The 57,671-nt window shown below is 49.6% G+C and carries 43 protein-coding genes, 2 tRNA genes and 3 rRNA genes (1 of these 48 running past the window's edge); 25 read left to right on the forward strand and 23 right to left on the reverse strand.

Features of this window, described 5'->3' with window-relative positions:
* Nucleotides 1-473: 473 nt before the first annotated feature.
* From B5X72_RS16275 to rrf, 5 genes are all read left to right on the forward strand, one after another.
* Nucleotides 474-1,995 (forward strand): 16S ribosomal RNA (locus B5X72_RS16275).
* Between the two features lie 124 nt (nucleotides 1,996-2,119).
* A tRNA-Ile gene (locus tag B5X72_RS16280) sits at nucleotides 2,120-2,193 on the forward strand.
* Between the two features lie 7 nt (nucleotides 2,194-2,200).
* Nucleotides 2,201-2,274 (forward strand) — tRNA-Ala (locus B5X72_RS16285).
* Nucleotides 2,275-2,472: 198 nt separating this feature from the next.
* Nucleotides 2,473-5,344 (forward strand): 23S ribosomal RNA (locus B5X72_RS16295).
* 68 nt (nucleotides 5,345-5,412) lie between these two features.
* Nucleotides 5,413-5,524 (forward strand): 5S ribosomal RNA (gene rrf / locus B5X72_RS16300).
* The 16S, 23S and 5S rRNA genes sit together here with 2 tRNA genes alongside, the layout of an rRNA operon.
* 172 nt (nucleotides 5,525-5,696) lie before the next feature.
* Here the strand turns inward: rrf and B5X72_RS16305 are convergent.
* From B5X72_RS16305 to B5X72_RS16320, 4 genes are read right to left on the reverse strand one after another with little or no spacing between them, the layout of a single operon-like run.
* On the reverse strand, nucleotides 5,697-6,386 hold the full coding sequence (locus tag B5X72_RS16305; RefSeq protein ID WP_079717991.1) for a hypothetical protein: 690 nt from the start codon (nucleotides 6,384-6,386) through the stop codon (nucleotides 5,697-5,699).
* Nucleotides 6,386-7,111, reverse strand: coding sequence for a YebC/PmpR family DNA-binding transcriptional regulator (locus B5X72_RS16310; RefSeq protein WP_079717992.1), 726 nt, complete (start codon nucleotides 7,109-7,111; stop codon nucleotides 6,386-6,388). Before B5X72_RS16310 ends, B5X72_RS16305 begins: the two co-directional genes overlap by 1 nt.
* Entirely contained in the window at nucleotides 7,095-8,066 is a 972-nt protein-coding gene (locus B5X72_RS16315; RefSeq protein WP_176146249.1) for an NAD-dependent epimerase/dehydratase family protein, read from the reverse strand. Before B5X72_RS16315 ends, B5X72_RS16310 begins: the two co-directional genes overlap by 17 nt.
* 32 nt (nucleotides 8,067-8,098) lie before the next feature.
* Nucleotides 8,099-9,706, reverse strand: a complete 1,608-nt coding sequence (locus B5X72_RS16320) for a lamin tail domain-containing protein (protein ID WP_079717994.1) — start codon at nucleotides 9,704-9,706, stop codon at nucleotides 8,099-8,101.
* Nucleotides 9,707-9,927: 221 nt separating this feature from the next.
* Between B5X72_RS16320 and B5X72_RS16325 the strand changes: the two genes are divergently transcribed.
* From B5X72_RS16325 to B5X72_RS16350, 6 genes are all read left to right on the forward strand, one after another.
* Entirely contained in the window at nucleotides 9,928-10,917 is a 990-nt protein-coding gene (locus tag B5X72_RS16325; protein ID WP_079718131.1) for an aspartate-semialdehyde dehydrogenase, read from the forward strand.
* A 122-nt stretch (nucleotides 10,918-11,039) separates the two neighbouring features.
* Nucleotides 11,040-12,047, forward strand: coding sequence for a hypothetical protein (locus B5X72_RS16330; protein ID WP_079717995.1), 1,008 nt, complete (start codon nucleotides 11,040-11,042; stop codon nucleotides 12,045-12,047).
* Between the two features lie 58 nt (nucleotides 12,048-12,105).
* Nucleotides 12,106-12,849 carry a 3-keto-disaccharide hydrolase gene (locus tag B5X72_RS16335; RefSeq protein WP_079717996.1) on the forward strand — a complete coding sequence of 248 codons (744 nt, stop codon included), beginning with the start codon at nucleotides 12,106-12,108 and terminating at the stop codon, nucleotides 12,847-12,849.
* Between the two features lie 11 nt (nucleotides 12,850-12,860).
* Complete coding sequence (pncA, locus tag B5X72_RS16340; protein ID WP_079717997.1) at nucleotides 12,861-13,463, forward strand: bifunctional nicotinamidase/pyrazinamidase; 603 nt, start codon at nucleotides 12,861-12,863, stop codon at nucleotides 13,461-13,463.
* 190 nt (nucleotides 13,464-13,653) lie between these two features.
* Complete coding sequence (locus tag B5X72_RS16345) at nucleotides 13,654-14,196, forward strand: TetR/AcrR family transcriptional regulator (RefSeq protein ID WP_079718132.1); 543 nt, start codon at nucleotides 13,654-13,656, stop codon at nucleotides 14,194-14,196.
* 75 nt (nucleotides 14,197-14,271) lie between these two features.
* Nucleotides 14,272-15,987: a glycoside hydrolase family 3 protein gene (locus B5X72_RS16350; protein WP_079717998.1), complete on the forward strand. Its 1,716-nt coding sequence runs from the start codon at nucleotides 14,272-14,274 to the stop codon at nucleotides 15,985-15,987.
* A 24-nt stretch (nucleotides 15,988-16,011) separates the two neighbouring features.
* Here B5X72_RS16350 and B5X72_RS16355 read toward each other — a convergent pair whose 3' ends face one another.
* On the reverse strand, nucleotides 16,012-17,571 hold the full coding sequence (locus B5X72_RS16355) for a glycoside hydrolase family 10-like protein (RefSeq protein ID WP_079717999.1): 1,560 nt from the start codon (nucleotides 17,569-17,571) through the stop codon (nucleotides 16,012-16,014).
* 194 nt (nucleotides 17,572-17,765) lie between these two features.
* Between B5X72_RS16355 and B5X72_RS16360 the strand changes: the two genes are divergently transcribed.
* Genes B5X72_RS16360 through B5X72_RS16370 form a run of 3 tightly spaced genes read left to right on the forward strand, consistent with a single transcriptional unit; the run spans nucleotide 17,766 to nucleotide 21,605 of the window.
* Nucleotides 17,766-19,190 carry an L-serine ammonia-lyase gene (locus B5X72_RS16360; RefSeq protein ID WP_079718000.1) on the forward strand — a complete coding sequence of 475 codons (1,425 nt, stop codon included), beginning with the start codon at nucleotides 17,766-17,768 and terminating at the stop codon, nucleotides 19,188-19,190.
* A gap of 58 nt (nucleotides 19,191-19,248) precedes the next feature.
* Entirely contained in the window at nucleotides 19,249-20,091 is an 843-nt protein-coding gene (locus tag B5X72_RS16365; RefSeq protein WP_079718001.1) for an MBL fold metallo-hydrolase, read from the forward strand.
* Nucleotides 20,092-20,150: 59 nt separating this feature from the next.
* Complete coding sequence (locus B5X72_RS16370) at nucleotides 20,151-21,605, forward strand: S41 family peptidase (RefSeq protein WP_079718002.1); 1,455 nt, start codon at nucleotides 20,151-20,153, stop codon at nucleotides 21,603-21,605.
* Nucleotides 21,606-21,611: 6 nt separating this feature from the next.
* Here B5X72_RS16370 and lipB read toward each other — a convergent pair whose 3' ends face one another.
* The 8 genes from lipB to B5X72_RS16415 form a co-directional block, all read right to left on the reverse strand.
* Complete coding sequence (lipB, locus tag B5X72_RS16375; RefSeq protein ID WP_079718003.1) at nucleotides 21,612-22,307, reverse strand: lipoyl(octanoyl) transferase LipB; 696 nt, start codon at nucleotides 22,305-22,307, stop codon at nucleotides 21,612-21,614.
* Nucleotides 22,308-22,312: 5 nt separating this feature from the next.
* Nucleotides 22,313-23,512 (reverse strand): GTPase HflX, encoded by a 1,200-nt coding sequence (gene hflX / locus B5X72_RS16380; protein ID WP_079718004.1) that lies wholly within the window; start codon nucleotides 23,510-23,512, stop codon nucleotides 22,313-22,315.
* Nucleotides 23,513-23,714: 202 nt separating this feature from the next.
* Nucleotides 23,715-25,082 carry a sensor histidine kinase gene (locus tag B5X72_RS16390; RefSeq protein ID WP_079718006.1) on the reverse strand — a complete coding sequence of 456 codons (1,368 nt, stop codon included), beginning with the start codon at nucleotides 25,080-25,082 and terminating at the stop codon, nucleotides 23,715-23,717.
* A gap of 83 nt (nucleotides 25,083-25,165) precedes the next feature.
* Nucleotides 25,166-25,699 carry a cyclic nucleotide-binding domain-containing protein gene (locus tag B5X72_RS16395; RefSeq protein ID WP_139378743.1) on the reverse strand — a complete coding sequence of 178 codons (534 nt, stop codon included), beginning with the start codon at nucleotides 25,697-25,699 and terminating at the stop codon, nucleotides 25,166-25,168.
* Between the two features lie 21 nt (nucleotides 25,700-25,720).
* A complete protein-coding gene (locus B5X72_RS16400; protein WP_079718008.1) occupies nucleotides 25,721-26,350 on the reverse strand; it encodes a response regulator transcription factor in 630 nt (209 codons plus the stop codon).
* Between the two features lie 10 nt (nucleotides 26,351-26,360).
* The gene (locus B5X72_RS16405) at nucleotides 26,361-27,167 is read right to left on the reverse strand and encodes a sensor histidine kinase (protein WP_079718009.1); all 807 of its coding nucleotides are present in this window, start codon (nucleotides 27,165-27,167) and stop codon (nucleotides 26,361-26,363) included.
* Nucleotides 27,098-27,721, reverse strand: coding sequence for a hypothetical protein (locus B5X72_RS20835; protein WP_176146250.1), 624 nt, complete (start codon nucleotides 27,719-27,721; stop codon nucleotides 27,098-27,100). Before B5X72_RS20835 ends, B5X72_RS16405 begins: the two co-directional genes overlap by 70 nt.
* Nucleotides 27,722-27,768: 47 nt before the next feature.
* Entirely contained in the window at nucleotides 27,769-28,329 is a 561-nt protein-coding gene (locus B5X72_RS16415) for a hypothetical protein (protein ID WP_139378744.1), read from the reverse strand.
* Nucleotides 28,330-28,843: 514 nt separating this feature from the next.
* Here B5X72_RS16415 and B5X72_RS16420 point away from each other — a divergent pair.
* Complete coding sequence (locus B5X72_RS16420) at nucleotides 28,844-29,995, forward strand: aldose epimerase family protein (RefSeq protein ID WP_079718133.1); 1,152 nt, start codon at nucleotides 28,844-28,846, stop codon at nucleotides 29,993-29,995.
* Nucleotides 29,996-30,102: 107 nt separating this feature from the next.
* Here the strand turns inward: B5X72_RS16420 and B5X72_RS16425 are convergent, their stop codons facing one another.
* From B5X72_RS16425 to B5X72_RS16450, 6 genes are all read right to left on the reverse strand, one after another.
* Complete coding sequence (locus B5X72_RS16425) at nucleotides 30,103-31,083, reverse strand: sugar phosphate isomerase/epimerase family protein (protein WP_079718012.1); 981 nt, start codon at nucleotides 31,081-31,083, stop codon at nucleotides 30,103-30,105.
* Between the two features lie 106 nt (nucleotides 31,084-31,189).
* Nucleotides 31,190-32,944, reverse strand: a complete 1,755-nt coding sequence (locus tag B5X72_RS16430; RefSeq protein ID WP_079718013.1) for a sodium:solute symporter — start codon at nucleotides 32,942-32,944, stop codon at nucleotides 31,190-31,192.
* 23 nt (nucleotides 32,945-32,967) lie between these two features.
* The gene (gene araA / locus B5X72_RS16435) at nucleotides 32,968-34,464 is read right to left on the reverse strand and encodes an L-arabinose isomerase (RefSeq protein WP_079718014.1); all 1,497 of its coding nucleotides are present in this window, start codon (nucleotides 34,462-34,464) and stop codon (nucleotides 32,968-32,970) included.
* A gap of 49 nt (nucleotides 34,465-34,513) precedes the next feature.
* The gene (gene araD, locus B5X72_RS16440) at nucleotides 34,514-35,221 is read right to left on the reverse strand and encodes an L-ribulose-5-phosphate 4-epimerase AraD (protein WP_317043120.1); all 708 of its coding nucleotides are present in this window, start codon (nucleotides 35,219-35,221) and stop codon (nucleotides 34,514-34,516) included.
* Nucleotides 35,222-36,886: a ribulokinase gene (locus B5X72_RS16445; protein WP_079718015.1), complete on the reverse strand. Its 1,665-nt coding sequence runs from the start codon at nucleotides 36,884-36,886 to the stop codon at nucleotides 35,222-35,224.
* Nucleotides 36,887-36,982: 96 nt separating this feature from the next.
* Complete coding sequence (locus B5X72_RS16450; RefSeq protein ID WP_079718016.1) at nucleotides 36,983-37,681, reverse strand: NUDIX hydrolase; 699 nt, start codon at nucleotides 37,679-37,681, stop codon at nucleotides 36,983-36,985.
* Between the two features lie 340 nt (nucleotides 37,682-38,021).
* Here B5X72_RS16450 and B5X72_RS20840 point away from each other — a divergent pair, with 340 nt between their 5' ends.
* From B5X72_RS20840 to B5X72_RS16495, 10 genes are all read left to right on the forward strand, one after another.
* Nucleotides 38,022-38,174: a hypothetical protein gene (locus B5X72_RS20840; RefSeq protein WP_176146251.1), complete on the forward strand. Its 153-nt coding sequence runs from the start codon at nucleotides 38,022-38,024 to the stop codon at nucleotides 38,172-38,174.
* A 9-nt stretch (nucleotides 38,175-38,183) separates the two neighbouring features.
* The gene (locus B5X72_RS16455; protein WP_079718017.1) at nucleotides 38,184-39,752 is read left to right on the forward strand and encodes an alpha-N-arabinofuranosidase; all 1,569 of its coding nucleotides are present in this window, start codon (nucleotides 38,184-38,186) and stop codon (nucleotides 39,750-39,752) included.
* A gap of 520 nt (nucleotides 39,753-40,272) precedes the next feature.
* On the forward strand, nucleotides 40,273-43,551 hold the full coding sequence (locus B5X72_RS16460; protein ID WP_233632689.1) for a SusC/RagA family TonB-linked outer membrane protein: 3,279 nt from the start codon (nucleotides 40,273-40,275) through the stop codon (nucleotides 43,549-43,551).
* 13 nt (nucleotides 43,552-43,564) lie between these two features.
* Nucleotides 43,565-45,463, forward strand: coding sequence for a RagB/SusD family nutrient uptake outer membrane protein (locus B5X72_RS16465; RefSeq protein ID WP_079718018.1), 1,899 nt, complete (start codon nucleotides 43,565-43,567; stop codon nucleotides 45,461-45,463).
* Between the two features lie 356 nt (nucleotides 45,464-45,819).
* Nucleotides 45,820-46,710: a glycoside hydrolase family 16 protein gene (locus B5X72_RS16470; protein ID WP_245826962.1), complete on the forward strand. Its 891-nt coding sequence runs from the start codon at nucleotides 45,820-45,822 to the stop codon at nucleotides 46,708-46,710.
* Between the two features lie 73 nt (nucleotides 46,711-46,783).
* On the forward strand, nucleotides 46,784-47,836 hold the full coding sequence (locus tag B5X72_RS16475) for a glycoside hydrolase family 43 protein (protein WP_217698156.1): 1,053 nt from the start codon (nucleotides 46,784-46,786) through the stop codon (nucleotides 47,834-47,836).
* A 162-nt stretch (nucleotides 47,837-47,998) separates the two neighbouring features.
* Entirely contained in the window at nucleotides 47,999-49,927 is a 1,929-nt protein-coding gene (locus tag B5X72_RS16480) for a glycoside hydrolase family 97 protein (protein ID WP_079718020.1), read from the forward strand.
* 247 nt (nucleotides 49,928-50,174) lie between these two features.
* Nucleotides 50,175-51,443: a Gfo/Idh/MocA family protein gene (locus B5X72_RS16485; protein ID WP_233632686.1), complete on the forward strand. Its 1,269-nt coding sequence runs from the start codon at nucleotides 50,175-50,177 to the stop codon at nucleotides 51,441-51,443.
* A 111-nt stretch (nucleotides 51,444-51,554) separates the two neighbouring features.
* Nucleotides 51,555-52,769 (forward strand): DUF2264 domain-containing protein, encoded by a 1,215-nt coding sequence (locus B5X72_RS16490; protein WP_079718137.1) that lies wholly within the window; start codon nucleotides 51,555-51,557, stop codon nucleotides 52,767-52,769.
* A gap of 1 nt (nucleotide 52,770) precedes the next feature.
* Complete coding sequence (locus B5X72_RS16495; protein WP_079718022.1) at nucleotides 52,771-54,777, forward strand: glycoside hydrolase family 88 protein; 2,007 nt, start codon at nucleotides 52,771-52,773, stop codon at nucleotides 54,775-54,777.
* A gap of 134 nt (nucleotides 54,778-54,911) precedes the next feature.
* Here B5X72_RS16495 and purE read toward each other — a convergent pair whose 3' ends face one another.
* The 4 genes in view from purE to B5X72_RS16515 are tightly spaced (at most 32 nt apart) and all read right to left on the reverse strand, a layout consistent with a single transcriptional unit that may run on beyond the window.
* The gene (gene purE / locus B5X72_RS16500) at nucleotides 54,912-55,430 is read right to left on the reverse strand and encodes a 5-(carboxyamino)imidazole ribonucleotide mutase (protein WP_079718023.1); all 519 of its coding nucleotides are present in this window, start codon (nucleotides 55,428-55,430) and stop codon (nucleotides 54,912-54,914) included.
* A 32-nt stretch (nucleotides 55,431-55,462) separates the two neighbouring features.
* Nucleotides 55,463-56,605 (reverse strand): 5-(carboxyamino)imidazole ribonucleotide synthase, encoded by a 1,143-nt coding sequence (locus tag B5X72_RS16505; protein ID WP_079718024.1) that lies wholly within the window; start codon nucleotides 56,603-56,605, stop codon nucleotides 55,463-55,465.
* A 30-nt stretch (nucleotides 56,606-56,635) separates the two neighbouring features.
* Nucleotides 56,636-57,139 carry an NADH-quinone oxidoreductase subunit B gene (locus B5X72_RS16510; protein WP_079718025.1) on the reverse strand — a complete coding sequence of 168 codons (504 nt, stop codon included), beginning with the start codon at nucleotides 57,137-57,139 and terminating at the stop codon, nucleotides 56,636-56,638.
* On the reverse strand, nucleotides 57,136-57,671 hold the 3' portion of the coding sequence (locus B5X72_RS16515) for an NADH-quinone oxidoreductase subunit A (protein WP_079718026.1). Its footprint extends 67 nt past the window's final position; only the last 536 of its 603 coding nucleotides appear in the window; its start codon lies off the right edge, out of view — the gene reads right to left on this strand; it ends in the stop codon at nucleotides 57,136-57,138. The genes B5X72_RS16510 and B5X72_RS16515 overlap by 4 nt, the downstream gene beginning before the upstream one ends.

Below are 57,671 nucleotides of genomic sequence, written 5' to 3' on the forward strand. Positions count from 1 at the left end.
TTCTACTTTTGCAGCCCGCAAACGGGGAAACGGTAAGAAGTTTTGAGTTTGCGGTTGTTTTTTGAACGGTTTGGGTAAGGTTTTGCGGTTGTTTGGGGGCGTTTGGTTTCCGGGCGTTTCGGGGGGTAAAAAAAAAAGTAAAATTTTTTTTGGTGGAATAAAAAAAGCTCCTTACCTTTGCAGTCCCAAACGGAACGGGGGGTTGAAAGACGGTAGGTTCCGGAGCCGGCGCGCGATGTGCCGGCGGCAGAAAAAGAAGCAAAGACGGATGCGGCCTTTCGGGGCTGCGGAAGATAAAAAAGCCGAAGCGTGAGCGGAGGCGCGAGAGTTCTTGAAAGATATTGATATTCATGTAGCGTAACGAGTAGTCTGTCATGGGCGAAAGTTAACAAGACAGACCTAAGTCAATCCAGGTTAATAGACATAATTAAAGATTGATTCCGAGCAATCGGGTCAGATCGGACATCATTTTTACAATGGAGAGTTTGATCCTGGCTCAGGATGAACGCTAGCGGCAGGCCTAATACATGCAAGTCGAACGGGATTCACTCCTTCGGGGGTGATGAGAGTGGCGCACGGGTGCGTAACGCGTGAGCAACCTGCCCGTCCCAGGGGGATAGCCCCTCGAAAGAGGGATTAACACCGCATGACGTTGTTCCATGGCATCGTGGGACAACCAAATATTCATAGGGGACGGATGGGCTCGCGTGGCATTAGCTAGTTGGTAGGGTAACGGCTTACCAAGGCGACGATGCCTAGGGGCTCTGAGAGGAGAATCCCCCACACTGGTACTGAGACACGGACCAGACTCCTACGGGAGGCAGCAGTAAGGAATATTGGTCAATGGAGGCAACTCTGAACCAGCCATGCCGCGTGCAGGAGGACGGCCCTATGGGTTGTAAACTGCTTTTGCACGGGAACAAACCCCGGTACGTGTACCGGGTTGAGTGTACCGTGAGAATAAGGATCGGCTAACTCCGTGCCAGCAGCCGCGGTAATACGGAGGATCCGAGCGTTATCCGGATTTATTGGGTTTAAAGGGTGCGTAGGCGGCGCGCTAAGTCAGTGGTGAAAGACGGTGGCTCAACCATCGCAGTGCCGTTGATACTGGCGCGCTTGAATGCGGATGAGGTAGGCGGAATGTGGCAAGTAGCGGTGAAATGCATAGATATGCCACAGAACACCGATTGCGAAGGCAGCTTACCAAGGCGTAATTGACGCTGATGCACGAAAGCGTGGGGATCGAACAGGATTAGATACCCTGGTAGTCCACGCCCTAAACGATGATGACTCGATGTTAGCGATATACGGTTAGCGTCCAAGCGAAAGCGTTAAGTCATCCACCTGGGGAGTACGCCCGCAAGGGTGAAACTCAAAGGAATTGACGGGGGCCCGCACAAGCGGAGGAGCATGTGGTTTAATTCGATGATACGCGAGGAACCTTACCCGGGCTTGAAAGTTAGTGAAGCACCCAGAGATGGGTGCGTCCTTCGGGACACGAAACTAGGTGCTGCATGGCTGTCGTCAGCTCGTGCCGTGAGGTGTTGGGTTAAGTCCCGCAACGAGCGCAACCCCTATGGATAGTTGCCAGCATTTAAAGGTGGGGACTCTATCCAGACTGCCTGCGCAAGCAGTGAGGAAGGCGGGGACGACGTCAAGTCATCATGGCCCTTACGTCCGGGGCTACACACGTGCTACAATGGTCGGTACAGCGGGCAGCCACCTGGCAACAGGGCGCCAATCCCGCAAAGCCGGTCACAGTTCGGATCGGGGCCTGCAACTCGGCCCCGTGAAGTTGGATTCGCTAGTAATCGCGTATCAGCAATGACGCGGTGAATACGTTCCCGGGCCTTGTACACACCGCCCGTCAAGCCATGAAAGCCGGGGGTGCCTGAAGCATGTGACCGCAAGGAGCGTGTCAGGGCAAAACTGGTAATTGGGGCTAAGTCGTAACAAGGTAGCCGTACCGGAAGGTGCGGCTGGAATACCTCCTTTCTAGGGTACCGGATTGGTACTCGTTGCGCCATGGATTATCAATTGAAAAGAGAGAAGAAGATATCAGGAAAATAGAGGACACCGTTCCCTTACACGGTGTGTCCTGAGAGGCGAGAATAAAGCTAGTCCCGTAGCTCAGTTGGTTAGAGCACTACACTGATAATGTAGGGGTCAGCAGTTCAAGTCTGCTCGGGACTACGGGTACGGGGAATTAGCTCAGCTGGCTAGAGCACCTGCCTTGCACGCAGGGGGTCAACGGTTCGAATCCGTTATTCTCCACGCGTTTAGGATGAGGGGTTTCAGGAAGGGGAAAAAGGACGTTGTCCTTGCGCCTTATTCCGGGGTCCCTGCTCCCGAACAGAAGTTCTTTGACATATTGGAAGAAAACAAGAAGAGAAGAGAGAAGGCAACAGTAGGGCCGGCATGGCGACATGCGGTCCGAAGCAGGCCCGCGGTTGGCAAAAGGGCCGCGGGTTGAAGAAAGTAAAGAAGGGCACACGGGGGATGCCTAGGCTCCCAGAGGCGAAGAAGGACGCGACAAGCTGCGATAAGCGCCGGGGATCGGCAAATGCGAATTGATCCGGCGGTTTCCGAATGGGGTAACCTGATGTACTGAAGGTACATCGTATAATACGCGAACGCGCTGAACTGAAACATCTAAGTAGGCGTAGGAGGAGAAAACAACAGTGATTCCGCAAGTAGTGGCGAGCGAACGCGGATTAGCCCAAACCGGATATGTTACGGCATATGCGGGGTTGTAGGACCACGAAGTGGCATGCATGCGTGAAGTGGAAACCGGAAGGGAAGCCGGTACCGGAGAGGGTGACAGTCCCGTACACGTAAGCAAGTGCAGCCTAGTGGTATCCTGAGTACCGCGGGGTCGGAGACGCCCTGTGGGAATCCGGCGGCACCATCCGCCAAGGCTAAATACTCCTGGGAGACCGATAGTGGACCAGTACCGTGAGGGAAAGGTGAAAAGAACCCCGAACAGGGGAGTGAAAAAGAACCTGAAACCGTGTGCCTACAAGCGGTCGGAGCCTTTAGGGGTGACGGCGTGCCTTTTGCATAATGAGCCTACGAGTTACACTTCACCGGCAAGGTTAACCCATTCAGTGGGGCAGCCGAAGCGAAAGCGAGTCTGAACAGGGCGTGCAGTCGGTGGAGGTAGACGCGAAACCTTGTGATCTACCCTTGGTCAGGCTGAAGGTGCCGTAACAGGTACTGGAGGGCCGAACCGATAAGCGTTGAAAAGCTTCCGGATGAACTGAGGGTAGGGGTGAAAGGCCAATCAAACTGGGAAATAGCTCGTACTCCCCGAAATGTTTTTAGGAACAGCGTTGCGGAGAGTCCTGCGGAGGTAGAGCTACCGATTGGGTGCGGGGGAGTCACATCCTACCAAATCCAGACGAACTCCGAATGCCGCAGGATATACGCAGCAGTGAGGCTTTGGGTGCTAAGGTCCAAGGCCGAGAGGGAAAGAACCCAGACCATCAGCTAAGGTCCCCAAATACACGCTAAGTTGGACTAACGAGGTCCGGCTGCTTAGACAGCTAGGATGTTGGCTTGGAAGCAGCCATTCATTTAAAGAGTGCGTAACAGCTCACTAGTCGAGCGGCCGGGCGTGGATAATGAACGGGCATCAAGTGTGTTACCGAAGCTATGGGATATTTAATATCGGTAGGGGAGCATTCCGGCGGGGGCGAATCCGGTCCGTAAGGGCCGGTGGACTTTCCGGAAAAGCAAATGTAGGCATAAGTAACGATAAGGCGGGTGAGAAACCCGCCCACCGAAAGACCAAGGTTTCCTGATCAACGCTAATCGGATCAGGGTCAGTCGGGGCCTAAGGATAAGCCGAATGGCGAATCCGATGGACAACGGGTTAATATTCCCGTACTTTTGGATGCTGCGATGCGGGGACGGAGAAGTGACACCACCGCGCACTGACGGAATAGTGCGTTGAAGGGCGTAGGTATATCCGGGACAGGGAAGTCCGTTCCGGATGCTGAAACCCGATAGTACGGCAAACCTTCGGGGGCGCCGATAGCGTGGGTAATCAAGCTTCCGAGAAAAACCGCTAAGCTTCAGGCATTCAAAACCCGTACCGTAAACCGACACAGGTGGTTGGGGTGAGAATCCTAAGGTGCTCGAGTGAATCATGGCTAAGGAACTCGGCAAAATGGCCCTGTAACTTCGGGAGAAGGGGCGCTGGCGTAAGTCAGCCGCAGTGAAAAGGCCCAGGCGACTGTTTAACAAAAACACATGGCTTTGCGAAATCGAAAGATGAAGTATAAGGCCTGACACCTGCCCGGTGCTGGAAGGTTAAGGGGGGATGTTAGTCAGCAATGGCGAAGCATTGAACCGAAGCCCCAGTAAACGGCGGCCGTAACTATAACGGTCCTAAGGTAGCGAAATTCCTTGTCGGGTAAGTTCCGACCTGCACGAATGGTGTAACGATCTGGGCGCTGTCTCAGCCATGAGCTCGGTGAAATTGTGGTATCGGTGAAGACGCCGGTTACCCGCAACGGGACGGAAAGACCCCATGAACCTTCACTACAGCTTAACATTGGGACTGGGTGCGTGATGTGTAGGATAGGCGGGAGGCTATGAATCGGGTTCGCCAGGACTCGTGGAGCCGTCCTTGAAATACCGCCCTTTGCGTATCCGGTTCCTAACCCTGCGTAGCGGGGGACATTGTTTGGTGGGTAGTTTGACTGGGGTGGTCGCCTCCAAAAAGGTAACGGAGGCTTTCAAAGGTAAGCTCAGTACGCTTGGTAACCGTACGCGGAGTGCAATGGCATAAGCTTGCTTGACTGTGAGGCATACAGGCCGAACAGGGCCGAAAGGCGGACATAGTGATCCGGTGGTTCTGCATGGAAGGGCCATCGCTCAAAGGATAAAAGGTACTCTGGGGATAACAGGCTGATCTCCCCCAAGAGCTCATATCGACGGGGAGGTTTGGCACCTCGATGTCGGCTCGTCACATCCTGGGGCTGGAGAAGGTCCCAAGGGTTCGGCTGTTCGCCGATTAAAGTGGCACGCGAGCTGGGTTCAGAACGTCGCGAGACAGTTCGGTCCCTATCTGTTGCGGGCGTTGGAATATTGAGTGGGGCTGGCCTTAGTACGAGAGGACCGGGCTGGACCGACCGCTGGTGAACCAGTTATGCCGCCAGGTGTACGGCTGGGTAGCTATGTCGGGTTAGGATAAGCGCTGAAAGCATCTAAGTGCGAAACCGGCCACGAGATTAGTATTCCATTGAGGGTCCCCGTAGACTACGGGGTTGATAGGCCGCAGGTATAGAGGTGGCGACACCACAGCTGAGCGGTACTAATAGCCCGAAAGCTTTCTCGCGCAGAGATGCTGTTGCCTTGCTCGGATTCTCGTTCATGTTTTCTTCCGATGATATGTCATAAAGGTATTCAGGTGCCTATATCGGCGGTGTCCACCTCTTCCCATCCCGAACAGAGCAGTTAAGCCCGCCAGAGCCGATGGTATTGCCGTAACAGGCGTGAGAGTAGGTCGGTGCCGGATTTTATTTGGAAGCCCCGCGTGCAACTGCACACGGGGCTTTCTTTTTGGGCAATGGTTTCGTTTTTTTCCTTAATAGCCTATGGGAGGTAGTGGGGGTGGTATATGATCTGTGTAGGACGGAACTTAGGCTATGCCAACCAAAAGAGTACGTAATTGACGATAGCGAGATCTGCTACGGATTTTTAGGTCCGTCGTGGGTTTTTTTCCCCGTTACTCCAGGCTTGAAACGTGGTTTAAACCCGATTGGTTTAGCCGGCGACTGTTCAGCCTCATTTGCTTTTGGATTGCTTTCGGGACGATGGATTGTTTTATCCGACTTCTCGCTTGACGATTGTGAGGGTGCTGATTCTTCTGCTTTAGCGGTATCGTCTTTGGTTTTGGTTGCAGCCTTCTTTGCCGGCGAAGCGGATTTAAATCGCGGTTTGAATCCCAGTGGTCTGGCTGGTGGGCTGGTTTCTTCTGCCGGTGTAGGTGCTTTGGTGCTGTCTTGAGGTACTTCCTGGTCGGACGCCTTTGGGATAGTCGGTTTAGGCGGAGTACTTCCGGCTTTAAATCGCGGCTTGAATCCAAGTGGTTTGACTGGCGGGCTGCTTCCTTCTGTTGGAGTAGGTATATCGGCCGAATCGATTGGCGGCGTTTGAACCTCGCGGACGTCGGCCGTGGATGTATTTGCTAATAGCTCCTTATCATTTAATAGGTATTCTTTCCGTAGCCGGTTGAACCAGTATTTTTTTGTATGATCGAAACTTTTTTCTCCCATTAGATCATAATGACTGCGGAACTCATCATACAAATCGGGCTTGGCTTGGCGCAGTTGCGCCAAATTAATCCGCTTTTTGATGAAAAATTCCTCGAAAGTCATTAGGTCATGTTATGGTATACCGCCTGTACGTCGTCGTCTTCTTCGATTTTATCAATGAGTTTAAGTACATCCGCCGCATCTTCTTCGGAAACTTCGGTATTTGATAGGGCGATGCGCTCTAACTTGGCACTTTTTATTTCAATCCCTTTTTCTTCGAGTAAGCGTTGCATGTTGCCAAAGTCTTCAAATGAAGTTTGCGCAACCACGATGTCGTTTCCTTCCTCGTCGGCTTCTACGTACAACTCTTCCAGTCCGCCATCAATGAGTTCTAGCTCGAGCTCTTCCAAATCCACGTCGTCGGCCACGGTAAAGCGAAAAATCGATTTACGTTGAAAAATAAAATCGAGTGATCCCGTCTTACCGAGCGTTCCGCCAGCCTTGCTGAAATAACTGCGGATATTGGCTACTGTACGGTTCGTGTTATCAGTTGCGGTTTCAATGAGGATAGGCACGCCATGCGGGCCATAGCCTTCATAGACATGCTCTTCATATCCTTTGGCGTCCTTGTCTGATGCCCTTTTGATAGCCGCCTCGATGCGATCTTTGGGCATGTTTACCGCTTTCGCGTTCTGAATGGCGGTCCGCAGACGGGAGTTGCCCTCGGGATTCGGTCCGCCTTCTTTAACGGAAATAGCGATTTCTTTTCCTAAACGGGTGAATTGGACGGCCATTTTGGCCCAGCGTTTAAATTTGCGTTCTTTTCTAAACTCAAATGCTCTTCCCATCTTCTGAATGTATTTTTTCTTTAAGGTTTGTAATCATATCTACGGCAATGTCGGTTAAGGCGAATCGGGGTTGCCAATCCCAATCCTCGCGTGCTTCGGTATCGTCAATACTATTGGGCCACGTGTCGGCTATAGCTTGGCGCGGATCGTTTTCCGCATAGGTGATGGTAAACTCAGGAATGATGTTACGGATTTCATCGGCCAACATGGCTGGTGTAAAACTAACGCCGGTAAGGTTATAGCTTGAGCGGATATGCAGTGCGTCTGCCGGAGCATCCATTAACGCCAGTGTGCCGCGGATGGCATCATCCATGTATAGCATAGGCAATGCCGTGTCTGCCGAAAGGAAGCAGGAGTATGTACCGTTTTTTAGGGCTTCATGAAATATATGGATGGCATAGTCGGTCGTCCCGCCGCCAGGAGCGGCTTTCCAGCTGATAATGCCAGGATAACGGATACTCCTGATGTCGAGCCCATAACGTCCGTGATAGTACTCGCATATGCGCTCGCCCGCTAATTTGCTGATGCCATAAACCGTATTGGGATCCATGACGGTGTATTGCGGGGTGTTCATTTTGGGCGAATGGGGTCCGAAGACAGCGATGGAGCTGGGCCAAAATACTTTGCTGACGCCATACTCGAGGGATAAATCCAGTACGTTCAGCAGCCCATTGACGTTGAGATCCCAAGCTTGGCGTGGATATTTTTCGCCGGTAGCGGAAAGCATGGCCGCTAAAAGGTAAACCTGCGTAGGCCGATATTTGGTGAATAGCAGATGCAGCGACTTTTTATCCAAAACGTCGATCGTTTCAAAAGGGCCGCTTGGATCCGGTACCTGAGGCTCGCGTATATCCGATGTAATTACCTGTTTTCCGCCAAATTTGGCCCGCAAAGCAATGGCCAACTCCGTTCCAATTTGACCGTTTGAACCAATGATGATTATCCGCTCTTCCATTGGGTGCAAACTTAGCAAAATTTCCATGTTCGTCACAGCCTAGCGGCCAATACAAAACTTTTGCGGTACACTTTTCGTGCGCCATGTGCGTTGTAGGTTTCGATGACGGCGATATAGATACCTACGGGGAGCGGCTGGTTAGCGTCGGAGAGCCCGTCCCAGGTAATGGTCCCCTTATTAGCCAGACTTTGGTTGCGTTGTAACCTTTTTACCAACACCCCCTTGTCGTTGTAGATGTTTACCGTGGCCATGAACCCCTGATCGGGAAACTGGTAATTGATTTCCAGTTCGTCTTCAAACCCGTCGTTATCCGGTGAAAACGTTTTTGAGGTCAAAAAAATGCTTGCAGTATATTCTTGTACTGGTTGTTGTGAATTTTGATAACCCGGTGTAGCGCCGCCGACCAGACTGGCCGCTGACCGGAAATTGTCTGGGTCATTGGTCGGCCTGGAAAAATATTGGCGCTCCAGCGAGATGCCTTGGTGGTTGGAGATAAAAGGTGACTGCAGCGCTGGTGTATAAAAGAGACTGTCAATTGTTGTTTTCCCACTGTAAAGTACAACACCGCCCTGTGCGTTATTGAAGTTTGGAAGCATGGGCGTTTCGATAAAAGCGTTTGGATTGCTATGCGGGTAATGCTGCTTTATGATGTGCGGATTAGTCGTCAAGACTTTATATTCGTTCGGATAAAAAGCGAGGGGGGCTTCACTAATTTTTCTGCGGCTGCCGGGCGTTCCGCTCGAATTCACGCTGGCTATTTCGATGTGCTCCAAATTGATTGTTTTATTGGAATGATTATAGATTTCAATGAAGTCCACGCCTGCTGGTTTCGGGTTGGAAAGCACTTCGTTAATGAGGATGTCACCGGGCTGGATTCCATTTGATTGAATGGTATCTATTGGCGGATCGAGCGGTTTGATAAGTAGATAATCAAGGCGGTAGTCTTGCGCCCTTGTTGGCGAAAAGTTGACAAAGAATCCTGCGTACCCTCCATAGGGATATGTCGCATCGGTTACGCTGGCCACCCCCTCTTCGCTGTATAGCGCATTGAATGTACCGTTGCCATACTCATCGGCCAGTATTTGCCACTGCCCATCAATGCTGTGGGTGACCCGTATGCGTGCGCGGAATTTATTTCCTCGGTTGGCAATGGCCTTGCTTTGGAAAATGACAGTACGTGTATTGCCATTTTGCCGCCATAAGCGGTAGGTGTGCGTGCCGTCGGTACCGTCGATTTGAAGATGGTAGCCCTGAAGTGGTTCATTGAGCGATGATGCGGTAGATGCAAGATAAAGCCTAATGAAATTATTTGCCGTGAGTACGTCGTCTACTTGTATGCCCGCTTCCCATGCCGTATTCCGTAAACGCGCAGAAGGGATGGCGATGAAAGCGGGAGCAACCGCGCCCGGATTAAGCTGTAAACGGTTATCGGCCGGGATAAAGGAGGTCGTATGCCCCAACCAATGGGCAAGTAAACCAGCGGAAAAGTCGTCGAAAAAAGATGCTCCTATGGTATCGTCAGGTAATAACTTGGTTTCCCGATGTACTGGTGGCCTGGATACGTTCTGTTCTATCCACAAGGGTTGGATACCGCATAATAAAGGCAACAAGAAACTTAATGAAAATAAACTGTTTTTCACTTCCTGGTATTTATCGTTTAGGTAGCGAACGCTCGGTTCATAACCTTTGGGATTGGCGATTCAATAGTTTCATCGTTTTGAAGACTGATAGACAATGGGTTCGGACGAAGGTTTTTGAAATTCCTTGTCGCTAAGTTGAGCCAAAATTTGTATGTTTGGCAGCTTTTAAAAGTTTAAAGTTAAACAATATTAAATTCATTAACAAAACAACGAAACAAAAAATGAAAGTGGCAGTAGTCGGCGCGACCGGGCTGGTGGGTTCGGAGATGTTAACGGTGTTAGCAGCGCGTAATTTTCCCGTAACAGAATTGATTCCTGTAGCCTCTGAGCGCAGCAAGGGTAAGGAAATCGAATTCAAGGGAAAGCAGTATAAGGTGGTCACACCCGACGAAGCCATCGCCCTTAAACCCGATGTGGCGCTGTTTTCGGCAGGTGGCAGTACGTCGCTGGAATATGCGCCAAAATTCGCTGATTCGGGTATTACGGTGATCGATAATTCTTCGGCCTGGCGAATGGACCCTACCAAGAAGCTGGTCGTTCCTGAGGTCAATGGACATGTATTGGCCGCCGGTGACAAGATCATTGCTAATCCAAACTGTTCGACCATTCAGATGGTGGTCGTATTGAAACCATTGCACGAAAAATATATCATCAAGCGGGTGGTCGTCTCTACCTATCAATCGGTAACAGGTACCGGTGTAAAGGCCGTGAAGCAGTTGAACGACGAACGCGCGGGCGTCGAAGGGGAAAAGGCCTATCCCTATCAGATTGATTTGAATGTCATCCCACAGATTGATGTATTCCAGGAAAATGGATACACCAAGGAAGAGATGAAGATGATAAAGGAGACGAACAAGATTATGGGTGATGACAACATTCGTGTAACGGCTACTACGGTCCGTATTCCGGTGATCGGCGGTCACTCCGAATCTGTGAATATTGAATTTGCCCATGATTTTGACGTCGAAGAAGTACGTGCCCTGTTAGCCGGTCAATCCGGTGTGGTCGTAGTTGACGATCCCGCCCAACTAAAGTATCCAATGCCCAAAGATGCGCATGGAAAAGATGAAGTGTTTGTGGGGCGTATTCGCAGAGATGAAAGCCAACCTAAAACACTCAACCTTTGGGTGGTGGCCGATAATTTGCGCAAAGGTGCCGCCACCAATGCGGTACAGATCGCAGAGACACTGCTGGCGAAGGGGTTGTTATAAGGATTCTCTCCTGGCTATATGAAAGCATCTGTCCAATGGCAGATGCTTTTTTTATTCCTTTAGCATTTGTGGAGTAAGGGTAGTATGCCTCATGGTTGTCCTAAGCCGAAAAAGGAACAATAATGAAAAAAAACAAGACTACCCGTATGATGATTCAAGTGATGGTTTGCTTAATAACGATCTTGGTCTGCACCGTTGATTTATTGGCACAGGCTGGTAAAACCAACCAAGTGCATGTTGGTATCATTTATCCGTTGAGCACGAATGGCAAGACAGCCTTGGTTGACACGAATAGGTTTTCGTTGCATTTGATTTCGGGTGTTTCCCAGCAAGAAGATGCCTGCCTCATTACCGGTGTCTCCGGCATTGTCAAAGGCAAGGCTTATGGAGTGGCGATAGCGGGGGTGTCTAACCATATCACCTACGCTAAGGGTACGCAAGTGGCGGGTATGCTGAATCATATAAAAGATAGCGCCCAAGGGCTACAAATAGCTGGGCTTGCAAACTTGACGGGTAAGGAGGCAAAAGGTGTTCAAATAGCGGGAGTGATAAACAAAGCCGGTGATGTGACCACACAAGTGGCTGGATTGGTCAATGTTGCCAAGCGGGTGAAAGGTGTGCAGGTAGCCGGATTGATCAATGTTGCTGAAGCGAGTGACTATCCAATTGGAATACTTAATTTTATAAAGGAAGGAGAACTGCAACTGGGCGTGACGCTCGACGAAGCGGGGAGTAGCCTGCTGACTTTTCGGTCTGGGGGGAACGTGTTATACGGTATTCTCGGTATCGGCTACAATTTCAAGCATGAGGAAGCACGTTATATACTTGAAGGCGGTATTGGCGCACATCTTATCGCGCAAAAAGCATTCCGCCTAAATGCAGAGCTGGCCAGTGCAGCCATGACAAGCTTTGAAGACGGTGTCTATAATAAGCAGAGTTTCCGTGCGTTGGCTGGTTATCGGGTGGTCCCGGGCTTGGAGCTGTTTGCTGGCCCTACATTCAATCATTTGCTATTTGAGGCTGATCAGCCCGCCATCAGGGACGACCGATATCTATGGACACACAACGGAAAAGACTATTTCAGTGGATTTTTCATTGGCGGGATTATCGGATTGCAAATTTCACTTTAATTGAGCAAATGAATTTTTTTACTTAAGTTTGTTTGTCATAAATCAATTAATCAGTGTTATGAGAAAAAAAACAGGCTTAGCCACCATAGCTGTCTTCACTGCTATGGCTTTTTCATGTAATCAAGGAAACCAAAAAACAGTTGAAACCGCTACGGCTGAAGACGCCGCTACGCGGGAATGGATTTCCTTATTTGACGGCCAAAGCCTTGCCGGTTGGCGTGGGTTTAATAAAGGAGACGCTGTGGTAGATAACTGGATCGTGGAAGATGGCGTGCTCACCTGCCTCGGCAAAACGGGTGGTGCCGACATCGGCGGTGATATTGTTACCGATGCGTCTTTTGGTAATTTCGAACTGGAGTGGGAATGGAAGATATCCGAGGGTGGCAACTCGGGGCTGATGTACCACGTCGTGGAGGACCAGAAATACAAGGCGCCCTATGAAACGGGGCCTGAATATCAGCTGATAGATGATATCGGTTTTCCAGGTACGCTGGAAAATTGGCAGCAAGCAGGGGCGAATTATGCCATGAACCCAGCGGATAATGCCAAGAAGGAATTGAATCCAGTAGGTGAATGGAATAGCAGCAAGATCGTCTACAACAACGGTCATGTGGAGCATTGGCTCAACGGTCAGAAAATCGTGGAATTCCAGGAAGGTACTCCGGAGTGGAATAAAGAAAAAACGGAAGGAAAGTGGAAAGATTTCCCGGACTATAAAATTGCCAATGAAGGCAAAATAGCCTTGCAAGATCATGGCGATCAAGCTTGGTTCAGAAACATCCGGATTAAAGAGCTGCCATAATTTGAAGGCTGATGCGCGCGCTGATTATTGTGGATATCCAGCACGATTTTCTTCCAGGCGGAGCGCTAGCCGTGCCACGCGGGAATGAAATCGTGCCCCTGGTTAACCGCATCCAGCAAGACTTTGACGTCGTGGTTGCGACACAGGACTGGCATCCGGCGGGCCACAAAAGCTTCGCTTCGGCCCATCCAGGGCGTAATCCCTTTGAAAGCATCGATCTGGAGGGGTTAGAACAGACACTCTGGCCAGATCATTGTGTGCAGGATACGGCGGGAGCACAGTTGAGCGACGCATTGGACACACGCCGTGTTGAGGCTATTTTCCGAAAAGGAACCGAATTATCCATAGACAGCTACAGTGGTTTTTTTGATAATGGAAAGCGCAAAAATACAGGTCTGGCTGGTTACCTGCATGATAAGGGGGTGACCGATGTAGCCGTGTGTGGCCTTGCTGCCGACTACTGCGTGTATTTCACAGCGATGGACGCCTTGCAGTTGGGGTTTGGCACCAGCATCGTTGCGGATGCTGTACGGCCGATTGATGAAGCCGGATATATCGCCAAGCAAGCAACGTTCCTAGAGCATGGTGGGAGGCTGTTGGACGCTTCTGCCTAGAAGCGCCGCCCCCAGCTTAAACCGGCGCTTTTGCCTACCTTCGTAAACAAAATGCCCAAAATCGAGCGCGAGTATACCAAATTCTCAGTGCGCGTGGGGCATTGATTTAGCCACGTCGCCTTTTTTATCGATTGGCCTCGCTTAACCACGGTTTGAATAATATATTTGCGTTCTATTTTGCATGAATGCCATGATAAAGCAAAAAGTAGAGAGTAGAAAGGAAAAAATATTGCGTGAGGCACTCTTATTGTTTGCTGAAAAAGGCTACATGGATACCTCTACGAAGATTATCGCTCAGCGGGCGGGGGTTTCTGAAGCGCTTATATTTAAACATTTTGGCAATAAAGACAACCTGCTGTTTTATTTGATCAAATCGGGATATAGGCGAGTGTTGCAGCATCATCGGGGAATGCTTACCTATCGCGATGCCAAAAGCTTTTTGCGCAGCATGATTAACCTGCCCCGTGAATTGGTCAATGAAGAGCCTTTGTTTTGGAAGTTGCAAGAACGTCTATCCCATCACGAATTTTCGCGGCAGCAGCATGAGCTTTTCATGAAACCGGTATATCCTACCATTCAACGGGCGTTTGCGGAATTGGGGTATGAAAAACCGGCATTGGAGACGCAACTCCTCTTGTTAATCATCGAAATTTTATGGAAGAAGGAAGCCAACGGGGATTTGACCAATTCGGCTGAGTTGGCAAAATTGCTGGAAGCGAAATACGGATTGTAACCGGGTAGGCAGGGAATGGTAGGGGGGTATCATGTTGTCACGTCATCGGTATTGTTTTTGTAGGTTTAGCTAAATATGCTCAGAAAAGCGCTTGTTGCATCTGGTCTCATCTTATCATTACAGCTTACGTTATCAGCTCAGCAACGTGATGCTTTTATTCCGTTCATCAATGCGCAGCACAGATGGGTCGATTCGGTCTTTAATACGCTAAGCGCCCGAGATAAGGTTGCTCAACTGTTTATGGTCCGTGCGCATAGCGATTTAGGGCAACGGTATATTGACTCCGTAGCTGGAGTAATTCAGCGTGAACAATTGGGTGGAATTGTGTTATTCCAAGGTGGGCCAGTGCGCCACGCGCAGGTAATCAACCGATACCAACGGCTTTCAAAAGTACCGTTGCTTGTTGCGTTTGACGGTGAATGGGGACTGGGAATGCGCTTAGCAGACTCTACCATTTCTTTTCCCTATCAAATGGCCTTGGGAGCAATTCAAAATGAGGCCTTAATATATCAAATGGGGCTGGAGGTCGCACGGGACTTTAAACGATTGGGAATGAATGTCAACTTCGCTCCGGTAGTAGATATCAACAACAATCCGCGTAATCCGGTTATTAACTTTCGATCGTTTGGTGAAGACAAGCAAAATGTGACCCGCAAAGGGCTGGCTTATATGCGTGGAATGATGGATGGCGGCCTGCTCACGACGCTAAAGCACTTTCCGGGACACGGTGACACCGACGTAGATTCGCACTATGACTTACCACGGCTGACCTTTACTGCCGGGCGACTGGATTCGTTGGAGATGTACCCTTTTCGTGAATTGATCAAGGCCGGCGCTCCAGGTGTCATGGTGGCTCACATGAATATACCAAGCTTGGACAAGACGCCAAACTTACCCTCTTCCTTGTCTCATCATATCATTACCAATGTGTTGAAGAAGCGATTTGGTTTCCAAGGTCTTACATTTACCGATGCCATGGATATGAGGGGCGTGGTCAAGCACTTTCGAAACGGTGAAGCAGATGTGAGGGCCATCATTGCGGGCAACGATGTCCTCGAACTTTCGGAAAACAGCGGGCGAGCTATCAATTTGGTATTGCAGGCAATCAAACAAGGGCGTCTATCGCAGCAAGATATCGATACCCGCGTCAAAAAGATTCTGGCCGCCAAGTATTGGCTTGGCCTGGACAATCAGCAGCAACGTACGGTAAACTTGACCAACCTATATCGTGATATCAACAGACCTCAGACCGAAGCGCTTAATCAGCGCTTGGCAGATGCTTCCGTGACATTGCTGAAAAGTGATAGCTTAATTAAGGCTTTGGACTATACCAAGCGAACAGCAGTAATCTGTATCGGATTGACGCAGATTTCGGAATTTCAAAACATGCTTGGATGGCGTTTTGATAATAACATGTTTTACGTACTATCGCCGCAGGCGACGGCAGATGATGTGGCGGCGGTGGCTAATGAACTAAGTAGCTATAGCCAGGTCATCGTCGCCTTGCACGACAATCGCATTCGTCCGAGAAGTACATTGAATTACAACGGGACCGTACGTTTATTTATTAATGAACTGGCCAACATGAATAGCGTTTTTTGCTTATTCGCCAATCCATACAGCCTTGCGGGATTACCGGGCATCGAACAAGCAAAAACCATTCTTGTCTGTTATCAAAATGACGATATCATGCAACGGGCTGCAGCGAAGGTCATCCTCAAAAGGTTGAATCCTACAGGAAGGCTGCCGGTTACTGTCAATTCATTTTTCCGCTACGGCGATGGCAAATGAAATTGCGTCATTGTACGTTGTGCGTTACTCGATATATATTTCCCGTACATTGGAAGGAAGGCTTTCATTTTTTAGCCGGTCTATCGCAGTAACCACATAGCGGTAGTGCCCATTCCGACGGACCATATTGTCGGTATAGGTCAGTTGGTTCTTATCGTAGGTAATATGCAGAATATGTTGGGGGTTGCTTAAATCAAGTTCTTCGCCCTCATTGAAACGGTATACAACATAGCCATATGCCTCATCGCCATCTGCGGCTGGAGCAGCCGGTTGCCAATGTAAAGTGACGGATGCCGGATTTTTCGAGGTCTGCGCCAGCAGGCCAAAGGGAGGCTCTGGTGGGACACTGTCCAGCCAGGGCATGCTTGGGGGCAATGACTTATAGCGATACAGGTTATATTGCAACGAATCGCGGAGCCCCGCAGCGTTATTGGCAATATGTTTTGAACTGTAATAAATGCTTCCCTGAGCGTTGGCATGTTGCCTGGCATACCGAACCTGATTGGGGATTTGACTGCGATCGCGCCAACCTTCCCGGTTTTCGTTGGCACGATAGGCAGCATGGCCGACATAGAAATGCCTGCCGTTTGTATGCTGGCTCCACCAATCGGCCAGCACCTCATAAGGAGCATTCGGATTGCCAAAAGGGAAATAGATTTGCGGGTTGATGTAATCTATCCAACCCTCTTCGAGCCACGTCAGTGCATCGGCATATAACTGGCGATATCCACTTAGTCCTGATGATGCAGAGCCAAGCGGATGGTCCTTTTTGTTGTCCCAAATACCGAATGGGCTAATCCCAAACTTGATGTACTTCTTTGTGCTGCGGATACTGTCTGATACCATTTGGATCAGCAGGTTGACATTATTGCGGCGCCAATCGGCGATATTGCGAAAACCGTTTGGATACTGCTTGAATGTTTCGGCATCAGGTATCGTTTTGCCACCTTCGGGATAAGGGTAAAAGTAATCATCGAAATGGATCCCGTCGATATCATAATTGCGGACGACATCCATGACAATACCTGTGATGTAATCTCTGACTTCGGGAATACCGGGGTTGAAGAGTTTTTTTCCACCGTAAACAAAAAACCAATTGGGTATCTGGCGGGTGATGTGGTCGCTCGTGGTGTTTGCAGATACCAGATCAAAGGTAGCCCGATAAGGGTTCATCCAGGCGTGCAGTTCCATGCCCCGTTTGTGCGCTTCGATAATGGCAAATTCAAGTGGGTCATAGAAAGGGGAAGGCTGCTGTCCGGGCTTACCGGTAAGGAAACGACTCCAGGGTTCCTTGCTTTTCGCATAAAATGCATCAGCCGAAGGTCGTATCTGCAGCATGATGGCATTGATGCCTGCCCGCTGGTGATTATTCAGCTGCTGAATAAGTTCCTGTTTTTGCTTTTCTACATCAAGACCAGCGGCGGACGGCCAATCGATATTCACTACGGTGGCAATCCATACACCTCGAAGTTCACGTTTGGGCAGTATGTCCAAGGGCGGGTCGGCGCGACAATAGCTAGCAGAGCAGGTAAGCAATAAGGTAATTGTAGTTAGGCAGCCAAGGTACACACGAATATAGCTCATTTCCAATGTCGTAATCCGCGGTAAAGATAGGAAAAAATCGGATTTACAGCTATGCCTATAGACGGCTCGCGGTTGCGCAGGTAGCAGCCTCCCTTATAGCCTATATGTGATCGTTATGTGAATATCGTCCGACTTTCGGTAAAGCAGGAATAAAAGCGATACCTTTGCAATGTATGCATAATTAACTTGTTGCGATGATGAAGGAGCAAATCTCCGTGTTTGACATGTTTAAGATTGGTATAGGCCCATCAAGTTCGCATACGCTTGGCCCCTGGCGTGCCGCTCAGCGATTCACGCAGTACCTGGTGCAAAGCGGTTTGCTTGAACAGACGACGGCTATCCACATTCTGCTTTACGGTTCGTTGGCGAAGACGGGTATAGGGCATGGTACTGATGTAGCCGTTTTGTTGGGACTCAGTGGCGATGATCCGGAGACATTTGCCGTTGATCGGGTAGCTACCAAGGTGGCCGACATCAGGCAGAAGGGGCGGTTAGTGTTGGGCGGCTTTCACGAAATACCATTTTCTTATACCGATGACCTGTTGTTCCTATATGCCGAAAGCCTCCCGTATCATCCTAATGCGGTGACCTTTCAGGCGCTCTTAGCCAATGGCACCGCTGTCAGTGAAACCTATTATTCTATCGGTGGTGGATTTGTAGTGAAAGAAGGTGAGCATGATCATAAACAGGAAGTCGACCTACCATTCCCCATACAGAATGCAAAGGAATTGCTGCTATGGTGCATCCGTACCGGACTAAAGATTTCCGAATTGGTATTGGAAAATGAACAGGCATGGCGCCCAGAAGGGGAGACGAAAGCAGGGATTCTTCGGATATTTACCACCATACGTGATTGCATCTACCGCGGATGCCATACGACGGGCATACTGCCGGGCGGGTTGCTTGTCGATCGCCGTGCTTATAAGCTTAACAAGCGTTTGATTGCCGGGCGGTCCTATTCTGATTATGAAAGTTGGGTCGCAGCCATCCGTGCCGGTGGCGGCAGTTTTCAGTATACATTGGACTGGGTAAGTTGCTTTGCACTGGCCGTCAATGAAGAGAACGCTTCTTTTGGCCGTGTGGTCACCGCACCAACAAACGGCGCCGCGGGCGTAATACCGGCGGTGCTCCAATATTTTATTGTGTTCCACGATGGCTTAAATGAAGACCAGATTATCCGGTTTATTGCTACCGCCTCCGAAATTGGGAGCATTTTCAAAAAGGGAGCAACCATCTCCGCAGCAATGGGTGGATGCCAAGCCGAGATAGGGGTGTCTTCTGCCATGGCTGCCGGCGCACTTACAGAACGTCTGGGCGGCTCGCAACGGCAAGTACTTATGGCTGCTGAAATCGCCATGGAGCATCATCTCGGTCTCACCTGTGATCCGATAGGGGGCCTTGTACAGATTCCCTGCATTGAACGCAATACCATGGGGGCTATCAAAGCCATTACGGCTGCGCAACTGGCGCTGCAATCCAATCCGGATAAAGCCAAGGTAAGCCTCGATGCGGTAGTAAAAACAATGTGGGAAACGGCACAGGATATGAATGTGAAATACAAAGAAACGGCCGATGGCGGTTTAGCCGTCAATATCCCCCTGAGTTTGCCGGAATGCTAGCACTCAAAATGTACAAATTTTTAGGAACATTTCTGTCTTTTTTGCCGTACTTTGTGCTATGCCGCTTTTCATCAGTTCAATCGCTTCTGGCAGCAATGGCAATTGCTATTTCGTCGGCAACGGACGTGAGGCCATCTTAGTAGATGCTGGGATTTCCTGCCGTGAGATCGAAAAGCGAATGGCGAGACAGGGGCTGCCTATGCAACAGGTGAAGGCTATTTTTGTTTCCCATGAACATACCGATCATGTCAAGGGATTGAGTGTGCTTGCAAACAAATATCAGCTTCCTGTGTTTCTCACAGATGGTACACGGATGGCATGCAGGTTAGCCATACCTGACAGATTGCTGCATCCGCTTACGGATTTGCAGACCATCGGTATCGGCGGCTTGGCGGTTACGTCGTTTCGGAAATACCATGACGCGGCTGATCCCCATAGTTTCCTTGTTGAAGGTGAAGGATACACGGTAGGGGTTTTTACTGACATCGGCAGGGTATGCGAACGCGTTGAGGATTTCTTTGGGCGGTGTGATGCCGTTTTTCTTGAGGCCAACTATGATGTAGACATGTTAGCGCGCGGCCGTTATCCGTTTTTCTTGAAAAATCGGATTCGCAGCGGCTACGGTCACCTATCCAACGCGGAAGCATTGGAATTATTTATCAGGCAGCGTTCGCCACGATTGCGGCACCTGTTTTTGTCGCACCTTTCGCGGGATAATAATGATCCGGAGTTGGTATACAACTTGTTTGATGAACACCGGGCTGATACGGAAATTGTTGTTGCAGGGCGGTACGCAGAGACCGCTGTTTATTATTTAGGCGAGCCACAGCCGGCTTCTTATACCCTATTTAGCCAAGATACGGCGATTTCGTATTCAAGATCACAACAGGTATCTGGTTAGTGTTGTGTTCGAAGTTTAAAGTATTTTTTTTTAGTTACGGATATTGATTGTTCTAACATATGTTGTTTAATCGTACTCGCCGTTCGGTAATTGGATTTTTGCCGGTGGTATTGGTTGTTTCGATGCTGTTGATGGCCTCTTGCGCCAAGAACGAACCACGGCCAGGAGGGGAGGTCACCAATACGGAGGTTAATAAATGGATTGTCGACTCGATGCGTTATTACTATTATTGGAATACCTCGATTCCTCAAGATAGAAACCTTAACTTTAATTCAAGCCCGCAAGCTTTTTTCGAGAGCTTGTTGAATAGGCCTGCAGACCGGTTCTCTTGGATTCAAAATGCGGAAGATTTAAGAAATGAACTCAGTGGAATTATAAAAACCAGCGGTTTGGGTTTTGGCTTCTTTAGAATCGGTGAAAGGGGGGCGGGTGCCGCTATTCGTTACGTACTTAAAGGGTCTCCCGCTGATTTGGCAGGAATCAAGCGTGGCGACATTTTTACACGCGTCAATGGAATTGAATTGACCGTGGATAGTGAAGGATATGTAGAAAACTATCAACCTCTGCAAGGCAACGAGCCCTTTACGCTTACAAGGGGCATTATCAATGGAAACGTTATCAGTGAAGGCGAAGAAATTTCGATAACTCCGGTTGAAAACTTCCAGGAGAAGGCGATACACATGGATTCCATATTAACCACAGCCAACGGAACAAAGGTAGCTTATTTATTTTACAACCGATTTTTGTCTAATCAAGCGCAAGAGCTTATTGACGCCTTTAATCGATTTAAAGCCGGAGGAGTTAGCGAATTAATCATTGACGAGCGTTATAATGGCGGAGGGGATGTTGGCGTTGCATCGCTATTATCGGCATTGACTCATAAAGGCTTCAACATCAACAGTGATTTTATCCGATATGAGTTCAATAACAATTTTAGGGATGCCGTATTGACTTACGCCGATTTGTTTGGTGCCGAAAATGGCAATGTAGTCAGCGCCAACAACTTGGGGTTGAGCCGGGTTTTTATTCTGGCGACCGGTAGTTCGGCATCTGCCAGCGAATTGGTAATCAACAACCTTAGGCCCTTTTTGGGAGCTGCCAATGTCGTCCATATCGGCGGTACCACCCGAGGTAAAGACGACGCATCCATTACCATTGTAAATTCTTCGCCGCGTTTTAAAGGCGAAAACGATTGGGGTATTCAACCGATTGTGCTGAAATATAAAAACAGAAATGGCGAAGGCAATTTTGTTAATGGGCTAACTCCGACCTATGAAGTTGTTGAGACTGTTCCTTTTGCGCCAATGGGGTCTGCGGAAGATCCGTTGATCGGAAGCGCACTTGGCATTATCGATCCGAGCATGCGTTCGACGCTGAGCAGGCAAATGAGCGTGCAACGGCAACGGCTGGCCGCCGGCTTCGGTGAGTTGTCAAGGATGAATGAAAAGGTGTCGAATATAGTTCCGCTGGATGTCACCCATTCGCTGGACGGTGTCCCCCTAAAAATAAGATAGTGGGGATTACTCGATTTCCATCCCAAACAGCTCCGCAATATGATCCTTAAGGCGATCCTTTATCGCATTGATGTCTTGGGGTTTTCCCAATTCACGTTGCATCGAAGTGACGTCTTTATCATCGATATTGCAGGGAATGATGTTGCCGAAATAAGTAAGGTCGGTATTGACATTAAAAGCGAAACCATGCATGGTCACCCAACGGCTGGCGCGTACGCCTAAAGCACAAATCTTGCGCGCACGGCCATTATCCGCATCTATCCATACGCCTGTATAACCTGGGTAACGCCCGGCTGTGATGCCATAATCGGCCAGTGTGCGGATGACCGCCTCTTCCAGGGTGCGGAGATAACGGTGGATGTCGGTAAAGAAATTATCGAGATCGAGAATAGGGTACCCTACGATTTGCCCGGGACCGTGATAGGTGATATCGCCGCCCCGGTTTATCTTGTAAAACGTAGCTTGTTTCTCCTGTAACCCGCTTTCGTCCAATAATAAGTTTTCAGGATTACCGCTTTTACCGAGCGTATACACATGGGGGTGCTCGGTGAAAATCAGGTGATTGATCGTCGGCGTTGCCAATCCTTCTTGCCGGTTGGCTGATTTTTGGCTTACCACTTGGGCAAAGAGGGCCTCCTGCCTATCCCAAGCGACCTGATAATCCAATAAGCCCCAATCTTCGAAAATGACTTTCTTGTTCATCCTCCTTAATACAGTAAATTATCGTAAGGATATCGTTCGGTATGCATTTTCACCACGGTGTCGTAAATTAGTTTCCTAAATTCTTCGACGTTTGTCTTGGCTGTTGCCGATATAAATACTGCCGGACTGTTGTACTTGGCCATCCAACTGCGCTTGAACTCCTCCAGCGAAGTCGGTTGTGCTTCGGTATCCGTTTCATCCGCTTGCTGCTCCCTTTCTGGTTGGTAAGCATCGATTTTATTGAATACGGTGATGGTCGGTTTATCCAGTGCCCCGAGTTCCTTGAGCGTTTCGTTTACGGCCCTGATGTGGTCTTCAAAGCTTGGATGGGAGATGTCCACCACATGTACCAGCACATCGGCTTCCCGCACTTCGTCCAGTGTTGACTTAAAACACTCAACCAGGTGATGGGGTAGTTTGCGAATAAACCCTACGGTATCGGAAAGGAGAAAAGGTAAGTTGTCGATGACGACTTTGCGGACAGTCGTATCCAATGTGGCAAACAATTTGTTTTCGGCAAATACGTCGGATTTAGCGATCAGGTTCATGATCGTCGACTTGCCCACATTCGTATACCCTACCAGTGCTACCCGAATAAGTTGGCCCCGGTTTTTTCGTTGAGTTTCCGCTTGGCGATCAATGCTCTTGAGGCGTTCCTTAAGCAGTGCGATTTTATTGAGGATCATCCGGCGGTCGCTCTCGATTTGGCTTTCTCCTGGGCCCCGCATCCCGATACCGCCGCGTTGGCGTTCCAGGTGCGTCCACATCCGAGTAAGCCGGGGAAGCAGGTATTGCAGTTGTGCCAATTCCACTTGTGTCTTAGCTTGCGCTGATTTTGCCCTGCGGGCGAAGATATCTAAGATAAGGTTGCTTCGATCAAGTATCTTCACCTTTAGTTCACGTTCGATATTGCGCAGCTGCGAGGGCGATAGCTCATCGTCAAACACGACGATGTCAATTTCCTCGGCTTCCACAAATGACTTTATTTCGTCCAGCTTGCCGGTGCCTACAAAAGTGGCCCTATCGGGGTGATGGAGCCGCTGCGTAAATACTCCCTTTATGACACCCCCTGCGGTGTCAACCAAAAAGGCCAGTTCTTCCAAATATTCCTGTTCTTTTTCTTCGCTTTCGTTGGGCAGGATGATGCCTACCAAAACAGCGGTCTCGGGTTGTATAGCGGTGTCAAAAATTTTTTGTTTTGCCATGTGTTTAATCAGTGTAAAATAAAAAGTGAAAGTAGCGGCGCAAGGCAAAGTCTGGCGGCGCTTTTTCAAGTAAATGCTATAAGAATGGTGTTGTGCGGTATTACATGGCTTGATACGCAGTTAACAAAGTACAAAGGTAAAAAGTTTTTGGCAAAAATCCGTAATGTTAATCTTGGCTATTCGGCAATGGTTTCTTTCGGGTTCAACTAAGCTGATGTGGTTGTGGATGACTTTCTGCCTCGTACAATGGGAGAGATACAAAAAAAGTAGACCCCTTGCCGGGTGTGCTCCGGGCCCATATTTTACCGTGATTGAGCGCAGCCAATTCTTTGGATAAATATAAGCCAAGTCCGATGCCTTTCTCGCTTTCAGTGCCGTAGGTGGATTGCACATTCCTGTCGAATAACCGACTCATATCCTCGCTGGCAATGCCGATACCGTTGTCTTCAATCGCTAACGTACATGTACGGTTGTCTGCGTTTCGGTTTAACGAGATATCAACTGTGCCATTTTTCGGTGTGAATTTCAAGGCATTGCTGATTAAGTTGCGGATGATCAACTCTAGCATATCGATATCTGCCCATATTTTGACGTCCGCCTCGAGATGGGTCGTTATGGATATCCCTTTCTTGTTGGCTATGAATTGCTGCACTTCCAGTACGTTGGCAATAACAACTTCGGGTTTTATCTTGGTGGCGATTGGTTTCAGGCCTTTGATTTGCCCGGTGGTCCATGAAAGCAGGTTGTCAAGCAATTCAGAGGTGTTGCGGGCAGCGAGCAACAGTTCTGCTTTCATTGCCTTTCGCATATCGGCCGGCAATTCCTCATAAGTCAGAATCTCCAATACGCCTGTTATTGCGCTCAATGGGTTGCGCAAGTCATGGGCCAATATCGATATCAAACGTAGTTTTTCACTGTTGGATTCTTGTAACAATATATTCTGAGCGCGGATCTGTTCGTTTTGTGCTTCAATTTTGTAGGCATGTTGCTCGGCCGTATGTTTTTCCCGTTCGTAGTTGCCGCGTAGGTAAATGGTGATGCTGTAAGTGCAGACTACAATGATAATCAGTGTGGTAGCAATATCGAGATAGCGATACTCCAGCGTAGCATAATCGGTCGCCAATATATGGGGGACAACGTATTCCAAACCGAGTAGTGATACGGGTACCACAAGATGCAGCACAGTCCAGATGCGATGAAAACGGGGATGGGTGAAAGCGATCAAAAATAGATACGTGAGCAAAAAGAGGTATAACGCCGGCCCGTTGCTCCCTGAATTATACAGGAAAGTGATGGTAACCACAACATAGCTCGCTATTGCATAGGCCAGCAGGCTGAACGTATACTGGCCATAAACCCTGGCCCTGATGATCAGGAAGACCAATATTGCTTCGATAACCACCAACATCCCCGAGACCACCCAGAGTTTCAGGGCGATATTTAGTGGGATTAAAATAAGCAGCAGCACACCGGTGATTAAACCAATGACGTTAAAAGCCCGATGCTCCAGGGGGAGCTGTTCAGGGTCTCCGACAAGTTGCCACCAGAATTTTCGAAGCCGTACCTGCATTCAGGATATTGCCAATTAACTGAATTGACAAAGTTAGCAAGATAATTAACTTCGGGAAGGCATTTTGAAACGTGTTCCTGAGTCTAAAGTACGCCTAAATAGTTGGGCTGCATCGCGAGGTAAATAGCGAGGTCTTTGATTTTAATGTATTGTATCATATTCGGATACTTTGAAATAAACGCTTGCTTGCGTTCTTTTGGGGGCAATAACAGTAGTTCTGACCGATCTTCCAATAATTGGTACCATCCACTCATCCAAGCGTCATAATGTCGGCGCAGATCGGGGAATGATACCGTAAGCTGTTCCAATTCTTTTTTGCCCACCCAAAGCAACCTACAGGGCAAGATTGCCTTTAATTGCGCCGTATCGCCCATGCTCATGGGGATTGTTGTGCCCTGCGGTATGAAACGCAGTATAGTAGGTTCTGTGTCTGCGTGGTATTTGCATTGCATCATCAGGCCTTCGGCAAGATAACAGATGCCGGGCTGCATGGTGAGCGGCCGTTCCGCAGGGCAACCGATCACGGAAAGGTGTTTGGTCAATGTTTCCCAGATACCTGAATGCATTGGAGCAAACGATTGGAGTTTTTGCTTAAATTGTTGAAGGTGTTGTTCCATATCCATGTTCGTTAAGCGGAATTAGCGGGTTGCCAACCCATTTCGGAAGGCGTAGTTAGTCAAATCATTTTTGGTTTTCAAATTGAGCCGTTGGGTGAGTGCCTCGCGGTATTTTTCTACCGTACGTCTGCTCAGGCACATTGCGTCGGCAATTTTTTCGTCAGACAGGCCCTGTGCGCACAACCGCAGGTATTCCAATTCCCTGTTGGAGAAATTTAGTAAATGGTGCAATGACGGTTTTAAGTGGGTCGTGAGTGACGGGGCCTGCGAACGGTAAGCGAGATCTCCTGTATGAAGGTAACGCATCGCTGCAACAAGCTCTGCATTGCGCACATCTTTGGAGATAAAGCCTTTGGCACCAAGCATAAGCATACGGCTGGCTGCATGCTCTTCGCTATGCATGCTCAAGGCCAGTACTTTAATGTCAGGATGATGCTGGCTTAGCCACTCCATGCTTTGGTAGCCGTCCATAATGGGCATAGCGATGTCCAGCAAGATGATATCCGGCGGCCCCAGTTCGTCGATTTTGCGTTGTATCTCACTTCCATTTGAGGCGTCGAAATGCAATATGATGTCGCTATGGTCTTCCATCAGGGAAATTATGCCTTCGCGGATGATGCGGTGGTCGTCTATCAAAGCGTATTTAATCATAGGGGCGCAATTAACGTATAGGGCATTTCAGGCAAGCATAAGTGCCGTTCCCGGGCGTAGAGTGAATCGTAAAATCACCTTCCAATTGATTCATGCGCTCACGGATGGCGGGTAAGCCCATGCCCCCAGAAGACGCATCCACTGGGGGATGGAAGCCTATCCCATTATCCTCCACATAGATGGCCAACTGCTGCGGAGTGTGATGAAGCTGCACGCTTATGGCGCTGGCTTGTGCATGTTTGATAGCGTTACCTAATAGCTCTTGAAACGATCGGAATAACAAAATGGCCTGCTCGTGTGAGATTTCAGGCGGCGGTGCAGCCGGGCTGTCATAGCGTACAGCAAGTACCTTGCTGTCACGCACCCATTCAAGTTCCTTTGCGATCGCTTGCTGCAAGCCGCCATGTAAAATCTCGGTAGCGGAAATAAGACGCGCAAGCTGCCGAAGCTCGTGTATGCTACGCGTGATGAGCAGGTAAACGGTTTCTATCTTGTTCGTAGCTTTTTCCGGTTGGCTCAGGTCTACCGCAGATAATGTCAATGCAGCTAAGCTCATTACCTGACCGATATTGTCATGTAGATCACTTGCGATACGCTTACGGGTATTTTCTTCGGCTTCCAGCTTTACGAGCAGTTTATCCCGCTGGTGCTGCGCTTCCTGTGCGGCCTGTGCTTGGCGGTGCGCATGGATACGCCGTTGGTAAAAAACCATAAATACAACCAATACAGTGGGCATGATGAGAAAAATCAATGTGCCGTAGAGTAATAGGCGATTGATTTCCGCTCCCGATACCTGCAATAGAATGCATAACTCCATATACTGTATAAAATAATGTTCAACATGATCATGGTTGCGTAGCGCACTGATCCTTCGAAGCGTGGTTCGTGCAACAAGAAAAGCTGCTGAAATAACAGATTATTTGCCGTACTTCCAAAGTAAAAATACAGGGTCCCCACAACCCACCAAAAAGGCGCGTAAGCAAGTATATTGGCGATATCGCTGCCATCCCAAATCAACCAAAAATAATATACACAGCCGATGACAACGAATACCGACATTCCTGTTGTTGTACGGTGCATAAAACCCACACCATCCATATAAGCGAACTCTGCAAAAAAAGCACCGCCAAATAATAGCATCCAATACCAAGGCCAACGTAGCGTTTTTGTATACGGTCGGAAAAGATAGGATAAAAAGCTTCCAATAAAGCATGCCTCCACCCACAAGAAAACATTATACATCATGTGGTTGCTGCTTACTTTGAGCAGCATAAAACGGCCACATAATTCTACAATAACCACGACAGCGAGGTAGGCGATGTGGAGGCGCCAAAAAGGCGAGCGATCTTTCCAAAGAAATCGTATTGCCACCAACAGACAAATAAGTTGTATAGTTTGAGCGTACGGAAACGACACGACTAATTACTCAATAGTGTAGCACCTTCTCCATTGCAGTTTTGAGGCGGCGGGCAAATATTGGTTCTATTCATCACGCCTGCTTGTTCGTTCAATTCGCTCCATGCACCTTGCGGTGTAAATTGATGGATGTAGTGATCCCAATGAAGGTGTCTTCCAGCTACGACGGTGTCTTTAGTCGGCACAAAGACCAGCGTATTCATGCCGGCATGGTGGGGCTCGTTGGGGAAGGAAAGTGCCGCTTCGTTGGAACCGTACGTGGCAAAATAAATGCGTACGCCGTCTGACCCGGCCGCTTTGGCGTCGTCTACCAGTCCTTCCAGCGCTTCGATCGCTATCCAGACAAATTGCGTTTGGAGGCTGTCGGACGTGACGTCCAACCCGCTTTGCTGTTGCTTTCGGTTGTAATTGTGCACCATCTCGCGACCGACGCTGACGGGAATAATCATTGAATCCGGCAGATGCGCATTGGCGGTAATGCGTACAGCTGGCGAGTCATTGGCTGTTTGACAGGCTAGAACAACCAGTAATGGTAATACGGAATAGATAAGTGACCTTTTCATTATTGAATGTGTTGTTTTCTTTCAAGATATTAGCTGAGATTGCGTCTGGTGTGTTTGCCGTGGTTTAAGCCTGCTGTATAACACAAGCTTTGGAACATATTCTTTTCGAAGCGGCAACTCATATCGGTTCATCACAGTTTAGTGGGTGAACAAATGAATTAATTATCGAGTAAAAATAGCGTCAGGAAGGCATGATGTAAAGGGTAATTTTACCCATTTGCTGCACGGCCATAAATCTGCATCGAAAGAAGTCTGATATGGCCCTTGTCCTGCTGGCCCGACGGCATCGCGGCCTTTCTGTCTATCAAAATTCTTCAGTAATTAACTGATATGTAGATTTTACTTTTATCTTTGCCAAGATAGTGATTAATTTGTTGCGAGGACGGTTAATTGCAGGATCATTTTTTAGTAAACCTAATGTTATACAATAATGAAGCCGGCAGAGGCTAACCGCCAGCTTACTGATGCAGTTAGTGAGAAAGCGCTTCTTTGCCGCCAAAAGGAATTATTCAACATGGAAAACAGAACACACAAGTTTACCTTTGTCTTTATGGTTGCTGCGGCCGCGATATCGGCTTGTAGCCCTGCCCACGAGCAATCTGCAAGCACCGACATGTCGGCTGTACTATCGGTGTCACCCGCAGATTTCGAGGCTGAAATTGATGGCGATTCCGTGAAATTATACACGCTGTCCAACGGAACGGCCGTTGCAGCTATCACGAATTACGGCGCGCGCGTGGTTAGTCTCCATGTACCGGACAAAAACGGTGACTTGGTGGATGTGGTGCTTGGGTACAAGGACTTGACAGCTTATCGGCAACCTGGCGAAGGGTTTTACGGTGCCGTGGTAGGACGTTACGGCAATCGTATCGCCAAGGGGCAGTTTGAATTGAACGGGCAGCAGTATCAGCTGGAGCTTAATGATGGGCCCAACACGCTGCACGGTGGTACCAATGGCTTCTTTGCGAAGGTGTGGGAAGTAAAGCATGTAACGGACAGTAGCCTTGAATTACAATATGCCTCTCCCGACGGTGATGCCGGCTATCCCGGTAAACTTGTATCTACCGTGGTGTACACACTTACTGCGGACAACGGTTTAGACATCGCCTATCGGGCGACCACAGACAAGGCCACGGTGGTAAACCTGACCAATCATGCCTACTTCAACCTTAGCGGCGAAGGTGATAGCACCATTCTGGATCATCTACTTACTATCCGTGCAGACAGCTATACCCCTGTTGACGAGACGCTGATTCCGACAGGTGAGCTTACTCCGGTAACCAATACGCCCTTCGACTTTAGGCAACCGGCAGCCATCGGTGCACGCATTGATACTGCAGATGCCCAGCTAGTGCTTGGCAAGGGCTATGACCACAATTTTGTGTTGAAAAAAGATGCCGGGCTGCAGCTTGTGGCTACGGTTGAGAGTCCTAAAACGGGCATTGTCATGGACATCCTTACCGAGGAACCCGGTCTGCAGTTCTATAGCGGCAATTTCATGGACAACGTGCAAAACGCCAAAGGGGGAAAGACGTATGGCCATCGTTCGGCATTCTGTTTGGAAACCCAACATTTTCCCGATTCGCCTAACCAGCCGGATTTCCCATCAACCGTCTTGGAACCAAAGGCCGAATATCAGACACGGACGATTTATCGATTCAGGTAGCCATTTTTCTCCGGCTTTGCTTCAATCCAGTCCGTATGTTCGGCAGCGTAGCCGGGCCGGAGTGGATTGAAGCCATTTGGCCGGTTGTTGCTTAGTCGGTCAGCACGCTAACTTAAGAGATTGCTTTTGACGTACTGGTAGCTTTTGGCGATACTCTCAAAGGGATCGATGGTGATTAAGTCTTGCTCCACGAATGCGTATCGCAATCCGGCCGCTTTTTCTTCCGCCAGTATCTTTTTAAAGTCAATGCTTCCTGTTCCCACTTCCGTGTAGGTAATTGTCGAAGTGATTTCCATCACGGGCCTGCTGTCGTAATCAGGCCCGGTTACTGTTTCGGTGTTGGCCTTATCCATGTCTTTGATATGCCAGAGCGGAAAACGGCCAGGATGTTTTTCAAAGTAAGCAGCGCTGTCTGTGCCGGATTTTTCACTCCAGAACAAATCCAATTCAAATACGACCAAGTCTTTGTCGGTATTGTCAATAAGAATATCCAGGCCTCTGCGTCCGTCTGCTAACGTACGGAATTCCCAGAAATGATTATGATAACCAATCTTGACGCCGGATTGAGCCGCGAGTTCGCCCCCTTTATTGAGCTGATCGGCCATGAAAAGATAATCATCGACGGTAAGCTTATCAATAAGCAGAAACGGTGGTACCGGCGCTATCACATATTGTTGACGTAAGTGGGCAGCGATATCAATGGACGCTTTTAAGGTGTCCAGATTGCCGTTTCCTGGCGTCAGAAAATCGGAAAGATCGTAGTGTCCGCTGTAGGTTTTTAATCCATAGTCGCTTAGTAATGCAGTCAGGTTTTTAACGGATAATCCCCAGAAGGAAGCCCCACTGCCACTGTTGATTTCAGCGCCGAAGGTCTCTACATGGTCATAACCTATCTCGGCAACGCGACTAAGTGTTGCCGATGCATCACCGGCCAGTTGGTCGCGCAATGTGTACAGTTGTAAGCCGATTTCCTCAACTGTGATGGCCGGTGCATTGGACGATGAGCAGGATAGCCAGGAAGGTGCAAGATAGGCTGCGGCGAGTCCGGCTCCAGCTTGTTTCAAAAATGTACGTCTGTCGGTATTCATGTGTTTATTTTTTTGTCCGGAGCTGGCGTGTGCTCACCCGCGGAAAAGTAGGCTAATTTAAGTCTTCAAGATTAAAATTCAAATCATATCTGTCAGTCAGCGGCGGCTATCCGCTGAAATAGCCATATGCGGCCAGAATAAGTACGATGATCCCCAGTGAAAAAATTACATCCCATTTGTTCCAGCTCGCGCGGCTTTCTTTTCGGTGCTCATCCGTGATGGTGCCGAACGTCAGTCCGGCTATTTTTTCATATGCAGGCGCAGTCGTAGCGTAGCTCACTACAAACATCACCATCAAGCTGATAAGGAAAATGATAAGGCTGTAATACTGGAAGAACATGTTGTTTATAATCCATAGGAACGAGCCTTCCGGATAAGTGAATCCACTGGACAGTTTAACGGGCGTATCAATCGCCAGCCGCAGCAAACCCAATAAGAAGCCCGTATAAAGTGCGGCCAGGCATCCTTTGGCGTTGAGCCGTTTGTGGAAAATACCTGCAAAGAAAACCACCGCAATGGGCGGTGCGAGATAAGATTGCACCCCCTGTAGGTAATCGTATAAGCCTTTGCCGCCCCGTATTACGGGTATCCATAGCAGACCGATGACAATCATAACCACTGTGGCGACACGGCCAACCCATACCAGTTTTTCCTGCGGCACATTTGGGCGGAGTTTGGAATAAAAATCTATCGTAAACAAGGTAGAGGAGGCGTTGAACGCTCCGGCAAGCGAGCTCATCAATGCAGCCAATAATCCGGCGACGACGAGACCTCGTATCCCAGCGGGAAGGATATTGGCGACCATCAGTGGAAACGCCTGCTGCGCATTATCACGGATAATTTCGCCATCGGGTCCGATCAGTTGCTGGGTCAAGGCCGGAATCTTTCCGCTTGAGGCCAGCGCGTAGCAGATAATGCCAGGGATAATAAAGATAAACACGGGGAAAAGTTTAAAGAACGCAGCGGCGATGGAACCTCTACGGGCTTCCGTTTCGTTGGGGGCTCCCAGTACGCGCTGTACAATATATTGGTCGGTCGTCCAATACCACAAGCCGATAATAGGCGCACAGAATAGCATACCCACCCATGGATAATTATCGTTGAAATACCACGCCATGCGGCCTGTTTCCTTGACCGGGCTCCAGGTACCTTCCACGCCTTCGGGTACCAATGGCTTCCATAGGTTGAACATTTCGTCGTCTACCGCGGCGCGGAGGTTATCCCATCCTCCCATAGCCTGTAGGCCAAGGATGGTCACCAAAGCCGAACCAAAGATGAGAACAACCGTTTGGAATGCTTCAGTATACGCTACGGCCTTCATGCCCCCGATTGCTGTATATAGGCCAGTGAGGACGATGATAAGCACGGAGCCCACCCAAAAGCTGTCGAGGCCCATGAAGCCGATTTCGGGAAGCAGCACCATAAACACCATCCCTCCGGCGTATACGCCTACGGCGAGCTTTGTCAGCACATAGGCCACAAGCGAAATGGCGGAAAGCACGGTCCGCGCAGTAGGCGAAAAACGCTTTTCCAGAAACTCAGGCATTGTAAATACCTTTGAACGCATGTAAAATGGCACCAGCACCCACGCGAGGACAAGCAAACACCACGCGTGGAGCTCATAATGAGCCATGGCGACGCCATCTGTTGCACCTGACCCGGCGAGGCCTACGAGGTGTTCAGATCCGATGTTTGATGCGAAGATCGATGCGCCGATGACAAACCAGCCCAGGCTTTTGCCGGCTAAAAAATACTCCTGCGCTGAATCTTTTTTCTTTCGCATTGTCCAGGCGGCGATGCCTGCAATCAGCAGGAAATAGATGCCGACGATTATCCAATCTAGTGTCTCAAGGAGTTGCATAACGGGTTATAATTTGAGGTTAATCAATGGGTGTTGTAATAGCCTTCATTCCATCGAATTTCTTTTTGAAAGTCTGCCAGATGGGTGTTTTTTCCGATATGGAGCAGCTCGATGTTGGCTATGTTTGCAAAGTCCCGGAAGTGGTCAATGGTCAGGTTTTGGCTATAAACGGTATGGTGTGCTCCGCCGGCGTATATCCATGCGCTACATCCGGTTTTCATGTCAGGCAAAGGCCTCCACAACACGCGCGCTACCGGTAGTTTAGGCAGCTGGTTTTGTGGTTCTTGGGCCTCGACTTCATTGACCACCAGTCTAAAACGGTCGCCCATATCGACAAGGCTGGCATTAAGGGCTGGGCCGCCGGCCGCATCAAACACAAGCCGTGCCGGGTCATCTTTACCGCCAATCCCCAGGGGATGGACCTCCAACGAAGGCTTACCCTTGGCCAAGGCGGGATCCACTTCCAGCATATGTGCACCGAGCACCAACGTGTTTGAAGGATCGAGATGATACGTATAGTCTTCCATGAAGGCATTGCCCCCCGGTAAGCCGGAGGCCATAGCTTTTGCAGCGCGCACCAGCGCCGCGGTCTTCCAATCCCCTTCTCCGGCGTAGCCAAAGCCCGCCTGCATGAGCCGTTGCGTCGCGATGCCGGGAAGTTGTTTCAAGCCATGTAAGTCTTCAAACGTATTGGAAAACCCCTTAAAACCGCCATCCGTGAGAAATTGCCGCAGGCCGAGTTCGATCTGAGCTGCGTCACGCAGATTTTGACGTTTATCGCCTCCTGCCTGCACGTTGGGGGCTAAGGAATACGTGTGCTCGTATTCTTCAATCAGCGCGTCGATTTGGCTTTCAGTGATTTGGTTGACGATTTTTACTAAATCACCTACGGCATACGTGTTGACTGAAAACCCAAATTGGGTTTCTGCACTTACTTTGTCGCCGTCGGTGACCGCTACATATCGCATGTTGTCACCGAAACGAGCAAATTGCGCACCTTGCCAATCGTGCCACGCCGCAGCAGCGCGGGCCCATACATTGATTTGGTCAATCAGCTCATCGTCTTTCCAATGGCCGGTAACCACCTTACGATTGATTCGCATTTTTGAAACGATATGGCCAAATTCCCGATCGCCGTGCGCACTTTGGTTGAGGTTCATGAAGTCCATGTCAATACTGTTCCACGGAATATCCCTGTTGTATTGGGTGTGGAGATGCAACAACGGTTTATTGAGAATGTTCAATCCCCGTATCCACATTTTGGCAGGAGAGAATGTGTGCATCCATGTGATGATGCCGATGCAATTTGGCGAGTGGTTGGCGTCAGCAATGGTATCGTAAATTTCCGCTGATGTTTTGACGATAGGCCTGAAGCGTACCTTCACCGGAATTTGGCCGGCCTGGTCGAGGTAATTGGCAATCTCCTCGGCATGTGCAGCAGCCTGCCTTAGTGTTTCCTCCCCATAAAGGTGTTGGCTTCCTGTGAGAAACCATACTTCTAAATTTTTAAGATTGATCATATATTTCGTTAATTCGTGTCTTGCTATGTGGCTTTCGGCTTCGGCTTGACTATTGTCCGTAGTACGAATCAGGCCCGTGCTTACGTTCAAAATGTTTTTTAATGAGCGCGTCTTTCAATCGTGGTGCATCCGGATTGATCTGCTCGGTGAGCGTGGCCATTTTGGCAACATATTCCAGTACAGCGCTATTGTACACCGCCTTTTCTGCTGTTTTCCCCCATGTAAACGGGGCATGGCTTCCGACAAGAATCATTTCCACTTCCTCGTAGTTGAGCTGATGTTCTTCGAAATGGTTGAGAATCTGGAATCCCGTTTCATACTCATAGTTGCCCGCGATCATTTCGTCGGCCATGGGCGGCGCGCAGGGGATGTCCATTGTCAAGTGGTCGGCATGCGTAGTGCCATATATGGGGATGCCGCGCAGGCTTTGTGCCCATGCCGTGGCATACGTCGAATGTGTATGCACAATGGCACCGATTTTTGGCCAGTGTTTATACAGGACCGCATGGGTTTTCGTGTCCGAAGACGGACGTAAATCACCTTCGACAGTAACCCCTTCAAAATCGACGATAACCATTTTGTCAGGTGTGAGGTCGTTATACGCTACGCCGCTGGGTTTAATCGCAAACACGCCGGCTGCATGGTCGGCTACGCTGACATTGCCAAAGGTAAACAAGACAAGGCCCAACTGCGGCAGCTGCATATTGTGCTTGTATGCGGCCTGCCTGATTTCTTCGTAGTTGTTTGTCATGGTCATTTAAATGGTTATTTGCGTTTCGATGAAGTCACCAAAGCTGCTATATTGCGTATACCGCTTGGCATATATTGCCGTATGCTGGAGGTTCGGGTGATATTCCATGTCGAATCCCTGGCCCATTTGCTGCATGGCCTCTTCTACACAGCTGAATACACCAGCGGCAGTCGCAGCGAACATCGCAGCGCCTATGGCACACGTTTGTTCTGAGCGATGCACTTTGATGGGCATGCCGATGACATCGGCCATCAGCTGCATGACGAACGGCGACTTACGGGGTATTCCTCCCAGCGCAATCAACCCTTTCACAGGAATGCCTTGTTCGATAAACCGGTCTACAATCTTTTTCGCGCCGAAAGCCGTAGCCTCCACAAGCGCTCGGAATAGGCGGGGTGCATCAGACGCCAAATCGATGCCCATTATGGCTCCCTTCAATAGCTGGTTGGCATCTGGCGTACGCCTGCCGTTGAGCCAGTCGATCGCTAATTCACTGTCGGTTGACGGCGTGAGCAGCGCAGCCTGTTTGCTGAGCTCGACCAAGATTTGTTTTTCCAGCCGCTCTGCAACGTCAGTCGAAACCTTTTGATCAAAGCCTCCCATTAGTGCTTTCAAGGGCCATATCAATAGGTTTTTGAACCAGGCGTAGGCATCACCGAAAGCAGACTGGCCAGCTTCAAGCCCAATCATACCGGGGATGACAGAACCATCAACTTGACCACAGATACCTTGCACCAATTTTCCCGCCATTTCGGATTTGGGGGCCACCAAAATATCACACGTGGAAGTACCGATAATTTTGCTGAGGTAGTAAGGTTCGATCTGTCCGCCTACGGCACCCATATGGCAGTCGAAGGCACCTATGCCCACTACTACGTTGGTGGCAAGGCCTAATTTTTCAGCCCAGGATGCACTTAAGGTTCCAGCCCCTTGGGCTGCTGTGAAGGTTTCGGCAGGTAGTTTGCCCGTAAACCCGTCCAACAGTGGATCCAGCGAAGCAAAAAAATCGTTCGGCGGAAATCCGCCAAATTCAGCGGCCCATAATGATTTATGCCCGGCAGAGCAAACGCCGCGCTTGATTTGAGTAACGTGGTTCCCGCCGCATAGCAAGAAAGGGATCCAATCACAATGTTCCACCCACGAGTGGGTGGCCTGACGTACCTGTTCATCCTGCCGGAAAATATGGAGAAGTTTGGCCCAGAACCACTCAGAAGAATAAATACCACCTACATATTGCAGGTAGTTTGTTTCAAATCGCCCGGCATGTGTATTAATCTCTGCTGCTTCCTTCACGGACGTGTGGTCTTTCCAAAGCACAAACATGGCGTTTGGATTGTCGGCAAATTCTGGGCGCAAGGATAGGGGCATCCCTTGCTGGTCAACAGCAACAGGTGTAGAACCGGTCGTATCTACCGAAATACCAACAACATTTTTGGCGATGGTATTGCCCGCTTGAGTCACGCATGAGCGAATCGTGTATTCCAGCCCTTCGATGTAATCGAGCGGGTGTTGTCTAAATTGATTTTGCGCCGGATTGCAATACAAACCCGCTTTCCAACGCGGATATTCAAAAACGGATGTCGCTATTTCCGTGCCATCAGCAGTACTTACCAATACAGAACGTACAGAATCTGTTCCAAAATCTACGCCTATAACATAACTGATATCCATAAAGCTAACTGGTTAGTCGTGTCAAATTAACATTTAATCAATGACAATTAAAAGCAAAACGAAATAAAATTTTATTTATTGCGCGTGTCTGTTTGGCTAATATTCAGGATTTGATACGAAATTCAGGAATTTTGTAAATTTTTCCTTATACGTCGCCTTATCCAATTTATAGTAAAAAGCTCCTTTTTTTGAGTTTTCTTTATCTTTGTCTAATTGTTTAATGAGCAATCCGGTAGAACGTAGCTTCCGTGTAAAATTGCGTTTATCCAACTCCACGTCATATACTTGTTCATATAACGTCATGATTTGCGGAATGGTAAATTTTTCGGGGAGCAACTCAAAGAGGATAGGATGTAATGCTGCTTTATAACGCAATTTATTCTTTGCATTTTGCACCATCTCGTCGTGGTCGAAGATGAGCTTAGGCACCCGGTTTAAGGGAAACCATTCTGCACGATAATCATCACTAAGTTGTTTTTCATACTTTTTGATATCAATAAGCGCAAAGTATGTGATACTGACCGTACGTTCGATAGGATCCCGATTTGGTTTGCCGAAAACTAAGAGCTGCTCCATGTAGACATTTTCCAGCCCCGTGAGCTGCTTTAAAACGCGGGAAGCCGCATCTTCGGGTTTTTCATCCGATTGGACAAAACCACCCATTAAGCTCCATTTGTTTTTTTCCGGTTCAAACCCTCTCTTTATCAATAACAATTTAAGTTCATATCCATCAAATCCGAAAATGATGCAGTCTACCGCAACAAGGATGCGGCTCTGTTTTATGTATCTTGTCATAATTCTTGGTTTTCACCATTCGAAGTTAATGCAATAATAGTGGATTCAAATGGGATTGTTTGACATAAATTAGCTTTTTAACATCAAATATTGTCGGAATTTATAGTGATATGTTGTCCGGAAATGACATTATTTTATCATGTCTTGATTTGTGTGCGTAAAATCAAGACTTTCGATGTGATTTTAAAAATCTGTAAATGAATAGGTTGTGCGGTGTCTAAAAATCATGCGCGACTTTTTTTAATTGTTTTCTTGACGTTTAATTAAAATTGTCCGAATTTAGTGATACCGATTCGTGTTGATCCGAAAGCGGCCCAATTATAACTAAATTGATAGGACGATGCTGGTTATCTATTTACTTCTTAGCATTCTCTTCCACGCTTGTATTGTCATTGCCGAAGGTGCTCACATCCTTGTTATTCCGGATGCGTCAGCGATGCCGCGGCTCGGGCAGTCGGGCAAGCGCTTTACATTGTACCATTTCAAAATTTAACGTAGAACCATGACACTTCATTTAAGGAAACAGCTGGTGAGCATTTTGGCGTGCGGCGCAACATGTCTGACGGCCGAGGTTGGGTTTTCACAGCAGCCTATCGTCACATTTTCAAACCAACCGTCTGACATCACCATCAGCAGGCATATTTACGGCCATTTTGCTGAACACCTTGGCCGGTGCATATATGACGGCTTCTATGTCGGGGAGAACAATACCACTGTACAGCATACAGCCGGAGTTCGGAATGATGTGGTAGAAGCACTTCGTAAGTTAAATATTCCCAACCTTCGATGGCCCGGAGGCTGTTTTGCCGATACCTATCATTGGAAGGACGGGATTGGCCCCAAGGAGTCGCGCCCAGCGATCGTCAACACGTGGTGGGGTGGAGTGACCGAAGACAATAGCTTTGGTACGCACGATTTTCTGGACATGTGCGAACTGTTGGGCGCCGAACCTTACCTTGCTGGTAATGTAGCGACCGGCGAAGTGCAAGAACTGGCAGACTGGGTACAGTATGTGAACCATGGCGGCAGAAGTCCGATGGCTGACCTACGTCGTGAAAATGGACGTGACGAACCTTGGGATGTCAAGTATTGGGGGGTTGGTAACGAAGCATGGGGATGCGGCGGTAACATGACGCCAAACTATTATGCCGATGTATACCGGCGGTACGCGACGTTCATGGCCGACTGGAACAATTCGGGGGGGATCTTCCGAATCGCGTCAGGAGCGAATAGTGGAGACTATAATTGGACGGAGACACTCATGAAGAATATCCCCCACCACCTTTTGGAAGGGGTCGCGTTGCACCACTACGCTGTAATCGACTGGAGTAACAAAGGGCCGTCGACTACTTTTTCTGAGGAACAGTATTTCCGGACGATGAAGTCGGCTTGGCATATGGAAGAACTGGTGCGCAAACATAGTGCTATCATGGATAAGTATGACCCTGACAAGAACGTCGCCTTGGTGGTTGATGAATGGGGTGGCTGGTATGACGTGGAGCCTGGCACCAATCCGGGATTTTTGTTTCAACAAAACACCATGCGCGATGCGATGATAGCAGGCATTACACTCAATATTTTCAATAACCATGCAGCGCGCGTACGCATGGCCAATCTTGCTCAAACCATCAATGTACTTCAGGCTGTTATCCTCACCGAAGGCGAAAAGATGTTGTTGACGCCGACTTACCATGTGATGGAAATGTACAAAGTACATCAAGATGCAAGGCTGATACCGGTGGAAGTACAAACCGGGGCTTACAAGTTTGGCGATGAGGAGGTACCGGCAGTGTCGGTGTCGGCTTCGTTGGATAGCTTGGGTAATACCCACATTTCGCTGGTCAATATCCATCCAACCGAAGAACAGCGGGTTACGGTAAACCTGGACAAGACGTATGGCAAGGTGGAAGGGCGGGTACTGACGTCCGGCGACCTGAAAGACCATAATACCTTCGAGCACCCGGATCGGATTCAGCCCGCCGTGTTCAATGATGCTCAGCTGAAGGACAAAATGTTGGACGTGCGGTTAGCACCGTTCACAGTTGTTGTACTCACATTACACGGATCATGAATGCGTTGAAGCCAAAAAGCGGTGTCGGAAGATTGAGGGCTGAGCAAAGAAGGTTTCTGCGGTATCGGGTAAAATAAAGGAAGGACTCCGTAGTGACTTATTTGAGCAGAGCGGCGAAAAAGGTCGCTCTGCTTTTTTTATCAAAATCCCATGAAGTGGAGGTGTGCTGGCTGTCCCTGGGGAGCTTTTAACAGTCTTTTTTATTGAATTGTATTTAATATTTGATAGTTTTAGAGTTATTCTACCAAGTTAGACGATAATTGGCTGCTTAAGCGAAAAACAACAAAGACATATAAGTGTTTATTTAACGATAAAAGTTGCAGCTACCTTTTTGCACGGCTTTTGTCGCCAGGGAACGTTTATGATTTGCCTTTCACGAAACCAATTTATGAGTCTTAAACAGGCCTATTGTTTTTTGTGTTTTGTTTTTTCCGTAGGAAAGACGTTGCTATCGCTTATCCGTAATACATAAATATTTATCAATAACCCTTTAATTATTAACTTATTAAAACACACAATTATGATGAAAAAGTTAGTTGAGCGTGTTCCTATTCGGGTGGATTCTTGGATAGGTGCAGCCGTATTGTTCCGAATCCAAGGAAAGCGGATTGATGGCTGCCGCATGTTATCTTTTTTGCTACTCACGGCTTTATGGATAGCTATGTCGATTTCCGGAAATCCATTGTTTGCACAGGAAGGTACGCTGACCGTTCAAGGAAAAGTGACGGATGCGCAGGGTGGGCCTATTGGCGGAGTATCAGTTGCTGTGGCCGGAAGCACAACGGGTACAGCGACAAATGATGAGGGAAACTACAGTTTGGAAGTAACCAAAGGAAGTTCGCTGGTCTTTTCATTTGTTGGCTATGTTTCCCAGACCATTACCGCTGACCGCGAACGGATAGATGTCCAATTGGAGGTAGACGCTTCCATGTCTAACCTGGAAGAAGTGGTTGTCGTTGGCTACGGTACACAGCGGCGGGAGACGATTACCGGTTCTGTGGCTTCGGTAAAGAGCTCTGAATTGATGAAATCGCCTACGGTAAACGTCTCCAACGCGTTGGCGGGGCGCCTGCCAGGTGTGGTGGCCACCCAGGGGAGCGCAGAGCCCGGATATGACGGTGCTGCCATACGGATACGGGGCACGAACACGTTGGGCAACAGCGGCCCGCTGATTGTCATCGATGGTATCCCGGCTCGGGCAGGCGGGTTCGAACGGCTGAACCCGGCAGACATCGACAACATATCGGTACTGAAGGACGCATCCGCGGCCATTTATGGTGCCCGTGCGGCCAATGGGGTTATCCTCATCACGACAAAACGTGGCCAAACCGGTAAGCCATCGCTTTCCTATACGTTCAATCAGGCGTTCTCTCAGCCAACGGTCATTCCTAAGCTGGCAAATGCCGTGCAGTATGCGGAAATGCGCAACGAATTGGAAGTTTTCAAATTGCCCGTGGCGGAATGGTCGGCTGCACAGGCTGCGTTGGATGCGACTGGGACCTACACCCGGGCAGACGGCTCCGTGCTCACGGCACCATTTTCGCCGGAAGACATCCAGTTGTTTGCCAGCGGGACAGACCCGTGGGGACACCCCAATACCAACTGGTTTGATGCTACCTTGAAAAATTGGTCGCCCCAGTCGCAACACAATCTGCAAATCAATGGCGGTACCGAAGATATTAAGTACTTAACGTCCATCGGCTACCAAAATCAGGATGCATACTACCGGAATTCTGCGACGGGTTATTCGCAATACGATATACGGGTAAACTTGGATGCCAATATCAATAAGTATGTCACCACAAAAATCGGCATATTGGGCCGTCAGGAGGACCGCGAGTTTCCCACCAAGTCGGCAGGGACGATTTTTCGGATGCTGATGCGCGGTATTCCCACCGAACCGGCGTACTGGCCAAACGGTTTGCCGGGACCGGATATCGAGTACGGAGAGAATCCGGTGGTGATCACGACCAACCAAACCGGCTACGACCGCGATAGGAGATATTATTTCCAGACAAATGGGGAAGTAAATATCACCTTGCCATGGGTGGAAGGGTTGAAATTCACCGGTACCGCATCTATTGATAAGTACCAGCAGAAAACCAAGCGTTGGGAGGTTCCTTGGTTTCTGTATACGTGGCAGGGCGATTACGAAGATGACGGTGTCACCCCGCTGCTGGTACGGGGGCAGCGTGGCCCCGCCGATCCACGCCTGACCCAGGGAGACGAAGACCAGATGAATGTCTTGCTGGGGGGTGTGCTGTCTTATGACCGCACCTTCGGTGACCACACGTTGAACCTGCTCGCCGGTGTAAACCGGGAGACCGTTCGGAACGACAACTTCGAAGCGTTCCGCCGCTACTTTATCTCCAACAGTATCGACTACCTGTTTGCCGGTGGAGAAGCGGAAAAAGACAATGACGGCGGCGCTTGGGAGCAAGCTCGGCTCAATTACTTCGGCCGTGTAGGATACAACTACAAAAGCAAGTACATCGCCGAATTCCTATGGCGATACGATGGTTCTTATATGTTTCCAGAAAGCAGTAGGTACGGCTTTTTTCCAGGCGTCATGGCGGGCTGGATGATTTCCGAAGAGAACTTTTGGAAGGACAATGTGCCCGTTGTCAATTACCTCAAGCTGCGGGGTTCGTACGGACAGATGGGTAATGACCAGATTTACTTCGATCATGACAACGACGGCACACAGACCCTGCAGGAATACCAATACTTCTCTACCTATGGTTTTGGTACTTATGTCATCGGCAATAACCTGGTGAAGACGCTGTATGAAAGCCGCGTCCCTAACTTGTTTGTAACCTGGGAGGTGGCCAACAACTATAACGTAGGGTTAGACGGGCAGCTGATGGATGGCAAATTCAACTTCACGGTCGAGTGGTTTAGGAACAGAAGGGAGAGCATCCTGTGGCGGAGGAATGCTTCTATTCCTCAAACGACCGGGATGACCCTGCCAGCCGAGAATATCGGCATCGTAGAGAATGGCGGGTGGGATTTAAGCGTGGGCTATACCAACCAAATCGGCGAATTGAATTTAAATGTCAGTCTGAACGGTGGATTTGCCAAGAACAAAATCCTTTTCTGGGACGAAGCTCCCGGTGCGCCTGAATGGCAGTTGTCTACCGGAAGAACCATCAACTCGCAGCTGTATTATATCTATGATGGCGTATTCCGTGATGAGGCAGACATTGCTGCCAACACCATTGATTACAGTGCTGTCACAAACTCCTTGCGGCCGGGCGATATGAAGTTTGTCGATTATGACGGAGACGGAGCCATCACACCTGACGACCGCGTAAGGCGTGATAGGAACACCATACCAACGTTTCAGGGCGGGTTGAATATAGGTATGCAATACAAAGGGTTCGATTTAACGGTGCTCTTCCAAGGAGCGGCAGGTGCCGAACTGCGCGTAGGGACAGACGAGTCTGGTGCCATCGGAAACTACCTGCTTGATTTTTACGAAAACCGCTGGCGGGTGGATGCGCCCAGCAGTGAACACCCTCGTATCACAGACCGCAGCGACCAATATTACTCTTCCGGCAACACCTATTGGCTGCGGAGCACAGACTACATCCGGTTAAAAAACCTGGAGCTGGGCTATACGTTTCCGGCACAATGGATGGAATCTGCAGGAATCAGTAATCTGCGGATCTACTTGAGCGGGTTTAACCTGTTGACCTGGAGCTCAGTCGGTGTATTGGATCCGGAATCCACTAATCAATTGGGGCATTATTATCCACAAGCGCGGTTGTTGAATACCGGCATTGCTGTTACCTTTTAAACCAAAGAAGAAGATGAAACGAATTAAAAAATATCATGCGTTTGTACAGTGTCTGTTGGTCGTCATCATGAGCTGTACGGTGGCTTGCAACGATAATTTTGTAAGCACAAGGCCGTTGGGTGAAGTGTCTGATGAAGATACATGGCAAGATGCCGGATTGGCAGAAGCTTTCGTCACAGAGATCTATAACGGCTTCGGCCAAGGTGGGTTCGATGAGGAAATGTTAGCTTCGTTATCAGACGAGGCGATGTTTACCCATCCGGGTCGAGGAATTAACACCATTACGGAGGCCCGTTCAAACGATGCTGATCTCGGCTGGAACAGCCAGATCAGTGCGGGTACCCACAATTGGGGCAACCTGTACAGGCGTGTCCGGGCAACCAATATCGCTATACAGCAACTGGCAGACCCGCAGTTTGACAATTCTTCAAACATAGCGACGCGGTTGACGGGCGAGGCCCATTTCCTCCGCGCGTTCTTCTATTCCGAATTGCTTCGATACTATGGAGCGGTTCCGTTGGTCGACAGCGTGTATGGGCTGGGACATGACGATTACACCATTGCACGGAATACATTTGAAGAAAATGTGGAATTTATCGTTGCTGATTGCGATAGGGCTGCCGAATTGCTGGCCGATGCACCTGTGGTTGATGGCCGGGCGTCGGTAGCTGCCGCCTTGGCTTTGAAGGCCCGTGTGCTGACCAAGGCAGCGAGTGATCTGCACGATATTCCGACGGCGTCTGCCAATTCGGAAATCATCGCCAACTATTCAAATCCTGAATACCTGGGTTATACCAGCGGCAACCGTATGGAACGATGGCGGCGTGCCCAAGCTGCCGCAAAGGCTGTTATGGATGCTTTCGGCCCGGGATATTTGATGGGCCTGACCGAGCCGGTCACACCTGAGGAGGGTACGGCCAACTACCTTTCCATGGCTATGGCTGGCGGCAGTAATGCGGTACCCGCCGATGGCAAAGCAGATCTCATATTGGGCAGGTTCTTTATCGATCTTAAAGATGAGGGCGGAAATTACGTGGGCAGGAATAACGGTCCTAACGGGTATCACAATTGGGCGGGGAATACACCAACCCAACAGCTGGTCGATGATTATGGTATGGCTGACGGCAGGCCGTTCGATTGGGGGAATCCGGCGCACGCGGCTGCACCCTATATCAACCGGGATCCGCGTTTCTACGCTACCATCCTTTATGACGGGGCAGACTGGAAACCGCGTACAGCCGATGTGGCGGGCCGGGATCCAGCAAACCAGATCCAAACCGGACAGTATGAGGTGAGGCAAGGGGGGAACACTGTGATTCACTACGGCTTGGATACCCGCAACAGCAGCGTGGAAGACTGGAACGGCACCCATACCGGTTACTATATGCGTAAGTTTATCGACCCCGATCCGGCAGTGGTTGACCAAAATACCCGTCAATTCATCCCATGGCCGGTATTGCGTTTTACGGAGGTTGTGCTGAATTATGTGGAGGCCAGCATTGAACTGGGCGACGAAGCCGAAGCGAGGACATGGCTTAACCGCATTCGCTTCCGCGCAGGGATGCCGGCCATTACAGCGTCTGGGGATGCACTGCGGGATACCTACCGTAATGAGCGGCGCATTGAACTGGCTTACGAAGAGCATCGGTTTCACGATGCACGCCGCTGGATGATTGCAGCCGAAACGTTGGGAAGGAAGGTAGGCATTATCCGCATACTCGGAAGGTTGAAAGCCGGAAGCAACGTGTCGCTATATCGGTACGATCCGGAAAATTATGATTATACCTACACCGTGGGCACGGTCGACCCGGGTATCGAAAACCGGCAGTGGCTGGATAAGATGTATTTCATTGCCATCCACCGCGATGAGATGAACCGTAATAATCAATTGGTACAGAATCCGGGCTATTAGGCCTCTTCCGAAAACCTGCCAACTGAAAGGGGTGTCCAACACATTGGGCACCTCTTTTCCTTTCCTGACCCTACTGCCAAACGGTGGAGGCCTGAATAATGCCTTTTTGATCTGTCCTGCAAATTATATTGCACATAAAAGGAATTTAGCTAAGTTTGTATATCATATTATAAGCTAAACCCGTTTGAGAATGAAGTCATGGACAATTATTTTGATGGCCTTATTGCTAAAAAACACAATAAGTGTCGGTTCGACAACTAAGGGGGAAACCAGTCGCTAGAAAATTCGGTGATTTACCAGAATCCAGAGTGGCCTACTACGGGGGGAAGCGGGGCGATTGGCTATTAAAAGAATAAATGATGCTTAAGTTAACACATATGTGGGTAGCTAAAATTGCGTTTCCTGCCGCTGCAACGCTCTTATGGTCTTGTACGGGTATCCAACAGCCACCTAGTAATGAGCAAGGCGAGCTAGCCGACGGTTACCGGCTCGTCTGGTCTGACGAGTTCAATGTGGATGGTCCTGTGGATACGGCCAACTGGCGTTTCGAAAAGGGCTTTGTGCGAAATCAGGAAGACCAGTGGTATCAGGAAGACAATGCCTATTGCAAAGACGGTTTGCTCATTATTGAAGCACGCAAAGAAAGCAAGCCAAATCCGACGTATGAGTCGGGCAGTGAACACTGGGGGCGCTCGCGGCCTATTATAGAATATACTGCGGCCTCCATTAATACGCGGGGCAAGCAAAGCTGGCAATATGGGCGGTTTGAAATGAAGGCCCGCATTCCGATAGGTGGCGGGTTATGGCCAGCCTTTTGGACCTTGGGCGTAGCAGGGGAGTGGCCATCCAACGGCGAGATAGACATTATGGAGTATTACCGGGGAATGATTTTGGCAAACATCGCTTGCGGCACGCAAGAACGGTGGAACGCCGAGTGGTATAGTGAAACAAAAAATGTGGACTCTCTCGGCGGTGCGGAATGGGCAAGCCGGTTCCATATCTGGAGAATGGATTGGGATGAGACCGAAATCGCCCTGTATGTAGATGACTTATTGATGAACCGCGTGCCGTTGGAAAAATTGGTGAACAAGGACGGCACGGGTTTCAACCCATTCAAGCAACCCCATTATATCTTGTTGAACTTTGCTTTGGGGGGCATGAATGGAGGCGAAATCGATGACAGCCTATTGCCCGCGAAATACGAAATTGACTACGTAAGGGTTTATCAGCAAAATACGGCCGATTAACTGGATCACATATCGTATTCGGCTGCCCGATGAAAGCCGTAAATGCTAAAGATAGTCGGTATATTTGGTAGCCATGAAAATGCTTCGCATTTTGCAAATTCAACATGAAGTGATGTGGCTTATGAAAATAACATTTTTAATTGCGGCACTGATGTCATCGCTCCTTATGCCTGGTTTTTCGCAGTATCGCGCGCTGGGACTTCGGGTAAAAACAGACGTGCCGCTGGATTCCATTCGCTTGAGTGACCCGTTCATTTTGGCAGATAGCAACACGGCTACGTATTATATGACCGGCACGGGAGGTCAGCTATGGAAAAGCAAGGATTTAAAAACATGGACCGGACCTTTTACGATCATCCAGCACGATCCAGCATCGTGGATGGGACCACAACCTATGGTCTGGGCTGCAGAATTGCATGCCTATAAAGGCAAATATTACAACTTTGCCACATTCACGAATCGGGGTCAAAAGATCGATACGGTCAAAGGCAATGTCATTGAGCGCCGAGCTTCCCACGTTTTAGTCAGTGATAAACCTGATGGCCCGTATGTTCCGATGCAAGATTCTATTTATCTACCAGCCGACAAGCCGACGTTAGATGGCACATTTTGGATAGACCAGGATGGCAAGCCGTATATGATTTATTGCCATGAATGGTTGCAAAATTGGAATGGCACCATGGAAAAGATTGAATTAAAGCCTGATTTAAGTGGTTCGATTGGCGAGGGCAGGTTGCTTTTTCGAGCAAGTGATTCGCCTTGGAGTAAAGAACATGATGAAGCAGGGAATATCGTTCCAAATAAAGTCACCGACGGGCCTTTTTTGTTTCGTACGCAGACCGGAAAATTGGGTATGCTATGGACAAGTTGGGTGTTTGATGTATATACTCAGGGTGTGGCGTATTCGGAAAGTGGCGCGTTGGATGGTCCTTGGATTCATGAAAAAGAACCGATCACACCACCAAACTACGGACATGGTATGCTGTTCCGGACATTTGAAGGTAAACTTCTTATGGCCGTACATAGCCACAGTGTGAGCGAGGACGGACGTTATATACGTATTCCTCATCTTTTTGAAGTGGATGATGCAGGGGATAAAATCGTTGTACGCGCCCCGTTTCAATGACAGCGTTTGCCTGTCCCGGTTATCTTTTCGGTGCCAAAAAAATAGTTGTTTGTTTGACGTTTATTGCGTTCTTTTATATATTTGTATTACGCCACAAGGCAGAGCCAACTATAAACGGAATCCACTGGAGAATAGAAGTGACATCCTCAAAAAAGCACGCTTATGCGCATTATTTTTTATTTCCTGACAGCTTGTGTTGTCGGTTCATGTAGCAATAAAATTGGTGATGAGCCGCTGCCCAGCCCGGACGGCCGTATCACAGTTAGTGTATGGCTGAATGCCAGTGGCCAAGCCCGGTATGCGCTTCTTTATCAGGGCAAGACATTGCTCGATAGCTCAGAATTGGGCTTAAAAACGACCACGGCGGATTTTACAAAAGACTTAAAGCTGGTCGGCAAATCGCCCGTTGAGCAGGTGAACGAAGCCTATGAGACGGTGAACGCCAAGCGTAGGCATAATCGATATCGCGCTACCAGGAAAACCTACCGGTTCCGGAATGCCGAGGGGCAGGGATTCGACGTTGTTTTTCAGGTTTCCGATGATGGTGTTGCATTTCGTTATCATTTCCCGTATGTGGAGGGCGATGGTATACAGGTGCTGGATGAACGGACGTCCTTCCATTTCCCGCCGCAGGCAAAAGGCTGGCTGCAGCCTGTGGCCGTTGCCAAATCGGGATGGGAGCAGACCAACCCGTCTTATGAGGAACACTACGAGCAAGGTATACCCGTGGGCACGCCGGAGCCTACCGGCGCGGGATGGGTGTATCCTGCGCTTTTCCAAATAGACAGTACGTGGGTGCTCATCACTGAAGCCGGTCTCGATGGCCGGTACTGCGCTACGCGTCTCCGGTCTGAATCGCCGGAAGGCGAATACCGCGTAGGCTTCCCGGATGACCGGGAGGTGATATCCGAAAACGGCCTGCTGCCCCTATCTGATGTGCCATTCTATTCGCCCTGGCGGGTCATTGCCGTCGGTTCATTGGCAACCATCGTGGAGTCCACGTTGGGGCTCGATGTCGCAGAAAGCGCCATCGACATAGACAAAAGCGCCGTCAAACCGGGTAAATCATCATGGAGTTGGATCAATTCGAAAGACGACTATATCACCTACGATGAACAGCGCAAATACATCGATTTCGCGGCAGACATGAATTGGCAGTATTGCCTTGTTGATGTGAATTGGGACCGCAAAATCGGCTACGATAAAATCAAGGAGTTGGCCGATTACGCGGGCGACAAAGGGGTGGGGTTGCTGCTCTGGTACAATTCGGCAGGCGACTGGAACACGGTGAAGTATTCGCCGAAAAACAAGCTGCTGACACCTGAAAGCCGTACTGTCGAATTCCGTCGCATCAAGGACATGGGTATCAAAGGGGTAAAAATTGATTTTTTCGGCGGTGACGGTCGTTCTGTCATCCAGTATTATATCGATATATTGAACGATGCTGCCAAGCATGGCCTATTGGTCAACTTCCACGGAGCTACGCTGCCCAGAGGCTGGTCGCGTACGTACCCGCACTTGATGACGGTTGAAGCCGTAAGGGGATTTGAAATGGTGACGTTCGGACAGGAGGACGCTGATAAGCAAGCAACGCTTTCGACCATCCTCCCTTTTACAAGAAACGCATTCGATCCCATGGATTTCACGCCGATGAACCTAAATAAGGTTTACACCCCCGTGCAGCGCCGCACCACACCCGCATTTGAGTTGGCAACGAGCGTATTGTTCCTTTCGGGTATACAGCACTATGCCGAATCTCCGGAGGGGATGTCGACGGTGCCGAGAAGCGTAAAAGATTTGCTGCGGACATTGCCGGATTCCTGGGATGATGTGCGTTTTGTCTCGGGCTACCCGGGACGGGACGTAGTCATCGCACGTCAGGCTGGCAGCCGATGGTATGTTGCAGGAATCAATGGCGAGGCAGCTCTTAAGCAAATCGCTGTCGACTTACAAGCGTTTAAAGGGATGAAGAAAGCCATGTTATATACCGATGATGTAGCAGGCGAGGGGTTTCGGCAAATGGAAATCCCTATAGCGTCTACACCAATTGAGCTAAAACCCAATGGCGGGTTTTTGATGGTGCTGGAGTAAATACGTCATGCGGTAAATTTCAAGTTGGAGCAATCGACAATATTTCCGGTTGTTGGATTTTTGACCTAGGGGCGTGAGCGGAGCGGGCGTCCCAGTCAAATCCAGTAACTGGAAACGACTGAATTCGCCGTACACCCGAATAAAATGTCGCCTTGCCGGTTCACGGGATCTTTCTTATCTTGGCCCCAAAGATCACCAATTGACAAGTTGAATTATGAACACCAGCAGAAGAAAATTTTTGGGCACAATGACAACGTTGGCAGCGACCGCCGGAGCAGCGTCCGCTTTCCCGGGTACGTTTTCCATCGGGAGCTTCAGGCAGCAAACAGTACGAGTGGGGCTGATTGGTGCGAACGGCATGGGATGGTCCAACCTCAACTCTATACTGAAAGTGCCTGGCGTGCAGTGTACGGCGCTTTGTGACGTGGATGCCAACGTGCTGAATAAGCGATCCGAAGAATTGAAGGCACGTGGTATCACCCCGAAATTGTATGCGAAGCATGAAGATTTGTTGGCCGACGGGAATGTCGACGCCGTCATTATCGGTACGCCCGATCACTGGCACTGCCTGCACCTAATCGACGCCTGTGCGGCAGGAAAGGACGTGTATGTAGAGAAACCGCTTGGAAACTCCATCGTGGAATGCAACGCTATGGTAGCCGCTGCTGCCAAATATGGCCGTGTCGTGCAGGTTGGGCAGTGGCAGCGCAGTCAGCAGCACTTCAGGGACGCCATGGATTTTGTGCACTCCGGAAAATTGGGCAAGATTCGCTTGGTGAAGGCATGGGCGTACCAGGGCTGGATGAAAAGCATTCCCGTCAAGCCCGATGGCCCGGTGCCCCAAGGGGTGGATTATGACCGTTGGCTGGGGCCAGCCAAGCAAAGGCCGTTCAACCCCAACCGTTTCCATTTCGAGTTTCGCTGGTTCTGGGATTATGCGGGCGGCCTGATGACCGACTGGGGGGTGCATATGCTTGACTTTGCGCTGATTGGTATGAAAGCCACCACGCCGAAGTCCATCATGGCTACCGGCGGGAAGTTCGCTTATCCGGATGATGCCGCCGAAACGCCGGATACGCTAACCACGGTTTATGAATTTGATGACTTTACCGTGCAGTGGGAACACGCTAACGGCATCGATGGGGGGCCTTATGGACGCAATCATGGTACGGCATTTATCGGCAATTTCGGTACGCTCGTCGTAGACCGGGGTGGCTGGGAAGTTATTCCTGAAGGAGACCGGATGGAAGCGGTGCCGCTCCAAGAACGCCAAGACAATGGATTGGATATGCATACGGCTAATTTTATTGACGTTGTACGCTCGCGGAAGCTGGACGCTTTGCATGCACCTATCACTGCTGGTGCGCATATCGCCATCTTTTCCCAGATGGGCAATATTGCCTACCGCACGGGCGAAAAGATCTATTGGGATGCACAGAAGGGACAGTTTAGCAGCCGTGAAGCGAATAAGCTATTGGCGGCTGAATACCACAACGGGTATAAAATCCCCCGCTAAGAATACCGATTTGGCCCTGCTATATCAGTCTATATCGGGTAGCTTTGCGGTTATTGGCCTTGTTATGAAGATGAAACCAATGATATAACTGATATGATGCTTTTGATCCGTATGAGACCATACATGATTGCATTGCTGGCTTGCTGGTTTATTCCGCTGACGCTCCAAGGCCAGTCTTCAGACCGTGAGCGATGGCTGGCGCATCTCGATAGGCTGGCCCGTCCAGTGATTCAGCACCTGGCTGAAGACCAACTGAAAGCACGCATGCCAGTAGCGCTCGCTCCTGGCATTGACAATCCCTCACACCGCACTGATGTATCTTACCTGGAGGCTTTTGGGCGTACGCTTTGCGGTATCGCGCCCTGGATACAGCTGGAAGGCGGGGATGCCAAGGAAGTGGAGTTGCGAGACCAATACCGTGCCTGGCTGCTCAAGGCAGTGAGCAATGCGGTCAACCCGCAGGCCAAGGATTACCTGCTATGGAAGGGCGGGCAGCCATTGGTGGACGCGTCGTTCTTTGCGCTCGGCCTCATCCGTGCGCCCTGGATTTGGGAGCACCTTGCTGAGACCGATCGCCAGCGGGTGGTGGAGGCGCTGTTGCAGACACGCGATGTGGTACCGGTTTATAGCAATTGGATATTGTTCTCGGCGATGATAGAAGCCTTTTTTTGCCAATACAACCTTCCGTATGACCCCGTGCGTATAGAATATGCCCTCCGTACGTTTGCCCAGCACTGGTATACCGGCGATGGGATGTATGCAGATGGCATGCAGTTCAGGATGGATTATTACAACAGTTATGTCATCCAGCCTTATATGCACGCCATCCTTTCCGTGATGGAAGGGAAAGGTAAAAAATACGACTATGCGTCACGTGATTTTGCACGCATCAGTAGACGTTATGCTGAAATACAGGAACGTCTGATTAATACGGATGGTACGTTTCCTGTCATCGGGCGTTCTATCGTGTACCGTGGCGGGGCGTTCCAGCATTTGGCTGATATGGCGTTGCGAGGAAAACTGCCCGAGTCGCTCCATCCCGCTCAGGTGCGGGGAGCACTTACGGCCGTCATTGAGAAGACCACTGAAGCGCCCGGCACGTTCAATGCGGAGGGCTGGCTTAATATCGGTTTATACGGGCAGCAACCGTCAATTAGCGATTTTTATATTACGACGGGCAGCCTGTACCTTTGTTCGGCTATCCTTCTGCCCCTGGGCCTGCCCGAAACTGATACGTTCTGGCAAGGGGAACCTAAGCCGTGGACGGCCGTAAAAGTGTGGAATGGTGAAGATGTAAAGGCTGATCATGCACTAGATATTTATTGACATGAAGTATACACCCCGTTATATCATTGGTGCTACACTGGTCTGCTTTCAAGCGATGTCGGCACCGGCCCAGGATATTCCCGGCAAAGAACAGGTTGTCGAGATTATCCATCGGGTCAATGAATATTGGCAATCTCTTCATAAACCACAAGAATGGGCGTTCTGGGATGTTGCTGCTTACCATACCGGCAACATGGCAGCGTATGAGGCCACGGGAAACGCGGCATACCGTGATTATTCCGAAGCCTGGGCCAGTCACAATCAGTGGAAAGGCGCCAAGTCCGATGACCGGTCGACATGGAAGTACCACTACGGCGAGTCTGATGAGCATGTGCTGTTTGGTGATTGGCAAATCTGTTTTCAGACGTATATAGACCTCTTCCACCTTGATCCGGATAGTGCCAAGATCAGGCGGGCCATGGAGGTGATGGAATACCAGATGAGTACGCCCAACGAAGACTATTGGTGGTGGGCGGACGGCCTTTACATGGTAATGCCCGTCATGACCAAGTTATATCATGTCACAGGCAATACGCAGTACTTGGAGAAACTGCATGAATATTTCAGCTATGCGAAGGCACTCATGTATGATGACGACGAGCATCTGTTTTATAGGGATGCCAAGTATGTTTACCCCAAACATAAGAGCGTAAATGGCAAAAAGGACTTTTGGGCACGTGGCGATGGGTGGGTGTTTGCGGGATTGGCTAAGGTACTCCAGGACTTGCCGGCGGATTACCAGCATCGGGCGGAATTTGAAACGGTATACCGTGATATGGCGGGTGCAATCATGCGCAGCCAGCAGGCCGAAGGGTATTGGACACGCAGTATATTGGATCCGGAGCATGCGCCTGGGCCAGAGACTAGCGGCACGGCATTCTTCACCTACGGATTGCTTTGGGGCGTCAACAACGGCTACCTCGACCCGGCAACATATACGGTGCCGGCTATCAAGGGCTGGCAATACCTGGCTACATTTGCTCTGCAGCCTGATGGGCGGGTGGGTTATGTGCAACCCATCGGCGAACGGGCCATTCCTGGGCAGACGGTAGATGCCAATTCAACGGCTAATTTTGGAGTGGGTGCTTTTCTGCTGGCAGCCACCGAGCTACTTGATTATGTCGAACGCCGGCAGGACAGTGTCTTTGCCTTCTCCTATTTCAAGGGCAATGGCGAAGATGGTTTACACCTGGCCTACAGCTATGATGGCTTTAAATGGGCCGCCCTGAATAATGACCAATCATTTTTAAAACCGGAGCTGAGCGATGATAAATTGATGCGCGATCCCTGCATTATCCGTGGCGGCGATGGGCGTTTCCATATGGTGTGGACCGTAAGCTGGACCGACCGGGGGATCGGTTATGCATCGTCCGACGACCTCATTCATTGGTCCGAGCAACAGTACATCCCAGTGATGGCTCATGAGCCGGATGCGCGAAACTGCTGGGCACCCGAAATCACGTACGACCCCGACCGCGGGATTTATATGATCTATTGGGCTACTACCATACGAGGTCGCTTCCCCGAGACACAAATCGAAGCGGATAACGGCTACAACCATCGGATGTATTACGTGACCACCAGCGATTTCAAAACGTTCAGTGAGACCAAGCTGTTTTATGATCCCGGCTTCAACGTGATTGATGCCACCATTGCACGCGATGGCAACCGCTGGGTAATGTTTCTGAAGGATGAAACCCGTGAACCGGCACAAAAAAATCTAAAGGTTGCCTATGCGGAAAGCATGGAGGGACCCTACAGTAAAGCCAGCGAACCGATTACAGGGGACTATTGGGCCGAAGGGCCGACAGCGGGCCGTGTCGGCGGTGAGTGGGTTGTATATTTCGATAAGTATATCATGCATCGGTATGGTGCTATCGCATCCAGGGATCTAGTGAATTGGCGCGAAGTATCTGAAAAATTGGCCATGCCTGACGGTATTCGCCACGGGACGGTTTTCAAAATCAGTAGAGAGGAGCTGGCACGGCTGGAAGGTATTCAACGATAAACCGACTAGAATTAATAAACGCTGCGGCCGGTTGGCAAAAAGCCGGGCGGCTTTCTTGCAAAAGGCGCTCACCTTTTTAGCAAAAGGCGCCCGCCTTTTAGTAAAAAGGTGGGCGCCTTTTTTGCCGAAGTCTTTTATTCTCCCGCCGAGCTTTTTTCTAACTCCTTCGCGCTTTCTTCGACCTTCCTGGCTAGCTCAGCCTTGTAGTTTAGCAGGTTCTGTGCGATTTGTTCGTCCGATACAGCCAATATTTGTGCAGCGAGGATGCCCGCATTTTTAGCGGCATTGAGCGCTACCGTTGCCACCGGGATGCCGTTGGGCATTTGCAAAATGGAGAGTACCGAATCCCAGCCATCGATGGAGTTGGATGACTTGACCGGCACGCCGATGACCGGCAAGTGCGTAATGGACGCCACCATGCCGGGCAAATGGGCAGCACCCCCGGCACCAGCTATGATGACCTTCAAGCCCCGCGAGGCTGCGCTTTTGGCGTAATCAAACATGCGGTCGGGCGTACGGTGCGCCGATACGATGGTCACTTCTACGCGAGCTCCCAATAGTTTCAATACGTCCACGGCATCCTGCATGACGGGCAGGTCAGACTTACTGCCCATAATGACGCCTACTTCCGGTATAGCTGGTTTTGCTGTCATTTATCTATTTATGTTATTATCATTATCACCCATCACGTAATCACCCGAAGGGTTTGCTGCACTTTCCTTGCCGTACTGATGGCGGCCTCGCGGTCTTCATTGATGACGCATACGTGGCCCATTTTGCGGAAAGGCTTGGTGAATTTCTTGCCATACAGGTGCAAATATACACCTTCCATCGCTAAAATCTCTTCAATACCTTCATAACGGGCCAATCCGTCATGGCCGGCTTCGCCCAATAGGTTGACCATCACGGCGTTGCTCCGTGTGGCGGTGTTGCCCGGGGGCAGGTTGAAGATGGCACGCAGGTGTTGTGCAAACTGCGAAGTGAAGTTGCCTTCGATACTTTGGTGCCCGCTGTTGTGCGGACGCGGCGCGAGCTCATTTACCAACAGTTGTCCGTCTTTGGTGAGAAACAGCTCCACAGCCAATAAGCCGACGATTTGCAGGTCTTCAGCGATTTTCTTGGCCAATAGCTCTGCGCGCTGTTGGATTTCAAACGGCAACGTAGATGGCGAGATCAGAAATTCCACCAAATTTGCCTCAGGATTGAACTCCATTTCTACACAGGGAAAGGTAGCCACATCACCATCATCATTGCGCGATACGATGATGGCCAGCTCCTTGTCAAAATCTATCCACTGCTCAATGAGACTGGGGGCCTCGAAAGCATCTTCTATATCCGCTTCGCTGATAATTTTCTTCACTCCGCGGCCATCGTAGCCGTCTCTGCGGAGCTTTTGGATATAAGGTAGCGGAATAGATGCATTGTTCAGGCTCTCTTTGGACGAGATCAGCTGGAAAGGCGCTGTAGGGATATCATTTTGCTTGAAAAATTGCTTTTGTAGCCCCTTATCCTGAATCAACCGGATGATGCGTGACTGAGGATATACCATCACGCCCTCCTCTTCCAGTTTTTCGAGTGCATCGACATTAACCTTCTCGATTTCGATGGTTATCATGTCCAAGCCCTTGCCAAATGCATATACGGTGTCAAAATCATCCAGCGCACCCTGGACAAAGCGGTTGCACAGGTCGCGGCAAGGTGCATGTTTATCCGGATCGAGAATATGGATAGTCACATTGAAATTGATGGCTTCTTGGATAAGCATACGGCCCAGTTGTCCACCACCGAGGATACCCAATTGTAATTCGCCATAAAAATCTTTTGCCATAATCGTATAAGGTTGTATGATTGCTAAAGGTTATGCTTGTGTCGGTTGCAGTTTGTCAGCGACGATATGCTCGTCCGCTATCTTTTTCTGCAGTTCTAGAAAGGCTCCGATGAGTGCTTCAGGCCGGGGAGGGCATCCCTGTACATAAATATCAACCGGAATAATCCGATCCACCCCTTTGACTACATGGTAGCCATGCTGCCAATAGGGACCACCGCAATTCGCGCATGAGCCCATGGAGATGACATACTTCGGGTCCGGCATTTGCTCATAAAGCCGCCGTATGCGGTCGGCCATCTTGAAGGTCACCGTACCCGCAATGATCATCACATCGGATTGGCGCGGTGAAGGTCGGGGAAACACGCCGAAGCGATCCAAATCATAGGTAGCGGCCATGGCACCCATCATCTCAATGGCACAGCACGCAATGCCGAAGCTCATTGGCCACATGGACGACAGCCGTGCCCAATTTAGTAGGTCATCCAGCTTAGCGACGACCACACCGTTACGTTCCAATTGTTTGTCGATACTCATGACGATGGGGGAGCTCCGGGTTTTCTGAATAAGGGTTTGAAAGCTGGTTTCTTTACCGCAGGAACCGTACCGGGGATTTGAGGCTTGTCCGCCGTCTGCAATGCCGCCTCGAATGGCCGTACACGATACGGATCGCGCTTCAGTTTGTCGTAGGCTGATGGCGGTATATTGACCTTTACCTGCGGCAGTATGGTCCGCGGTTTCACCCACTCGAGGTCGCCCTTTCGCCATACATATACCAATCCAATGATCAAGATGCCTATGAAAACTGCCATCTCCGCCAAGGTAAACCAGCCCCAGCGCGTATCAGCGCTTATTAGTTCAGGACGGCCGAAGACCGTTGCCCACGGAAAGACAAACACCAATTCCACATCAAATAGCAAAAACACCAATGCAATGACATAAAAACGCGAATTGAATGGTATCCAGGAGTTGCCGACGGTTTCTTCACCGCATTCATAAGTGCTCAGCTTCTCTGGGTTCGGTTTTTGGGGAGAAACCAGCTTACCCAAGAACAACGTGAATAACACCA

It is taken from the genome of Parapedobacter luteus (genome assembly GCF_900168055.1).
Lineage (GTDB): Bacteria > Bacteroidota > Bacteroidia > Sphingobacteriales > Sphingobacteriaceae > Parapedobacter > Parapedobacter luteus.

Excerpts from the sequence above, each read along its gene's own strand:
- B5X72_RS16315 (WP_176146249.1), bottom strand. The coding sequence starts at position 8,066 with ATGGAAGAGCGGATAATCATCATTGGTTCAAACGGTCAAATTGGAACG.
- B5X72_RS16510 (WP_079718025.1), bottom strand. The coding sequence starts at position 57,139 with ATGAGTATCGACAAACAATTGGAACGTAACGGTGTGGTCGTCGCTAAG.
- B5X72_RS16390 (WP_079718006.1), bottom strand. The coding sequence starts at position 25,082 with ATGCAGGTACGGCTTCGAAAATTCTGGTGGCAACTTGTCGGAGACCCT.
- B5X72_RS16355 (WP_079717999.1), bottom strand. The coding sequence starts at position 17,571 with ATGAGCTATATTCGTGTGTACCTTGGCTGCCTAACTACAATTACCTTA.
- B5X72_RS16415 (WP_139378744.1), bottom strand. The coding sequence starts at position 28,329 with ATGAAAAGGTCACTTATCTATTCCGTATTACCATTACTGGTTGTTCTA.
- B5X72_RS16425 (WP_079718012.1), bottom strand. The coding sequence starts at position 31,083 with ATGAATACCGACAGACGTACATTTTTGAAACAAGCTGGAGCCGGACTC.
- B5X72_RS16480 (WP_079718020.1), top strand. The coding sequence starts at position 47,999 with ATGCGCATTATTTTTTATTTCCTGACAGCTTGTGTTGTCGGTTCATGT.
- purE (WP_079718023.1), bottom strand. The coding sequence starts at position 55,430 with ATGACAGCAAAACCAGCTATACCGGAAGTAGGCGTCATTATGGGCAGT.
- araA (WP_079718014.1), bottom strand. The coding sequence starts at position 34,464 with ATGATCAATCTTAAAAATTTAGAAGTATGGTTTCTCACAGGAAGCCAA.
- B5X72_RS16350 (WP_079717998.1), top strand. The coding sequence starts at position 14,272 with ATGCTCAGAAAAGCGCTTGTTGCATCTGGTCTCATCTTATCATTACAG.
- B5X72_RS16445 (WP_079718015.1), bottom strand. The coding sequence starts at position 36,886 with ATGGATATCAGTTATGTTATAGGCGTAGATTTTGGAACAGATTCTGTA.
- B5X72_RS16330 (WP_079717995.1), top strand. The coding sequence starts at position 11,040 with ATGAAAAAAAACAAGACTACCCGTATGATGATTCAAGTGATGGTTTGC.
- B5X72_RS16490 (WP_079718137.1), top strand. The coding sequence starts at position 51,555 with ATGAGACCATACATGATTGCATTGCTGGCTTGCTGGTTTATTCCGCTG.
- B5X72_RS16335 (WP_079717996.1), top strand. The coding sequence starts at position 12,106 with ATGAGAAAAAAAACAGGCTTAGCCACCATAGCTGTCTTCACTGCTATG.
- B5X72_RS16360 (WP_079718000.1), top strand. The coding sequence starts at position 17,766 with ATGATGAAGGAGCAAATCTCCGTGTTTGACATGTTTAAGATTGGTATA.
- B5X72_RS16395 (WP_139378743.1), bottom strand. The coding sequence starts at position 25,699 with ATGGAACAACACCTTCAACAATTTAAGCAAAAACTCCAATCGTTTGCT.
- B5X72_RS16325 (WP_079718131.1), top strand. The coding sequence starts at position 9,928 with ATGAAAGTGGCAGTAGTCGGCGCGACCGGGCTGGTGGGTTCGGAGATG.
- B5X72_RS16405 (WP_079718009.1), bottom strand. The coding sequence starts at position 27,167 with ATGGAGTTATGCATTCTATTGCAGGTATCGGGAGCGGAAATCAATCGC.
- B5X72_RS16305 (WP_079717991.1), bottom strand. The coding sequence starts at position 6,386 with ATGACTTTCGAGGAATTTTTCATCAAAAAGCGGATTAATTTGGCGCAA.
- B5X72_RS16310 (WP_079717992.1), bottom strand. The coding sequence starts at position 7,111 with ATGGGAAGAGCATTTGAGTTTAGAAAAGAACGCAAATTTAAACGCTGG.
- B5X72_RS16495 (WP_079718022.1), top strand. The coding sequence starts at position 52,771 with ATGAAGTATACACCCCGTTATATCATTGGTGCTACACTGGTCTGCTTT.
- B5X72_RS20840 (WP_176146251.1), top strand. The coding sequence starts at position 38,022 with ATGCTGGTTATCTATTTACTTCTTAGCATTCTCTTCCACGCTTGTATT.
- lipB (WP_079718003.1), bottom strand. The coding sequence starts at position 22,307 with ATGAACAAGAAAGTCATTTTCGAAGATTGGGGCTTATTGGATTATCAG.
- B5X72_RS16475 (WP_217698156.1), top strand. The coding sequence starts at position 46,784 with ATGAAAATGCTTCGCATTTTGCAAATTCAACATGAAGTGATGTGGCTT.
- B5X72_RS16400 (WP_079718008.1), bottom strand. The coding sequence starts at position 26,350 with ATGATTAAATACGCTTTGATAGACGACCACCGCATCATCCGCGAAGGC.
- araD (WP_317043120.1), bottom strand. The coding sequence starts at position 35,221 with ATGACCATGACAAACAACTACGAAGAAATCAGGCAGGCCGCATACAAG.
- B5X72_RS16470 (WP_245826962.1), top strand. The coding sequence starts at position 45,820 with ATGATGCTTAAGTTAACACATATGTGGGTAGCTAAAATTGCGTTTCCT.
- hflX (WP_079718004.1), bottom strand. The coding sequence starts at position 23,512 with ATGGCAAAACAAAAAATTTTTGACACCGCTATACAACCCGAGACCGCT.
- pncA (WP_079717997.1), top strand. The coding sequence starts at position 12,861 with ATGCGCGCGCTGATTATTGTGGATATCCAGCACGATTTTCTTCCAGGC.
- B5X72_RS16460 (WP_233632689.1), top strand. The coding sequence starts at position 40,273 with ATGATGAAAAAGTTAGTTGAGCGTGTTCCTATTCGGGTGGATTCTTGG.
- B5X72_RS16505 (WP_079718024.1), bottom strand. The coding sequence starts at position 56,605 with ATGGCAAAAGATTTTTATGGCGAATTACAATTGGGTATCCTCGGTGGT.
- B5X72_RS16370 (WP_079718002.1), top strand. The coding sequence starts at position 20,151 with ATGTTGTTTAATCGTACTCGCCGTTCGGTAATTGGATTTTTGCCGGTG.
- B5X72_RS16365 (WP_079718001.1), top strand. The coding sequence starts at position 19,249 with ATGCCGCTTTTCATCAGTTCAATCGCTTCTGGCAGCAATGGCAATTGC.
- B5X72_RS16465 (WP_079718018.1), top strand. The coding sequence starts at position 43,565 with ATGAAACGAATTAAAAAATATCATGCGTTTGTACAGTGTCTGTTGGTC.
- B5X72_RS16455 (WP_079718017.1), top strand. The coding sequence starts at position 38,184 with ATGACACTTCATTTAAGGAAACAGCTGGTGAGCATTTTGGCGTGCGGC.
- B5X72_RS16345 (WP_079718132.1), top strand. The coding sequence starts at position 13,654 with ATGATAAAGCAAAAAGTAGAGAGTAGAAAGGAAAAAATATTGCGTGAG.
- B5X72_RS16430 (WP_079718013.1), bottom strand. The coding sequence starts at position 32,944 with ATGCAACTCCTTGAGACACTAGATTGGATAATCGTCGGCATCTATTTC.
- B5X72_RS16420 (WP_079718133.1), top strand. The coding sequence starts at position 28,844 with ATGGAAAACAGAACACACAAGTTTACCTTTGTCTTTATGGTTGCTGCG.
- B5X72_RS16450 (WP_079718016.1), bottom strand. The coding sequence starts at position 37,681 with ATGACAAGATACATAAAACAGAGCCGCATCCTTGTTGCGGTAGACTGC.
- B5X72_RS16485 (WP_233632686.1), top strand. The coding sequence starts at position 50,175 with ATGACAACGTTGGCAGCGACCGCCGGAGCAGCGTCCGCTTTCCCGGGT.